Source organism: Sporosarcina sp. SAFN-015 (assembly GCF_051966875.1).
GTDB lineage: Bacteria > Bacillota > Bacilli > Bacillales_A > Planococcaceae > Sporosarcina.
The window spans coordinates 371,147-428,817 of sequence record NZ_JBQCKP010000003.1 but is presented as its reverse complement, the minus strand read 5'-3'; the positions used below and the strand labels follow the sequence as shown (position 1 = coordinate 428,817).

At 43.5% G+C, this 57,671-nt stretch carries 53 protein-coding genes and 1 other annotated feature (2 of these 54 running past the window's edge); of the genes, 52 read left to right on the top strand and 1 reads right to left on the bottom strand.

Annotation, left to right across the window (positions count from 1 at the left end; genetic code table 11):
• The 43 genes from ACTHPA_RS07920 to ACTHPA_RS07710 form a co-directional block, all read left to right on the top strand.
• A protein-coding gene (locus ACTHPA_RS07920; RefSeq protein ID WP_440499607.1) for an enoyl-CoA hydratase/isomerase family protein crosses the window boundary here: on the top strand, positions 1-629 show its 3' portion. The gene continues 130 nt to the left of window position 1, outside the view; 629 of the gene's 759 nt are visible here — the last part of the coding sequence; the start codon falls outside the window, past its left edge; the stop codon is at positions 627-629.
• Positions 630-766: 137 nt separating this feature from the next.
• Complete coding sequence (locus tag ACTHPA_RS07915; RefSeq protein ID WP_440499606.1) at positions 767-2,128, top strand: acetyl-CoA carboxylase biotin carboxylase subunit; 1,362 nt, start codon at positions 767-769, stop codon at positions 2,126-2,128.
• Positions 2,125-2,340, top strand: coding sequence for a biotin/lipoyl-binding carrier protein (locus tag ACTHPA_RS07910; RefSeq protein WP_440499605.1), 216 nt, complete (start codon positions 2,125-2,127; stop codon positions 2,338-2,340). Before ACTHPA_RS07915 ends, ACTHPA_RS07910 begins: the two co-directional genes overlap by 4 nt.
• A gap of 65 nt (positions 2,341-2,405) precedes the next feature.
• Entirely contained in the window at positions 2,406-3,947 is a 1,542-nt protein-coding gene (locus ACTHPA_RS07905) for an acyl-CoA carboxylase subunit beta (protein WP_440499665.1), read from the top strand.
• Between the two features lie 66 nt (positions 3,948-4,013).
• Positions 4,014-4,904, top strand: a complete 891-nt coding sequence (locus ACTHPA_RS07900) for a 2-dehydropantoate 2-reductase (RefSeq protein WP_440499604.1) — start codon at positions 4,014-4,016, stop codon at positions 4,902-4,904.
• Positions 4,905-4,909: 5 nt separating this feature from the next.
• Entirely contained in the window at positions 4,910-5,302 is a 393-nt protein-coding gene (locus ACTHPA_RS07895) for a DUF3397 domain-containing protein (protein ID WP_440499603.1), read from the top strand.
• 93 nt (positions 5,303-5,395) lie between these two features.
• The gene (gene bshC, locus ACTHPA_RS07890; protein ID WP_440499602.1) at positions 5,396-7,003 is read left to right on the top strand and encodes a bacillithiol biosynthesis cysteine-adding enzyme BshC; all 1,608 of its coding nucleotides are present in this window, start codon (positions 5,396-5,398) and stop codon (positions 7,001-7,003) included.
• A gap of 258 nt (positions 7,004-7,261) precedes the next feature.
• Positions 7,262-7,693, top strand: a complete 432-nt coding sequence (gene mraZ, locus ACTHPA_RS07885; RefSeq protein WP_060209308.1) for a division/cell wall cluster transcriptional repressor MraZ — start codon at positions 7,262-7,264, stop codon at positions 7,691-7,693.
• Positions 7,694-7,732: 39 nt separating this feature from the next.
• Positions 7,733-8,665: a 16S rRNA (cytosine(1402)-N(4))-methyltransferase RsmH gene (gene rsmH, locus ACTHPA_RS07880; RefSeq protein WP_440499601.1), complete on the top strand. Its 933-nt coding sequence runs from the start codon at positions 7,733-7,735 to the stop codon at positions 8,663-8,665.
• Between the two features lie 16 nt (positions 8,666-8,681).
• The gene (gene ftsL, locus ACTHPA_RS07875) at positions 8,682-9,062 is read left to right on the top strand and encodes a cell division protein FtsL (RefSeq protein ID WP_440499600.1); all 381 of its coding nucleotides are present in this window, start codon (positions 8,682-8,684) and stop codon (positions 9,060-9,062) included.
• A 35-nt stretch (positions 9,063-9,097) separates the two neighbouring features.
• Positions 9,098-11,293, top strand: coding sequence for a penicillin-binding transpeptidase domain-containing protein (locus ACTHPA_RS07870; RefSeq protein WP_440499599.1), 2,196 nt, complete (start codon positions 9,098-9,100; stop codon positions 11,291-11,293).
• A gap of 74 nt (positions 11,294-11,367) precedes the next feature.
• Complete coding sequence (locus tag ACTHPA_RS07865; protein ID WP_440499598.1) at positions 11,368-13,266, top strand: penicillin-binding transpeptidase domain-containing protein; 1,899 nt, start codon at positions 11,368-11,370, stop codon at positions 13,264-13,266.
• A 106-nt stretch (positions 13,267-13,372) separates the two neighbouring features.
• On the top strand, positions 13,373-14,347 hold the full coding sequence (mraY, locus tag ACTHPA_RS07860; protein ID WP_440499597.1) for a phospho-N-acetylmuramoyl-pentapeptide-transferase: 975 nt from the start codon (positions 13,373-13,375) through the stop codon (positions 14,345-14,347).
• A complete protein-coding gene (murD, locus tag ACTHPA_RS07855; RefSeq protein WP_440499596.1) occupies positions 14,348-15,697 on the top strand; it encodes a UDP-N-acetylmuramoyl-L-alanine--D-glutamate ligase in 1,350 nt (449 codons plus the stop codon).
• A 36-nt stretch (positions 15,698-15,733) separates the two neighbouring features.
• Complete coding sequence (gene ftsW, locus ACTHPA_RS07850) at positions 15,734-16,825, top strand: putative lipid II flippase FtsW (RefSeq protein WP_440499595.1); 1,092 nt, start codon at positions 15,734-15,736, stop codon at positions 16,823-16,825.
• Positions 16,826-16,839: 14 nt separating this feature from the next.
• Positions 16,840-17,634, top strand: a complete 795-nt coding sequence (locus tag ACTHPA_RS07845; RefSeq protein ID WP_440499594.1) for a cell division protein FtsQ/DivIB — start codon at positions 16,840-16,842, stop codon at positions 17,632-17,634.
• A complete protein-coding gene (locus ACTHPA_RS07840) occupies positions 17,609-18,334 on the top strand; it encodes a DUF881 domain-containing protein (RefSeq protein ID WP_440499664.1) in 726 nt (241 codons plus the stop codon). Before ACTHPA_RS07845 ends, ACTHPA_RS07840 begins: the two co-directional genes overlap by 26 nt.
• Before the next feature lie 26 nt (positions 18,335-18,360).
• Complete coding sequence (locus ACTHPA_RS07835) at positions 18,361-19,080, top strand: DUF881 domain-containing protein (RefSeq protein WP_440499593.1); 720 nt, start codon at positions 18,361-18,363, stop codon at positions 19,078-19,080.
• Positions 19,081-19,082: 2 nt separating this feature from the next.
• A complete protein-coding gene (locus tag ACTHPA_RS07830; protein WP_440499592.1) occupies positions 19,083-19,454 on the top strand; it encodes a small basic family protein in 372 nt (123 codons plus the stop codon).
• Positions 19,455-19,548: 94 nt separating this feature from the next.
• Complete coding sequence (gene ftsA, locus ACTHPA_RS07825; protein WP_440499591.1) at positions 19,549-20,832, top strand: cell division protein FtsA; 1,284 nt, start codon at positions 19,549-19,551, stop codon at positions 20,830-20,832.
• A 40-nt stretch (positions 20,833-20,872) separates the two neighbouring features.
• A complete protein-coding gene (gene ftsZ / locus ACTHPA_RS07820; protein ID WP_440499590.1) occupies positions 20,873-22,045 on the top strand; it encodes a cell division protein FtsZ in 1,173 nt (390 codons plus the stop codon).
• A 394-nt stretch (positions 22,046-22,439) separates the two neighbouring features.
• Positions 22,440-23,300: a sigma-E processing peptidase SpoIIGA gene (locus tag ACTHPA_RS07815; protein ID WP_440499589.1), complete on the top strand. Its 861-nt coding sequence runs from the start codon at positions 22,440-22,442 to the stop codon at positions 23,298-23,300.
• Positions 23,284-23,997, top strand: coding sequence for an RNA polymerase sporulation sigma factor SigE (sigE, locus tag ACTHPA_RS07810; RefSeq protein WP_440499588.1), 714 nt, complete (start codon positions 23,284-23,286; stop codon positions 23,995-23,997). The genes ACTHPA_RS07815 and sigE overlap by 17 nt, the downstream gene beginning before the upstream one ends.
• 96 nt (positions 23,998-24,093) lie before the next feature.
• Complete coding sequence (gene sigG, locus ACTHPA_RS07805) at positions 24,094-24,873, top strand: RNA polymerase sporulation sigma factor SigG (protein ID WP_440499663.1); 780 nt, start codon at positions 24,094-24,096, stop codon at positions 24,871-24,873.
• A 305-nt stretch (positions 24,874-25,178) separates the two neighbouring features.
• A complete protein-coding gene (locus ACTHPA_RS07800) occupies positions 25,179-25,421 on the top strand; it encodes a PRC-barrel domain-containing protein (protein ID WP_440499587.1) in 243 nt (80 codons plus the stop codon).
• Between the two features lie 71 nt (positions 25,422-25,492).
• Complete coding sequence (locus ACTHPA_RS07795) at positions 25,493-26,188, top strand: YggS family pyridoxal phosphate-dependent enzyme (RefSeq protein WP_440499586.1); 696 nt, start codon at positions 25,493-25,495, stop codon at positions 26,186-26,188.
• Complete coding sequence (locus ACTHPA_RS07790; RefSeq protein ID WP_440499585.1) at positions 26,185-26,640, top strand: cell division protein SepF; 456 nt, start codon at positions 26,185-26,187, stop codon at positions 26,638-26,640. Before ACTHPA_RS07795 ends, ACTHPA_RS07790 begins: the two co-directional genes overlap by 4 nt.
• 19 nt (positions 26,641-26,659) lie before the next feature.
• Positions 26,660-26,956: a YggT family protein gene (locus ACTHPA_RS07785; RefSeq protein ID WP_440499584.1), complete on the top strand. Its 297-nt coding sequence runs from the start codon at positions 26,660-26,662 to the stop codon at positions 26,954-26,956.
• Between the two features lie 56 nt (positions 26,957-27,012).
• Positions 27,013-27,789 carry an RNA-binding protein gene (locus ACTHPA_RS07780; RefSeq protein WP_440499583.1) on the top strand — a complete coding sequence of 259 codons (777 nt, stop codon included), beginning with the start codon at positions 27,013-27,015 and terminating at the stop codon, positions 27,787-27,789.
• A gap of 94 nt (positions 27,790-27,883) precedes the next feature.
• On the top strand, positions 27,884-28,390 hold the full coding sequence (locus tag ACTHPA_RS07775; RefSeq protein ID WP_440499582.1) for a DivIVA domain-containing protein: 507 nt from the start codon (positions 27,884-27,886) through the stop codon (positions 28,388-28,390).
• Between the two features lie 57 nt (positions 28,391-28,447).
• Positions 28,448-28,661: a binding site (T-box leader), on the top strand.
• Positions 28,662-28,885: 224 nt separating this feature from the next.
• Positions 28,886-31,648, top strand: coding sequence for an isoleucine--tRNA ligase (ileS, locus tag ACTHPA_RS07770; RefSeq protein WP_440499581.1), 2,763 nt, complete (start codon positions 28,886-28,888; stop codon positions 31,646-31,648).
• Positions 31,649-31,787: 139 nt separating this feature from the next.
• On the top strand, positions 31,788-32,264 hold the full coding sequence (gene lspA, locus ACTHPA_RS07765; protein ID WP_440499580.1) for a signal peptidase II: 477 nt from the start codon (positions 31,788-31,790) through the stop codon (positions 32,262-32,264).
• A complete protein-coding gene (locus tag ACTHPA_RS07760; RefSeq protein ID WP_440499579.1) occupies positions 32,264-33,169 on the top strand; it encodes an RluA family pseudouridine synthase in 906 nt (301 codons plus the stop codon). Before lspA ends, ACTHPA_RS07760 begins: the two co-directional genes overlap by 1 nt.
• A 204-nt stretch (positions 33,170-33,373) precedes the next feature.
• Positions 33,374-33,916, top strand: coding sequence for a bifunctional pyr operon transcriptional regulator/uracil phosphoribosyltransferase PyrR (pyrR, locus tag ACTHPA_RS07755; RefSeq protein WP_440499578.1), 543 nt, complete (start codon positions 33,374-33,376; stop codon positions 33,914-33,916).
• A 22-nt stretch (positions 33,917-33,938) separates the two neighbouring features.
• Positions 33,939-35,231 (top strand): uracil-xanthine permease family protein, encoded by a 1,293-nt coding sequence (locus ACTHPA_RS07750; protein WP_440499577.1) that lies wholly within the window; start codon positions 33,939-33,941, stop codon positions 35,229-35,231.
• A gap of 152 nt (positions 35,232-35,383) precedes the next feature.
• A complete protein-coding gene (locus tag ACTHPA_RS07745; RefSeq protein ID WP_440499576.1) occupies positions 35,384-36,298 on the top strand; it encodes an aspartate carbamoyltransferase catalytic subunit in 915 nt (304 codons plus the stop codon).
• Positions 36,265-37,563, top strand: coding sequence for a dihydroorotase (locus ACTHPA_RS07740; RefSeq protein WP_440499575.1), 1,299 nt, complete (start codon positions 36,265-36,267; stop codon positions 37,561-37,563). Before ACTHPA_RS07745 ends, ACTHPA_RS07740 begins: the two co-directional genes overlap by 34 nt.
• A gap of 52 nt (positions 37,564-37,615) precedes the next feature.
• The gene (carB, locus tag ACTHPA_RS07735) at positions 37,616-40,813 is read left to right on the top strand and encodes a carbamoyl-phosphate synthase large subunit (protein WP_440499574.1); all 3,198 of its coding nucleotides are present in this window, start codon (positions 37,616-37,618) and stop codon (positions 40,811-40,813) included.
• On the top strand, positions 40,810-41,586 hold the full coding sequence (locus tag ACTHPA_RS07730; protein WP_440499573.1) for a dihydroorotate dehydrogenase electron transfer subunit: 777 nt from the start codon (positions 40,810-40,812) through the stop codon (positions 41,584-41,586). The genes carB and ACTHPA_RS07730 overlap by 4 nt, the downstream gene beginning before the upstream one ends.
• Positions 41,583-42,497 carry a dihydroorotate dehydrogenase gene (locus ACTHPA_RS07725; RefSeq protein WP_440499572.1) on the top strand — a complete coding sequence of 305 codons (915 nt, stop codon included), beginning with the start codon at positions 41,583-41,585 and terminating at the stop codon, positions 42,495-42,497. Before ACTHPA_RS07730 ends, ACTHPA_RS07725 begins: the two co-directional genes overlap by 4 nt.
• Positions 42,494-43,213, top strand: a complete 720-nt coding sequence (gene pyrF, locus ACTHPA_RS07720; RefSeq protein ID WP_440499571.1) for an orotidine-5'-phosphate decarboxylase — start codon at positions 42,494-42,496, stop codon at positions 43,211-43,213. Before ACTHPA_RS07725 ends, pyrF begins: the two co-directional genes overlap by 4 nt.
• Positions 43,206-43,832: an orotate phosphoribosyltransferase gene (gene pyrE / locus ACTHPA_RS07715; protein ID WP_440499570.1), complete on the top strand. Its 627-nt coding sequence runs from the start codon at positions 43,206-43,208 to the stop codon at positions 43,830-43,832. The genes pyrF and pyrE overlap by 8 nt, the downstream gene beginning before the upstream one ends.
• Positions 43,833-43,962: 130 nt before the next feature.
• Entirely contained in the window at positions 43,963-46,215 is a 2,253-nt protein-coding gene (locus ACTHPA_RS07710) for an S-layer homology domain-containing protein (protein ID WP_440499569.1), read from the top strand.
• Between the two features lie 38 nt (positions 46,216-46,253).
• On the opposite strand, the gene ACTHPA_RS07705 is transcribed toward ACTHPA_RS07710, so the two are convergent.
• Positions 46,254-47,945, bottom strand: a complete 1,692-nt coding sequence (locus tag ACTHPA_RS07705) for an Rqc2 family fibronectin-binding protein (protein WP_440499568.1) — start codon at positions 47,943-47,945, stop codon at positions 46,254-46,256.
• Between the two features lie 131 nt (positions 47,946-48,076).
• On the opposite strand from ACTHPA_RS07705, the gene gmk reads away from it, so the two are divergent.
• From gmk to pknB, 9 genes are all read left to right on the top strand, one after another.
• Entirely contained in the window at positions 48,077-48,694 is a 618-nt protein-coding gene (gene gmk, locus ACTHPA_RS07700) for a guanylate kinase (protein WP_440499567.1), read from the top strand.
• A gap of 4 nt (positions 48,695-48,698) precedes the next feature.
• Positions 48,699-48,923, top strand: a complete 225-nt coding sequence (gene rpoZ, locus ACTHPA_RS07695; protein ID WP_381443280.1) for a DNA-directed RNA polymerase subunit omega — start codon at positions 48,699-48,701, stop codon at positions 48,921-48,923.
• A gap of 160 nt (positions 48,924-49,083) precedes the next feature.
• Positions 49,084-50,289 (top strand): bifunctional phosphopantothenoylcysteine decarboxylase/phosphopantothenate--cysteine ligase CoaBC, encoded by a 1,206-nt coding sequence (gene coaBC / locus ACTHPA_RS07690; RefSeq protein ID WP_440499662.1) that lies wholly within the window; start codon positions 49,084-49,086, stop codon positions 50,287-50,289.
• Positions 50,286-52,697, top strand: a complete 2,412-nt coding sequence (gene priA / locus ACTHPA_RS07685) for a primosomal protein N' (protein ID WP_440499566.1) — start codon at positions 50,286-50,288, stop codon at positions 52,695-52,697. The genes coaBC and priA overlap by 4 nt, the downstream gene beginning before the upstream one ends.
• Before the next feature lie 33 nt (positions 52,698-52,730).
• Positions 52,731-53,228, top strand: coding sequence for a peptide deformylase (gene def, locus ACTHPA_RS07680; RefSeq protein ID WP_440499565.1), 498 nt, complete (start codon positions 52,731-52,733; stop codon positions 53,226-53,228).
• The gene (gene fmt / locus ACTHPA_RS07675) at positions 53,225-54,166 is read left to right on the top strand and encodes a methionyl-tRNA formyltransferase (protein ID WP_440499564.1); all 942 of its coding nucleotides are present in this window, start codon (positions 53,225-53,227) and stop codon (positions 54,164-54,166) included. The genes def and fmt overlap by 4 nt, the downstream gene beginning before the upstream one ends.
• Positions 54,163-55,518, top strand: coding sequence for a 16S rRNA (cytosine(967)-C(5))-methyltransferase RsmB (gene rsmB / locus ACTHPA_RS07670; protein ID WP_440499563.1), 1,356 nt, complete (start codon positions 54,163-54,165; stop codon positions 55,516-55,518). The genes fmt and rsmB overlap by 4 nt, the downstream gene beginning before the upstream one ends.
• Before the next feature lie 69 nt (positions 55,519-55,587).
• Positions 55,588-56,355 (top strand): Stp1/IreP family PP2C-type Ser/Thr phosphatase, encoded by a 768-nt coding sequence (locus ACTHPA_RS07665; protein WP_440499562.1) that lies wholly within the window; start codon positions 55,588-55,590, stop codon positions 56,353-56,355.
• A protein-coding gene (gene pknB, locus ACTHPA_RS07660) for a Stk1 family PASTA domain-containing Ser/Thr kinase (RefSeq protein WP_440499561.1) crosses the window boundary here: on the top strand, positions 56,345-57,671 show its 5' portion. 638 nt of this gene lie beyond the right edge of the window; 1,327 of the gene's 1,965 nt are visible here — the first part of the coding sequence; its start codon is at positions 56,345-56,347; the stop codon falls past the right edge of the window. The genes ACTHPA_RS07665 and pknB overlap by 11 nt, the downstream gene beginning before the upstream one ends.

The following is a 57,671-nucleotide window of genomic DNA, read 5'->3' as shown; positions in this document are numbered from 1 at the left end:
CTAGCATAGCGTATGCAGTCGTAACAGGTGAAGGCGACCGTGCATTTTGTTCGGGCGGTGACCTATCTGAATTCCATGGATTCCGTACCGCGGACGAAGCTTACCCGATGTTGAGCAAGATGGCAGGGCTATTGTACAGATTGGCGTCATTGCCTGTACCTGTCATAGCACTCGTCAACGGAGCTGCAGTCGGTGGCGGATGCGAAATTGCCACAGCATGCGATTATAGGCTTGTCTCATCGAAAGCGAAAGCGGGATTCATCCAAGGTACATTAGCGATCACGAGCGGATGGGGAGGAGCTTCTCAACTATTCGTTAAAATGAACAATCACGGTACAGCATTAAAATTATTATCAGAAGCAAAAGTACATACAGCGGAACAATTGCAAACAATCGGTTGGGCAACAGGAATTTACGAAGGAAATGCACAAGATGCTTTAGAAGAATTCATTTGCGATATGAAGAAAATACATCCATCCGTTCATAAAGCGTATAAAAAGATAGCGATAGTGGATTGGGAGCAAAAAGGGCTTAAAGAAAGAATGCTCGAAGAATCAGCGCAATGCGCAAAACTATGGGAAAGCGATGCCCACCATGAAGCCGTTGCAAATTTCTTAACTAGAAAATAAATGAAATCCGTTATGTAAGAATATATGCAAGATCAGATTTTCAAAGGAATTCAGACAAATAGTTGAAAACGGTTTCATTCATCGTATAAACTAGTAATGGGGAGAAGTTTAAACAATGCAGCTTGGGGGGTTACTATATGAATAAAATACTTATTGCGAATCGTGGGGAAATCGCATTAAGGATCATGAAGACGTGCAAACGGCTTGGCATAAAGACTGTCGCTGTCCATTCTGAAGCCGATGTGCATATGCCGTTTGTCAAGTACGCGGATGAGGCAATTAGTATCGGACCTGGTCCTGTAGTGCAATCCTATTTGAAAGCGGAAGACATTATCGACGTAGCTTTGAAAGTTGGGGCGGACGCTGTTCATCCTGGCTACGGACTGTTATCCGAAAATGCATCCTTTGCACGTAAAGTGCGGGACGCAGGTTTGACATTTATTGGACCGGATGCGGAAACGATCGAATTGATGGGCGATAAAATTGCCTCGAGAATAAAAATGAAAAATGCGGGTGTACCGGTTGTGCCTGGCACAGATGAAGGAGTCTCCTCTATTGAGGAAGCGATTCAGGCTGCAGAAACGATTGGATATCCGATCATGTTAAAAGCGAGTGCGGGTGGTGGCGGCATCGGAATGGTGCGATGTGAAAATGAGCAAGCGCTCAGTCAACATTTTCAATCTGTTAAAAGCCGAGCGAAAGCGTATTTTGGTGATGATATCGTTTTTCTTGAAAAGTTCGTCGAAAACGCACGCCATATTGAAGTGCAAATTTTCGGGGATGATAAAGGGAATATCGTCCATCTATTCGAACGTAATTGTTCCGTACAGAGAAGGAATCAGAAAGTGATCGAAGAATCTCCATCGCCTTCCTTGAAGGGAGAAGTGGCTGAGCGGCTATATAAGGCTGCTGTTGCCGCGGGGGAAGCGGTCGGGTACCGGAATGCTGGTACTGTCGAATTTATTTTATCGGAAAATGATGAGTTTTATTTCCTCGAAATGAATACCCGTCTTCAAGTGGAGCATCCCGTTACGGAAGAAGTAACCGGATATGATTTAGTCGAGTGGCAGATTGAAGTGGCCAAAGGTAATGAATTGCCGGTAAAGGATCAGCAACAGATCAAAAGCCATGGGCATGCGATTGAATTCCGTATTTATGCGGAGGATCCAGTTACGTTCATGCCTTCCCCAGGGACAATCCGTAAAATGGCTTGGAATAATCATGCAAATGTGCGCATTGACTCGGGCTATGAAGAAGGCGGAAATATAACACCGTTTTATGATCCAATGATAGCGAAGGTGATCATACATGCGGAAGGACGACAAGAAGCGATTAGCGAAGCGGTTAATTTTTTTGACACTTTCACGATTGAAGGAGTGAAATCAAATATTCCACTCTTTAAACATTTCATAGGTTCAGTAGAATTTAAGGAAGGCAATTATAATACGAATGTACTGACAGAATGGTTGAAAACCGAAAAGGAGGAAGCGGAAAAATGACACAGATAAAAGCGGCAATGGCAGGTACGGTATTTACAGTGAATGTATTTGAAGGGGAAGAAGTGCAAGCGGGCCAAGTGGTCATCGTTCTGGAGTCGATGAAGATGGAGATTCCTGTCGAGACGGAGGTTTCTGGAAAAGTGACATCCATTAATGTCCAAGTTGGAGATTTTGTAAATGAAGAGGATGTATTGGCGGTAATTGAGGGATAAAAACTGTTTTGGTAAAGCAATGAACTGATGGGAATGTGATCGGAGGGGGTATAACGATGACGAATATGACAAAACAGACTAGTTATAACGAAAAGCTGGGAAAAAGAATTGAGAAGGTGCTCTCAGGAGGACATCCAAAATATCATGAAAAATTAAAAGAGCAGGGTAAACTGTTTGTACGCGATCGCCTCAAGCTGCTATTCGATGATGGCAAGTATATGGAGGATGGACGGTTCGCAAATTGTGAAGCTGAAGATTTACCGGCGGATGGCGTTGTTACTGCTATTGGGAAAGTGAATGGGCAAACTGTTTGCGTTATGGCAAATGACTCGACGGTAAAAGCGGGTTCTTGGGGATCGAGAACTGTTGAGAAAATTATCCGCATCCAAGAAATTGCTGAGAAGAACAGAGTGCCGATGTTATACCTTGTCGATTCCGCAGGAGCGCGTATAACAGATCAGCTTGAAATGTTCCCAAACCGCCGTGGTGCGGGAAGGATATTCCACAATCAAGTAAGATTATCGGGTTTCATACCGCAAATCTGTCTGTTATTCGGACCTTCAGCTGCCGGAGGGGCTTATATTCCAGCGTTTTGCGATATAGTCATCATGGTGGAAGGCAATGCTTCCATGTATTTAGGGTCTCCACGGATGGCGGAAAAAGTGATTGGCGAAAAAGTGTCACTGGAAGAGATGGGCGGCGCTAGAATGCATTGCACTGTAAGCGGATGCGGCGATGTGCTCGTAGAAAGCGAAGAACAAGCGATTAGCGAAGCGCGGCGCTATCTCAATTATTTTCCAGCTAACTACACTGAAAAACCTTCCATGAAAGAGGCAATTGCAGCTAAGGCGGGCAGGTCTTTGGAAGAGATTATTCCTGAAAACCAAAATGCACCGTTTGATATGTATGAAGCAATTGGTGCTTTGATTGACGAAGGTAGTTTCTTTGATATTAAGAAATTATTCGCACCGGAACTTATTACAGGACTCGCTCGGATTGAAGGGCAGTCAGTAGGAATTATCGCAAATCAGCCAAAAGTGAAAGGAGGCGTCCTTTTCGTCGATTCGGCGGATAAAGCGGCCAAATTCATTAACTTATGCGATGCATTTTCTATCCCGCTATTGTTCTTGGCGGATGTCCCTGGCTTCATGATCGGTACAAAAGTGGAGCGTGACGGTATTATCCGGCATGGTGCGAAATTGATTATGGCGATGAGTTCGGCAACTGTTCCTAAAATTTCTGTCGTCGTCCGGAAAGCTTATGGTGCTGGACTTTATGCAATGGCAGGACCTGCTTTCGAGCCCGATGTATGCATTGCGCTGCCGACTGCGCAGATTGCAGTGATGGGTCCAGAGGCTGCGGTCAATGCAGTCTATTCAAATAAAATCGAAGCGATCGAGGATCCGAAAGAGAAAATAGCTTTCGTTCAGGCGAAACACAAAGAATATAAAGAGGAAATCGATATTTATAAAATGGCTTCTGAGCTGATTATCGACGAGATTGTCTCGCCTTCGGATTTGAGAAGCGTACTTGCCGATCGTTTCCGCTTTTACTCAACAAAAGAACTTCCATTACCACCTAAAAAACATTCTGTCTTTCCTGTATAATTGAATATAAGGAAAAATAAAGGGCGCCTTTCTAGAGGTCGCCCTTTTAAAAAAGGGGAGAAATGGATGGAGGTTGTTATCGCAGGTGCGGGTTCTATTGGTTTGCTCATAGGCTCCTATTTAATAGAGACGGGGGCAAAAGTTGTGTTTTATGTAAGACGCGAAAAACAGGCGGCTACTATTAGAGAGCATGGAATAAGGCGGATCAATAGCGACGGTTCAGAAGTGGATTTGAACGCGGAAGCAGAAACCGATATTGAAAAATTGCCAGGAAATGCCCCGTGGATCGTCGCGACGAAGTACGGTGGAGTCGCATCGATTGTTGATGACATTCTTGAAAGAAATATAAAGAGTCCAGTCATGTTCGTTCAAAATGGATATGAACATTTCCATTTTGTAAGCGAAACTTCAATGCCCAATGTGTTTTTTGCGACTGTTGAACATGGCGCGGGACGTTTGGATGATCGCACTGTATCACATAACGGAGTAGGTACTATAAAGATTGCTCCTTACAGAGGAGATGGGACAAGTTTTGATTTTATGAAGGATGCAAATTCATCTTTGTTTCCAGTGGCGTTTACAAATGACGCACAACAAATTGTTTTGCGCAAAGTATTGATAAATTGCATGATCAATCCATTAACAGCTATTTTGCAAGTGAGGAACGGGGAATTAGTGGAGAATAGGTACGCTAAAACACTCTTTGATCAATTGTTTGAGGAAATCAATGCTGCTTTTCCTGAAATGCAAGGAGATTTATCGAAAGCGGTCGTTGAAGAAGTTTGTATTAGAACCGCAAAAAATAAATCATCCATGTTGATCGATCGGATGAATGGGAATCCGATGGAGATTGAAACGGTTGTTTCGTCAGTTATTCAAATGGGCGAGAGGCGTGGGGCGCGTTTGGGTTTATTGCAAACTCTCGAAAAAATGCTGCTTGCGATAGATAGGAGTTGATCGGCATGATAAATGGCTTCTTGTCTATACTTACAGGAATCATCGTTTTATTTCCATTTCTCATAACGATTCTATTCCTGATCGGAATGAGGAAAATGGGCACAGCGCCTGCCGCAGTTATCGGGAAAGCGGCAGACTTTACAACCCCTTTTTTGTTTTTATCGGTGTATATTACATCTATGACGATTTTTGGTAAAGGAACTGGTTTTTATATTTCAGCTATCGCCATTTTGATCGCCATTCTCTTTACGGTTGTTGAAAGGCTGAAGGAAAAGGAGTTCCAAATAACTCGTGTCATGCAGAAAACCTGGAGATTGTACTTTCTCGTATTGTCCTTTACTTATATCGTACTTCTCATTATCGGTCTTAGCTTTAAAATATCGGAATATGTAAAATGACGTAATTCAGTTCAGATGGTAAGCGTATATTTTTCATTCCGATGATTGAGAATGATATACTCTGTTCATACAAGTAAAAAAGGGGCATCAATGATGGAAATCAAGTCAATGACATTGAATAATGGAAATAAAGTAATGCAAGCTTACAATCATGATGAACAATTCATACATAATTTTTTTGATTATAGAAATGAAAGCAGGTCCTATCCAGAAAGGTTGAAGGAATTATCCAATCGGCCGTTTCTTAGGAAAGAGCTTTCTTCAGTAATTCGTTCCTTCATGGAGCCATTTGGTATTTCAAAAAAGGCATCTATGCATCTTGAAGAACTTACTGGAAATGGAGTTGTCGTTATTGGCGGGCAGCAAGCAGGCATCATGACTGGACCGCTCTATTCCGTTCACAAAGCGATTACAGTTATTCTACTTGCAGAGGAGAAAAGGAAAGAGCTTGGGGTTCCTGTCATCCCTGTGTTTTGGGTCGCGGGGGAAGATCATGACTTGAATGAAATCAATCATGTCTATACAGAATCCTCCCAAGGAACGACAAAACATAAGTACCCGGAGAAATTCATTCTGAAATTAATGGCGTCCGATGCAACATATAATCGCAAGGAAATGACTTCATTCGTAGAAGGTGTGTTTCGCCAATTCGGTGAAACGGCGCATACTCGTGAATTGCTTGTGGAAGTGTTGACTGCAGTCGAGGCAGAAGAAACTTTCACTAGTTTTTTCGTTCGATTAATGAATGGTCTTTTCCAAGAGCAAGGACTCCTCTTCATCGATTCAGCGTACAAGCCGTTGCGTGAAATCGAAAAAAGCCATTTTGAAAAAATGATAACGGGATCTGATGAGATTGCCCGATTGGTCGTCGAAAAGGAAGAACAATATTCCGGTTTAGGATTTGGAAAGCCAATCGAAGCAGAAAAGGATGGGGCGCATCTGTTTTATGTACATGAAACTGGCCGAGTCCTTCTGTCCAGGGAGGATGGGCATTTTGTGAACGACAGTACAGGCATCCGCTTCACTCGCGAAGAAATGCTGAATATCGCTGTCGAAAAGCCTTGGCTATTAAGCAATAATGTTGCCACACGTCCTATCATGCAGGACCTTGTGTTTCCGGTGCTTGCATTCGTCGGAGGACCTGGTGAAATTGCATACTGGGCTTTATTGAAAGACGCTTTTCATCTTTTCGGAATTCAGATGCCGATCATCGTTCCCCGTGTATCGATGACATTGGTTTCCAAACGGGCAAAGCAGGCAATGGAGTCAGTTTCTTTGACGCTGGAAGATGTGTTCTCTGGAAAAGTTCTAGAAGTCAGAGAGCAATTTATTGATTCGTTACAAAACGAACAATTTGAAAAGCTGCTTACGGAAACGGAAATGCTATTAAAAGGGAAATACGAAAAGCTCAGAGAAGGCTCAAGCACGGCAATGTTGCAGTTGCTAGAGAAAAATCTGAAGTTCCATGAAAAGCAGTTGGATTATATAAGGAAGAAGGCGGAGGAGGAGTTGTTGATTCAACACGAAACGGCCCTTCGCAAATATAGCATCCTTGAAAACGAGCTATTGCCGGAAGGATCTTTGCAAGAGCGTATTTTTACTCCATACATTTTCATGAATCAATATGGACCTGAATTAGTACAAGACTTGCTTCGCCAGCCGATTACAATGGACGGAACTCACCAAATCGTATATTTGTAAATAATGAAGAACGCCGATGCGGGCATTTGTTGTCTGCATTTGGCGTTTTTTTGTTTGTTTAAGACAGGGAATGCGAAACTTTTTTTGAGCAATTATGAGCTATTTAGAGAGTTAATGCATTTATGTAATCTAAGCGTGAATTTTATCGATATCTCAATGAAACAAGTACTATATACACATTTTACAAGGAAAATAGAATTTGAGTGGAGGAATGTGGAGGGATGTGGTACATTAAAAACATATAGTGGGGTGAAGAGTATGTTCATGGGCGAATATCAGCACACTGTAGATGCAAAAGGCCGTTTGATAGTCCCTTCGAAATTCAGGGAATATCTAATGGATGGTTTTGTGCTGACTCGTGGATTGGATAACTGCCTCTTCGGTTACCCTATGGAGGAATGGAAGCGACTAGAGGAAAAATTGAAGGCGTTGCCGGTTACGAAAAAGGATGCCCGCGCATTCGCCCGATTCTTTTTCTCAGGTGCCACAGAAGTTGAAATTGACAAGCAGGGCCGTGTCAATATTCCATCCTCATTACTCGATTACGCGAAAGTTGAAAAAGATTGTGTCGTTATCGGTGTTTCAAGCCGCATAGAAATTTGGTCAAAATCGTCTTGGGATTCTTATTACGACGAGTCGGAGCAATCATTCAATGAAATCGCGGAAAACATTATTGATTTTGATTTTTAACTTGATGATTTATTAAAAAATGGAAAGTAGGCGGTTTCAATGTTCGATCACACAACAGTATTACTTCACGAAGCCGTCGATGGGCTCAACATTAAACCTGATGGCATTTATGTCGATTGCACGCTTGGTGGTGCAGGGCATAGCTTAGAAATTGTGAAGAAGCTAACAGCTGGCGGCAGATTGATTTGCTTCGATCAAGATACGACAGCTATTGACGCTGCGGAAGTGAAGTTGAAGGATTATTTGGAGCAAGTTACATTTATCCATTCAAATTTCAGGAATTTGAAATATGAATTGGAGAAGATTAATGTTCATTCGGTGGACGGCATTCTATATGATTTAGGTGTTTCCTCGCCCCAGCTCGACACTCCGGAACGAGGATTCAGTTACAATCATGATGCTTTGCTTGATATGCGCATGAACACTGAGGCGGATTTGACTGCATTTGACGTAGTGAATGAATGGTCTTATGAAGATTTGGTTCGCATCTTTTTCAGATATGGGGAAGAGAAGTTCTCCAAAAGTATTGCCCGAAAGATCGAAGAGGCACGGAAAAACGCACCCATCAAGACAACGGGCGAGCTTGTCGAATTGATCAAAGAAGGGATTCCTGCCGCAGCACGCAGAACTGGTGGACATCCAGCGAAAAGGGTTTTCCAAGCAATCAGAATAGCTGTGAACGACGAACTTGGAGCAGCGGAAGATTCCTTGACCGAAGCATTGACGGTTATGAATCCGGGTGGACGCATTAGTGTCATCACTTTCCATTCACTTGAAGACAGATTGTGCAAGACGATTTTTAAAGAAGCGTCATCCATGCCGGAACTGCCGCCTAATTTGCCAATTGTTCCTGAAGGTATGGAGCCCGATTTTAAATTAATCACAAGGAAACCGATCCTTCCAAGCGAGGAAGAAATCGAAGTGAATAAAAGATCCAGATCTGCAAAATTGCGGGTCATAGAGAAAAAATAAAGGGGGAACTTGTTAAATGGCATTGGAACAGAGAAGCTTTCAAATGAATACAATACATGAAGTACATGCACCTCAACAACCTAAGACACATGAGACCCAACAGCCTGCGAGGCGTTCACGAAAACTATTCTCGACAGGGGAAAAATTCCTGTTCGTGCTGTTCGCGGCAGTTCTCGTTATCCTCTCTACAATGGTTTTGCATACACAAGCTCAAATTAATGATACAAACAAGGAAGTACAAGAAATCAACAAAGAAATTGCAGAAACTACAAAACAAAATACAGAGTTGTCCATACAAGTGAGCGAAAAATCTACATATGAAGTAATTTGGAATAAAGCGAAGGAGCTCGGCTTGAATCTTAACGAGAAAAACGTAAAGGTCGTGCCTGGACGATGAAAAAGAAGTTTCGATTTCAATGGGGAGCCTTTCTGATGTTCGTAGTTTTCGGAGGGCTCTTTTTTCTTTTGTTTGGGCGGTTGTTAAGCATTCAAATCACGGGACAGGCCGAAGGAAGACAGATGGCTGCCATGGCTGAAGCGAAATATGCAAGGGAGTCCATCCTTAAAGCCGAAAGAGGCAAAATCGTCGATCGAAATGGTGAATTAATTGCTTCCGATACTTTGAGCTATCGATTGATCGCAATATTGAATGAAAAAGCGACTGAAAAAGGCGCAAAAAAGAAAAGGCATGTAACTGACTTTGATAAGGCTGCGGATTTGCTAAGCAGGTTCATCCCGATGGAGAAAGAAAAAATGATCCAGATTAGGGATTCGGCTGTAAAGAAAAATTCGGAAGTCTACCAAATCGAGTTTGGAAAAGCAGGACGCGACATTAGTCATGAAACGATGCTAGCCATTAAAGAAGCTGCGGAAAAAGAAGGCGTTACGGGTCTGCAATTCATTGAAGATAAAAAACGTTTTTATCCAAATGGTGATTTCGCATCTTATTTGATTGGGTTTGCGATGCGAGAAGAAGATAAGGACAAGAATGTGTCTACAGTTGGTAAAATGGGTCTCGAAAAGACATATAACGAAGCGTTAACCGGAACGGACGGTAAGGTGGATTATAAAACTGATATATGGGGATATCTCTTGCCAAAATCAGAGGAGAAAATTGTTGCGGCAAAAGATGGAATGACGATTCAATTGACGATTGATAAAACGATCCAGAACTTTGTCGAAGATGCAATGAATCAAGTCAATCAGAAATATTCTCCTAAAAAAATGCTTGTCGTCGTCACCAATCCGAAGACCGGGGAAATCTATGCGATGAGCCAACGTCCTTCTTTCCATCCTGCCACTCGTGAAGGATTGACGGAAAACTGGCTGAATGAAGCAGTTCAGAATACGATTGAGCCTGGTTCTACGATGAAAATGTTTACATTGGCCGCTGCAATCGAGGAGAAGAAATGGGATCCATACGCCGAGTATCAGTCAGGACAATATACAATCTATGATAAAACAATTAGGGACGTTAATCGTACCGGCTGGGGTAGAATCACTTTCTTAGAAGGGTTCCAAAGATCATCGAACGTATCGATGGCCTATTTGTTAGAAAGAATGGGCGACCGGACATTCATCGAATATTTACATGGTTTCGGCTTTGGTGAAAAGGTCGGAATCGACTTACCAAATGAAGTACCGGGCATAATTTTGGATATTAATCCAAGTGAAAGATTAACAACTTCATATGGACAAGGATCTACTGTCACCCCTATCCAAATGATCCAAGCCGCGAATGCAATTGCGAATGACGGCAAGATGATGAAGCCGTATGTCATCGATAAAATTGTTGATCCGAACACTGGTGAAGTCGTAGAGGATCATAAGGCGGAAGAGAGGAAATCCCCGATCTCAGCGGAAACTGCGAAGCAGGTCCGAGAGGTTTTAGCTTCTACAGTCACTTCTGACGTTGGTACAGGGCGGAAATTTGCGCTTTCTGGATATTCCGTCGGTGGAAAGACGGGAACTGCTGAAATTTCGGAAGGCGGGGGCTATCTGTACGGGGACGGCAATTATCTTTATTCATTCCTCGGAATGGCTCCAATCGATGATCCGCAATTATTGACATATGTAATTGTCCAACAGCCAAAACTTGAACCAGGACAATATGGATCGGATCCCGTCGCCGAGTTGTTTACTTCCATAATGGAAAGCAGCTTGAAGTATATGAATATACTTCCAGAGGATAGTCAAACATCATCGACAAAATCACTCTCAAACCATATTGGAGAAGATGCAGCATCCTCGATGGCAACACTTGAACAACAAGGATTTTCTCCGGTGTTGATCGGTGAGGGGGGCAAGGTGAAAAGCCAATACCCAGAAGAGGGTACAAAGTTGAGTGATGGCTCACTAGTCTTGTTGGAAACTGAGGGAGATACAACCCTTCCAAATTTTTCCGGGTGGTCGAAAAAAATGGCTCTATCATTTAAAATGTTATCTGGACTTGATATTCGATTGAACGGCGATGGATTTGTGACCGAACAAAGTCTTTCTGCGGGAGCTGTCATTAGTAAAAATGATCCCGTTGTACTTCAGCTAAAATCACCCGAAGATCAGCATACACCAATTGAACAAAATGAAGCGGAAGAAGATGAGGAAGTAGAAGAGATAATTGGTGGATGATGTATAGCTGTCCCCGCCCATTCATAGGTTGATAGAAAAACGAAAGGTGTGGGGCTCTGCGTAAATATGCTGATTTGCAATCAAAGAAGCGATTGCGGGCAGTTTTCATCATTTTTCTCATATCCATTTCCATGGTTATAGCAAAGCTCTTCCACGTTCAAATCATTAAACATGAATGGTTGAAAGCGCGTGCGGAAGAGAACTGGGATCGGGAAATCCCTTTTGGCGCAATCAGGGGGGAAATCCAAGATCGAAACGGTCAGCTGATCGTTGGAAACCAACTTGCTCCGACGCTATATTTTATGCCTTCTCAAAACAAAGAACCGGAAAAGGCGGCAGCACTGCTAGCGGATATATTGCAAGTCGACAAGGAAGTATTGTTGAAAAAGATGACAAAGAAATCTTATATGAACAAGTTGGCTCCTGAAGGCAAAAATATCACTCAGGAACAGGCGACAGAAATTTCCAAGTTGCAAATCGATGGCTTGTATACGGGAGTGGATTTTGTTAGGAACTACCCGTATGGTGAAATGCTTTCGAGGCTGATCGGTTTTACGGGTTTCGATGGAACAGGCCTTGCGGGCATTGAATATGCGTACGATGAAATTTTGCAAGGCACAGGTGATAAAATTCGCCTTTACACTGATGCGAAGGCGATACCGTTGCCACATGTCGATGATGGTTTCCAAACAGGTAAGAATGGTGCTACATTAGGACTGACAATTGATGTCGATATGCAAAAAGTTATGGAACGGGAACTTATTCAGGCGATGGAAAAATATGATGCGACACAGGCAATCGGAATTATTATGAATCCGAAAACAGGTGAAATTCTTTCGTTAGTTTCAATGCCTACTTTCCATCCTGCGGAATACCAAGATACAGATCAGGCGATTTATAACCGGAATTTGCCGGTATGGATGACATTCGAACCGGGATCGACTTTTAAAATCGTTACACTCGCTGCTGGCCTTGAGGAAAAGGTGATCGATCTTCATAATGATTTTTTTAATGACCCTGGCTACACGATGGTTGCCAACGCTAGACTGCGTTGCTGGAAGCGGGAAGGGCATGGTCACCAGTCATACTTAGAAGTTGTAGAAAACTCCTGCAACCCAGGATTCATCGAAATCGGCCAGCGTTTAGGCGGTGTAAAGCTTGATCAATATATACGGGATTTTGGCTTTGGCGAAACGACAGGCTCTGGTATAGCCGGCGAAGCAAAAGGGATTCTTTTCTCAAAAGATGCATTCGGCCCAGTTGAACAAGCAACGACTGCCTTTGGCCAAGGGATTTCCGTAACACCGATTCAACAAGTGCAGGCTGTGGCGGCTGCTATAAATGGCGGATATTTGTATCGTCCGTATATTGTAAAGGAAATTAAGAATGATAAGGGAGAGACGTTGCAAACGTTTGAACCTGAAATGAAACGCCGCGTCATTAGCGAGGAAACTTCTGCCCAAGTAAGAGAAGCATTGGAATCTGTTGTCGCGAATGGCTCCGGCCGAGGCGCGTTCAACGATGGTCTCCGTGTCGGCGGCAAAACAGGGACTGCACAGAAAGTCGTGAATGGCACTTACAGCGACGGCGATTACATCGTTTCATTCATGGGGTTTGCTCCAGCAGACGATCCCGAATTACTTGTCTATGTAGCAGTTGATAGCCCGAAAAATTCAATTCAATTCGGCGGAGTCATTGCAGCACCGATTGTCGGCAGGATTATCGAAGAAATCGCGCCAATTGCCGGTATTGAAAAGAGAGAAGGGCAAATTGAGAAAGAATATAGATGGGGCGACCCTATTACACATCGAGTTCCTGATTTGACGGGCATGACGAAAGGAATGGTTGCCCGCCAATTACACACGTATCGTATAGAATGGCATGGTGAAGGCGACGTCATTAAATACCAAATGCCAGTCCCAGACTCATTAATGTCGGTGGACGATATCATCCACGTTTATACCGAAGAGTAGAAAAGCGGAAGGCGTTAGAAATGAAAAAACTTTCTAGCGCCTGAAGCTGGACAATAAAAATTAAGACAAACAACTACAGTTTCAAAACAGGTAAGGAGAACATACTATGACACTCGTCAATACAATTACGGTTATTGCCGTAGCATTTGTTATAACAGCAATTATCGGGACCGCTATCATTCCGTTGCTTAGAAGACTGAAATTCGGTCAGAGCATTAGGGAAGAAGGTCCTGAAGCCCATAAAAAGAAAGCGGGCACGCCTACAATGGGCGGCCTTATTTTCCTGGGCTCCATTATCATTACGATGATTGTCCTATCATACATATATGAAGACGTACTGACTACACAATCCATCGTATTGATGATTGTGCTTGCCGGCTTCGGTGTGATCGGATTTTTTGACGATTTCATCATAGTCGTCATGAAACGGAATTTAGGATTGACTTCCATCCAAAAACTTATTGGTCAAATCATTATTGCGGTTATCGCGTTTTTCTTATTAAAGATGGGTCCATTTGAAACGACGGTTGTAATTCCTTTCACGAATTTCACAGTAGATCTCGGCATTTTCTATGTCGCTTTCCTCATTTTTTGGCTTGTCGGTTTCTCGAATGCAGTCAACTTGTCGGATGGTCTCGATGGGCTTGTTGCAGGTACATCAACAATTGCTTTTGCCGCATTCGGTGTGCTTGGACTTGTTTATGAGCAATACGACATTGCAACTTTCGCATTTGTTGTAGCCGGGGCGATGCTTGGCTTTTTATTATTTAATATGAAGCCTGCTAAAGTATTTATGGGAGATACGGGTTCTTTAGCGCTAGGCGGTACGATTGCAATGCTTTCGATCCTTGTGAAACAGGAACTTCTCCTCGTTGTAATAGGGATTGTATATGTAATCGAAACATTATCTGTCATGATTCAAGTGACAAGCTTTAAGTTAACCGGAAAACGGGTATTTAGAATGAGCCCGATTCATCATCATTTTGAATTGTCGGGCTGGTCTGAGTGGAAAATCGTCATCGTTTTTTGGGGTGTGGCCCTTTTGGCCGCAATGATCCCTATTCTGTGGGAGGTGATGTAAATGCGAGAGCGATATGAATTCGAGGGCAAGAGATTTCTTGTGCTTGGTCTTGCTAAAAGTGGCTATGCCGCAGCGGATCTACTACATTCGCTAGGGGCTGATGTGGTCGTCAATGATTCATCTCCAGAGACGGGCAGCAAAGAAGTAACAGCATTGCGGGAAAAAGGGATTACAGTAATTTGTGGCGGACATCCGGAAAATATTTTGGATAAAGGCTTCGATACAATTGTTAAAAACCCGGGAATCCCGTATCATAATCCGGTTCTCAAACAAGCTGTGCAAAAAGGGATTCCGATTTGGACTGAAGTCGAGCTTTCTTACTTAATTAGCGAAGCTCCAATCATCGCCATCACTGGTTCCAACGGTAAGACAACAACGACTACACTTCTTTATCACATATTAAATATTGGTGGTAAACAGCCGTTAATCGCAGGAAATATAGGAACTGTTGCATGCACAGTCGCACAAAATGCAAAACCAGATGAAGTGATCGTCATGGAAGTATCCTCTTTTCAATTGGCAGGTACGGAAAGCTTCCGTCCAAAGATCGCCGTATGGACAAATTTATATGACGCGCATCTTGATTACCACGGAACGTCTGAAGAATATGCATTAGCTAAAGCGAAAGTGACAGATAATCAGACCGAGGAAGATTTCTTTATTTATAATGCCGATCAACATGAAATGCTGCCATATATCGAACGATCTGCTGCCATGAAGATCCCTTTTTCATTACAAGGGAAAAAAGCGGAAGGAATTTCCGCAGACGATGAGATGATCTATTGGCAAGGGGAACCGTTTGTGAAAAGATCGATCATCAAATTGCTCGGTCAGCATAATTTGGAAAATATTTTGGCTGCTACAGCTTCTGCAATTCTTATGGATTGCGACAAAGAAACGATAGAAAATGTTTTAAGTTCATTTACAGGGGTACGTCATCGGATGCAGTTTGTCAAAGAATTGAAAGGTAGGACGTTCTACAATGATTCGAAGGCAACAAATACATTGGCAACGAAAAGCGCTCTTTCCTCCTTTCAATCACCTGTCGTACTAATAGCTGGCGGATTGGATAGAGGGCACTCATTCGAGGAATTGCGACCTTATATGGGAAGAGTGAAAGCTGTCCTAGCACTCGGAGAAACTGCTGAAAGGCTCGTCGATTTCGCTGCTACATGTGGTGTCCCGCTTGCGGTAAAAGTGAGGTCAATGGAGGAGGCGGTACAGGAAGCCTATGGGGTCTCAGTTGAAGGGGATCAAATCTTGCTGTCGCCGGCTTGTGCCAGCTGGGACCAATATCCGAATTTTGAAGAACGTGGCGATGCATTTATAGAGGCTGTAATAAAACTTTAAGTCTACCATTCACTCCTTTACCAATAAGACGGAAGGATGCGTTCACTGGATCAAAAATTAAAAGCTGCCTTTATTATTTCGGCAGTGTCGTTATCGTTAATCGGATTAGTTTTTGTACATTCGGCAGGCTCTTACTGGGGGCAGGTCCATTATGCGGATTCATCTCCATTTATCGTGAAGCAAGGAATTTACATGGCTGTTTCAATATTTGTTGCCTTTATGCTAATGAAAGGGCGGTGGACTTCCAGTGAGTCATTTTGGACTGCCTTTTATTACATAACAATCTTATTGTTAGTTGCCGTTATGATTCCAGGCATAGGCGCTGTAAGGAACGGTTCCCAAAGTTGGATAGCTCTTGGTCCTTTTAGCATTCAGCCTGCTGAGTTCGTAAAAGTGGCGCTCATTGGTAAACTCGCTTGTAATATGAAGCAATCTTCTGGAAGGAATCCATTTAGGCTAAGCCATTTTGTTTTAATTTTATTGCCTGCAGCCTTAATCATGCTCCAACCAGACTTAGGTTCAGCAGTAATTATGATTGTTTCAGCTTTCGTCATTTTGTTTTTGGCGGGGTATCCGCTATCGTTCTTCGGTATACTGGGCCTCACAGGAATTGGGGCATTTGTTGCACTTATCGCAGCAGCTCCTTATCGTTTGGAACGCATAAAATCGTATATCGATCCGTGGAATGATCCGCTTGGAGCAGGCTTTCAAGGGATTCAGTCTTTATTCGCGATAGCGCCTGGAGGGTTGTTCGGTCACGGCTATGGCAATAGTAGGCAAAAGTATTTGTATTTGCCGGAACCGCAAAATGACTTTATATTTTCGATCATAGCCGAAGAGACAGGTTTCATTGGGGCGACATTCATTTTAGTCCTCTTTTCTGTTCTTCTTCTGTCTGCATTCGGAATTGCCATTCGGACGCATGATTATAAATCATTCTTAATGACGGCAGGGATGGCTTCAATGATCATCTTTCAAACATTCCTGAATGTCGGTGTTGTCTCTGGTTTATTGCCGGTTACAGGTGTGACATTGCCGTTCATTAGCTATGGAGGTTCATCGTTGCTAACAACTTGGATGGCGGCGGGGACTATTTTGCATTTTGCTTTTTATAGAGAACGAAGTTGAGGGGAGGGCAGCATATGGATAAAGTAATAGACATCGAAGAACGAATTCCATCCATGAGGGAAAAACGGAGAAGGAAGACGAATAAAAAATTTTTATTCATCATCGCCATATTCTGTATCGCCCTCCTTGTACTTTTGTATTTCCAATCTCCTCTAAGCAAAGTTGGTGAAGTGAAAATCCATGGGGCTGCACTTCATGATGACCAATTTTACTATGAAAAAAGTGGGGTTTTAAAAGGAACATCATTTTGGGGATTTACAACAAAAGAAGTGGAAGAAGAACTTTTGAAGCTCGATGGCGTCAGTAGTGTTGCTGTTACGAGGAAATGGATAAGAGATATCGATATTACAATTAGTGAATGGAAAACGGTCGCGTATATGGAGAGCGGGGGAGAGTATGGATTATTGCTCGAAAACGGAGAAGTTTTTCCGGAAGACGGAAACTATCCGAACGTACCGATTTTAAATCATGTGGACAACCCTGACCTTCGGAAAAGACTGACGAAACAATTGTTAAAAATGGATAAAAATGTTCTCCAATTGATTTCCGAAATCATCTATACTGGGACAGAGGAGAATCCTGATACGATTGTTGCTTATATGGATGATGGTTATGAAGTCCATGCAATCCTCCAAACCTTTGCAGAAAAAATGGAATATTACCCGGATATCATATCCCAGCTAGGTGATATGGAAAAAGGAATTGTCAATATGGAAGTTGGTATATTCTTCACGCCTTTTAGCGAAGTTTATGGAAAAGATAGCGTGGAGGAAGGGGAAGGTGATGAAGTTGGCGAAGAAAATGAGTGAGGACTACAAAAATAGAGGAAGATATATCTTATACTCTTTTGTCTTTCTCATCCTCGGTTTCATCTTCGCATTCTCCTATCGAACATTAGGGAAGGACAATGGAGAATCAGCTCAATCTCCTGCGCTTCAACAGGAAGAACAATATCGGGAAGAATTGATTGTTCAGAAAGAGAGAAATAAAGAGCTCGCTGATGAAATTCAGGCAAAACAAGATGAAATTAGAGACTTTGAAAAATCTTTTTCGGAGAATGAAGACAATCACACCGTGCTAGTTGAAGAGGCAAAAGATCTTCGATTGCTTTTAGGGGTTATTCCGGCTAAAGGACCTGGAGTACGTGTCACATTGAAGGATGGCGATTATGATCCTGTAGAACAAAACCCTAATGATTATATCGTTCATGAAAGCCATGTGCTGCGTGTTGTAAATGAATTGAAGATTTCCGGTGCACAAGGAATTGCGATAAATGGGCAGCGAATTTCTTCAAATTCAAATATTAAATGTACTGGCCCCGTCATTACAATCGACGGTAGAACACTTCCCGCTCCGTTTGTCATCGAGGCGGTAGGCGATACAGATGTCTTGTCAGCATCATTGAATTTAGGCGGCGGAGTGATTGATGGATTAGTGCATGACAATATAGTTGTCACTTTAGAGCAGTTGAAAGAGATAAAGCTTCCCGCATTAAGGGAGGAGGCATGAGTGGCCATTAAGAGGGAGGGTGTTCGTTGAAGAAAGCTGTCAATTGGAAGTTTACAATTGTCCTCCTGCTAATCGGATTTATGATTGCTGTCCAATATAATACGTTGGAACATCCTAAGGAACGTGATACGAGGGATATTTGGGCAATTCGCCAAGAGCTGGCAGAAGAGAAAAAGCTCCATTCAGAGCTTTTAACTGAAATTCGCGATATAGATAGAACGATCGCATCGTACAGAACGTTAAGCGAATCAAGCACAGGACAAGCCTTAAAGGAAACAGTGGACAAGCTGCATAGAAAAGCAGGTACGACAGATATTACAGGTCCTGGCTTTACGATCGAAGTCCGCCCTTCGGTGGAAAGCATGGCGTATGGAATACCAATCACGAGTATTTCATCTGATTTACTAACCCGTTTCGTCAATGAAGTAAATCGTTTTAAAGGCATTCATATGGAGATTGACGGAAAACGGTATACGATGATGAGCTCGATTCGTGTCATCAACGGAGCGACTTCCGTTAATGGACTGAACGTCTCAACTCCCCCATTTACAATAAAAATTGTTTCACCTACAATGTCGGATAGTGAGAAGCTTTATAATTATTTGTTAGCATCGTCCATACATGACGATTTTTATATTGATAATCTAGTACTTGAAATAAACCAGCCGGAAAAGGAAGTGACGATTCGGGCATATCCCGACAAATTTAAAAATCTTTATTTACAAGAACTTCCGAAAGGGGAATGACAATGTGGTTGCCACTGCTAGGTTTAATACTTGGGGTTTCGCTGGGATTGTTATCAGACATACAAATCCCACAAATTTACAGCAACTATTTGTCCATCGCCGTGTTAGCTGCATTGGATACACTTTTCGGGGGAATTCGGGCGCACCTGCAACAAATATATGATGATAAAGTGTTTATTTCCGGCTTCTTCTTCAATATTGTTCTTGCGGCTGGATTAGCATTTTTAGGAGTGCACCTTGGAGTGGATTTATATTTGGCAGCCGTCTTCGCATTTGGAGTAAGGTTATTCCAAAATATTGCTGTGATTAGAAGGATTTTGCTGACGAAATGGTCAGATCGAAGTAAAGTTTCTGAAACGAAAGTTCAGGAATGAAGGGAATTGATTATCGGATGGAGAAAATATTTAGACAATACGACTCTAATACAATAGAATGTAAGATAAGGACTGTAATGGGAGGTGCCGAAATTTGAGTCAATCTACAATATATGTATCACTAGATATAGGATCTTCGTCAGTCAAAGTACTGATCGGCGAAGTGGATGGCGGATCCCTCCACGTAATCGGAGTTGGTAACGTTCAATCTGCAGGCATAAGAAAAGGGACGATTATCGACATTGATGCGACTGTCCAATCGATCCGTAAAGCGGTGGAACAGGCTGAACGGATGACAGGCATGCAAATACGAGACGTCATTTTAGGCATCCCGGCCAACGGCGTGCTTTTACAAGACGTCAAAGGCGTTGTAGCCGTCAATTCGGAGAACAGGGAAATTACCGATGATGACCTGGACCGGGTTATGAAATCTGCACAAGTTATGTCGGTACCACCTGAACGGGAAATCGTAAACATTATACCGAAACAATTTATCGTGGACGATTATGATGAAATAAAAGACCCACGTGGAATGATCGGCGTCCGATTAGAAATGGACGGTACACTTATAACGACTTCCAAAACGTTAGTGCACAATATTTTACGATGTGTCGAACGAGCGGGTCTCGTAATACGTGAAATTTATTTGCAACCGCTCGCAGCGGGAACATTTGCACTGACGGATGATGAAATGAATCATGGAACTGCATTTATCGATATCGGTGGAGGTTCAACGACGATTGCCATTTTTGGCGATAACCGCTTCATTTCAACTGCTGTCATTCCGGTGGGCGGAGACCATATTACAAAAGACTTGTCGATCATTCTGAAGACACCTACAGAGCAGGCACGAAAAATTAAACATCAATATGGACATGCTTTTTATGATGATGCATCGGATGATGAGCTTTTTGAAGTTCCTGTCATTGGTGCTGATTCGAAAGATCAATATAGTCAACGATACATATCGGAAATTATAGGTGTCCGATTGGAAGAATTATTCGACTTGGTTCTTGAAGAGCTGTACCGCATGGGTATCCATGATTTGCCGGGTGGCGTCGTTTTAACTGGCGGCACGACGAAACTCGATGGGATTTTGCAACTTGCAAGACATGTATTGAGAACAAGAGTCCGAATCCACACACCAGAATATATCGGTGTGCGTGAACCGATGTATTCGACTGCTGTGGGTCTTATCCGTTATGCTAGTATGGAAGATAGCTATTTTGGGATTGCAGCTGAATCTCAAACAGTAGCTACGAATAGTGAGATGGACTATCCAGCTCCTAGTAAAAAGAAGGTAGCTGTCCAGTCAAAAGAGAAAAAGACAAGCTTCATGAGCAAAACAAAGAAATTTTTCGATGGATTTTTTGAGTGACTGTTTAAATATGGTCATATAGGGATTAGGAGGAGAGAGCATGCTAGATTTTGAAACGAATGTCGATGCACTCGCAGTCATTAAAGTGATTGGAGTCGGTGGCGGAGGAAATAACGCGGTTAACCGCATGATTGAACATGGTGTGCAAGGCGTGGAATTCATCGCCGTAAATACGGATGCGCAAGCACTTAAATTATCTGAAGCTGAAGTGAAATTACAAATCGGAGCTAAATTGACTCGCGGACTTGGTGCAGGGGCAAATCCTGATGTCGGAAAAAAAGCGGCTGAAGAAAGTCGTGAACAAATAGAAGAAGCTCTCCGCGGTGCGGATATGGTTTTCGTAACTGCAGGAATGGGTGGGGGAACAGGTACTGGTGCCGCGCCTGTCATTGCACAAGTGGCAAAAGATCTTGGAGCGTTGACAGTAGGTGTTGTCACACGTCCATTCACTTTCGAAGGAAGAAAGCGTCAGACACAAGCAATCGGTGGAATTGCAGCTATGAAGGAATCGGTCGATACGCTCATCGTCATTCCAAATGATAAGTTGTTGGAGATTGTCGACAAAAACACGTCGATGCTTGAGGCGTTCCGTGAAGCCGACAATGTATTGCGCCAAGGGGTTCAAGGTATTTCAGACTTGATCGCTGTCCCTGGACTTATTAACCTTGACTTTGCCGACGTGAAAACGATCATGTCCAATAAGGGATCTGCATTGATGGGTATCGGTATGTCTACAGGTGAAAACCGGGCTGCCGAAGCTGCGAAGAAAGCTATCTCGAGCCCGCTACTTGAAACATCAATTGACGGAGCAAAAGGTGTTCTGATGAATATTACGGGCGGTTCCAATTTAAGCTTGTTTGAAGTTCAAGAAGCAGCAGATATCGTAGCTTCCGCTTCCGATGAAGACGTCAATATGATCTTCGGTTCTGTCATTAATGATGACTTGAAAGATGAAATCCTCGTTACAGTCATTGCGACAGGGTTCAGTGAAGAACAATTGAATCAACCGAAGCCTTCGAGGAATCCAGGGTTTGGTGCTACGCGTCAACGTGAATCACAATCGCAATCAGCGCCGCAACCGTCTTATACTCGTCGAGAAGAGCCTCAGCAACAATTCCAACAGCCTGAGCCGACTCGACAACAACAGCAAAGCCATCAGCAAGATGATGCATTGGATATTCCGACATTCTTGCGCAATCGCCAAAGAAGATAATAAAAAAATTGAAGGAAACTCTCCAGCAGTCCAATTGGACAAGCTGGAGAGTTTTTTTATGACCGTTGTTCCGCAACAAATAAACGGGGCGCGCAACGCAACAAATTCGGGCCGCAACACAATCAAACTCCAACAACGCAATCAACGTGGCGCGCAACGCAAAGAAATCGGGCGCTACACAATCAAACTCCCGCAACGAAATAAACGGGGCGCGCAACACAACAAAATCTGGCCGCAACACAATCAATTAAGAATGCAACACGACGATCTCAGCTCCTAGCACAACTTCTTGGGTCTCCGCTATTCATGTCGAATATTTACTTTATTTTCTCCTTCGTTCCGACAAACATTGCATTCACGGAGTGTTATCCTTACGTACAAGGAGGGCGGGCAGATGTATGGGGAACTCATTGTTGCTATTAACATGGTATTCAACTATGCAATTTTGTCCTTTGCCAACCGGATGGTCAAGGCACAAGCTACTAGGCGCCGTTTATTCCTGGCTGCATTCGTCGGCGCGTTGCCGGTTACATTTTTCCCTGATTCCCGTCTCGCCATCTTCATCGCTTTCGGTGTAATGATTGTCTGTGCATTCGGGTTAACAATTGCCTCACTAGGAAGCCCAGCTTTCATCGTATTGATCGGTGCGCTTTTTGCCGGAGGAGCACTGACGGTCATCACAGAAAAGTTCTTGTTTTCGGATGCCAAATTCACAGTCTTTATCAGCGCACTACTTGCTTATATTATCCTCTATTTACTAAAGACTAAGTGGCTCGATGTAAGAACAGCTCGCCAATTGTCTTCCTATTCCGTAGCAACGGTTTTATCCATTTGGAATGAAACAGTTTCCATCCCAAGTTTTATCGATACAGGAAACCGCTGTACGGAGCCGCTAACTGGCGAACCAGTACATTTTGTTTCATTTAAGTTTGTGGAGCGCTTGATTCCTGAAGAGTTGAGAGGGCCGTTAGTTTCATGGAATGCAGAAAACATGCCACAACTTTCAACATTCCCAAAGCGCTACCAAAAAAGTTTAAGACTCATCCGGCTGCAAACAGTCCAAGGGGCTTCGTGGGCTGTTGGTTTTAAATTCGACCAATGGGTCATCGGGGAAGGAAGTGAGCTGCCAGCGGGCTATATCGTGTTTACAAAACAAGATAACCGTTATCCGGAAGGTGCAGGTGCTATTTTGCATGTCTCGGCATTGGAATCCATTATGAATGAAAGGGGAGCAAATCATGTTGCAGGGACTTAAGAAATGGTTATCGATCGTTAAAAGCTTCTTCACTAGAAAAAAAAGTGGGACTTATTATATCGGTGGACATGAATCACTGCCAAAACCGTTGTCCAGGGAGGAAGAAGCGATTGCGATCAGGGCTTTCATGGAAGGAGACATGGATGCCAGAGATACGCTCATTGAAAAAAATTTAAGGCTAGTCGTTTATATTGCCCGTCGTTTTGATAATACGAATACGCATATTGAAGATTTGATCAGCATTGGAACTATCGGACTTATAAAGGCGATCGAAACATTTAAAAGCGATCGCAATATTAAATTAGCGACATATGCTTCAAGATGCATTGAAAATGAAATCCTTATGCATTTAAGGAAAACGAACCGGACTCGCTCGGAAATTTCGTTCGACGAACCGTTAAATTCTGATGCGGATGGGAATGAGCTGTTGCTATCTGATATATTAGGCACGGATGAACATATTATTATTGATGATGTTGAAAAAAAATTAGAAAGGCAACATATGATTGAAGCGATCAGCACGTTGGATGAACGGGAGAAATATATAATGGAATGCCGCTTCGGACTCACAGGCCGTCTTGAAATGACACAGAAGGAAGTCGCAGAATTACTCGGTATTTCACAATCTTATATTTCACGTCTTGAAAAGAAAATAATCTCCGAACTGCGTGACAGATTAAACCATCCTATCGCTTGATGGTTGAAATTGGAGAATTGGATTTCGCATATTCCGCAAGTGTGAGGACAAACTATTTTGTACAGTCATCTACAGAATGCGGAGGAAAAGCGAATGATGCGTACAAGAGTTGAAATCTGTGGTATCGATACGTCCAATTTGCCATTACTGACGAATGAAGTGATGAAAGAAACGTTTATCCGGCTTCAAAATGGTGACGAATCGGCAAGGGAAGAGCTCGTAATTGGAAATTTGCGGTTAGTATTAAGTCTTGTCCAAAGGTTTGCTTATAGGGGGGAGCAGGCAGACGACCTTTTTCAAGTTGGCTGTATTGGTTTATTGAAGTCCATCGACAATTTTGATTTGAAACATAATGTCCGATTTTCAACATATGCCGTTCCAATGATCATTGGTGAAATCAAAAGACATTTGAGAGACCATCATGCCATTAGGGTATCCAGATCACTTCGGGATATAGCTTACAAAGCAATCAGAGCAAAGGAACAATTTGTTAACGAGCATCAAAAAGAACCTAAAATCTCTGATCTTGCGGAAGCGACGGGCATTCCAGAAGATGATATTTTATTCGCGTTAGATGCAATCCAAGATCCAATGTCCCTTCATGAACCGATGAACGGCGACGGCGGCGATCCTGTTTATATAATGGATCAATTACAGGATAAAAAGGTGTCTGAAGAGCGTTGGTTGACGTATGTGTCGGTAAAGGAAACGGTTTCGGGCATGACGGAAAGACAGCAGCTGATTCTTTCTAAACGTTTCTATTTAGGCCAAACCCAAACTGAAATTGCAAAAGAACTAGGCATTTCACAAGCCCAAATTTCAAGATTGGAGAAAAATGCCATTCAAATAATTCGAGATGGCATGGAGAATAAATAGTTGACTTAAAAACGCAATGCTCCGGCATTGCGTTTTTTTAGGTTGTTGAGCATAAGCTGTATAAACACAAAATTTATTACTGATATCCATTGTGTAAGGATTATCAATAACATTAAAGCTGTTGCTTGGATTGCAGGCGCGAAACTCCTGAGAAAGCCGTTACGTAGAACGGCTTTTGCAAAAAGCGTAGAAATACTCTTCGTGGTTCGATTGACTGAGGCAACGCCCCCGGAAAGCGAGTGCCGGAACGGAAAGCAACAGCCCCTGTTAAGACCAAGATCAAAATTAACATTGGAGGGATAAGAATGCGTTTCTCGGATTTGCAGAAGAAAGAAGTGATCGAAGTGAAAAAGGGCTCTTTTTTAGGATTTGTGCAGGACGCGACAATTGATATGAAAAACGGTAAAATTGACGTTCTTCAAATTGGCGGAGCTGAAAGGTCGCTATTTTTAGAATCAAAGATGAAGGATTTGAAGCAAATCAAGTATGATGATGTCCTCACCATCGGAAAAGACATCGTTTTAGTGGGCAAAAGGGTTGATAAATAAAGACTAATCATTGATATGTGTCCTTCCAATTGATACAATAAAGCAAAGTAAGCAGAAAAGTAGTGATTTCAATGGACACACTTCAACAACGTATGCAAAAAATAGAAAAAGCAATACAAGCAGCATGTGATCGTTCAAATCGGAAACGTCAAGACGTAACAATCGTTGCAGTGACAAAGCAAGTATCTACCAATAGAGCCAAAGAAGTTATCGAATTAGGAATTACAAATCTCGGAGAAAACCGGCCGGAGGGACTGCTTGCAAAGCAGGAAGACATCCAATCAGAAAAACTAAACTGGCATTTCATCGGAAATGTGCAAAGTAGAAAAGTGAAAGATATTATTAACAAAGTCGATTTTCTTCATTCACTGGACCGTCTTAGTCTCGCCAAAGAAATTCAAAAGCGTGCGTCATCTACGGTCAATTGCTTCGTACAAGTGAATGTGTCAGGGGAAGAATCTAAATCAGGGATAAATCCCGAGGAATTAGAGGATTTCATCCTTCAATTGGCCAATTATAATAAAATCCGAGTTGTAGGTTTAATGACGATGGCTCCATTCACTGAGGACGAAGAATGGATTCGAACTGTATTCCGTTCATTGCGCAGCCTTCGTGATCAAATCGCTGCAAAAGAAGTAGAACACGCGCCGTGCACACTATTATCAATGGGAATGTCGAATGACTATAGTATCGCAATCGAAGAAGGCGCAACTCACGTTAGAATCGGAACCGCATTAGTCGGAACGGAGAGCGAGGGAGACGAATGAGCATAAAAAGACGATTTGAAAAATGGTTCTATCTTGATGAGGAAGAGGAATTCCAACAAGAGCAACAGCCTGTCCGAGAGCAACAGCCCGTACAAGAGCAGCAGCCGAGAAGAGTGGTTTCACGGAAACCGCAAGTGGCGGAAACGCAACAGCAACAGCAGGGAACTGTTGTCAGCTTGCAAAGCATCCAGAAATCTTCAAAAGTTGTTCTTTTTGAACCTCGTGTCTATGCGGAAGCGCAGGACATTTCGGAGCATTTAAAGAATAAAAGAGCCGTTGTAGTCAATTTGCAAAGGATTGAGCGTGATCAAGGAATCCGCATCGTCGATTTCCTAAGTGGCACCGTCTATGCACTTGGCGGAGATATTCAACGGATTGGCACAGATATTTTCCTTTGCGTGCCAGAAAATGTGGAAGTGGCAGGAACCATTTCGGATTTTTTTGAAAGATAGAATTAGATGAGGTGTACAGATGGGATTAATAGATATAATTAACTTGATTTTTTCGCTCATTATTAGAGCAATAGATATATACTTAATACTCCTCATTATTTACATTTTAATGTCATGGGTACCTTCTACAAGGGAAACGAAGTTCGGCATCCTTTTAGGGAAAATTACGGAGCCTTATTTAGGGTTTTTCCGTAAATTCATCCCACCCCTTGGAATGATCGATATTTCACCGATTGTAGCTATCTTTGTATTGAATTACTTGATTTCTAGAGGTGTATATGAAGTTTATCGATTGATCGTTACCTCACTCATGTGAGGTTTTTTCTATAAGGGACCCGTGTATGAAAAGGGTTCTGTAAGGAGTCGTTAACTATGGATTCGATCATACAACATTTTAGAAAAGATGAGCAGCCATTCATCGAAACGGTAATTGGCTGGACGCGTGAAGTTGAGGATACATATTCTCCGAAGCTCACCGGTTTTCTTGACCCGAGACAGATTTTTATTTTAGAATCCATCGTAAAGAGTTCCGGTCTCCAATTCGGAGTCCATGGCGCGTTCCTTGAGCCCGAACGCCAACGAGCATTGATTTATCCGGACTATTTTGAACCGGTAGATGAGGATTTCCAAGTATCTGTTTTTGCAGTTAGATATCCTGCGAAATTTATGACACTGGAGCACAGAGATATTTTAGGTTCTCTCATGGCGCTTGGAATCGACCGTTCGAAATTTGGAGATATCCGCTTGGATGGAGATGTCGCCCAATTCTCCGCCGCAGAGGAAATGAAAGATTATCTGATCGCCAATCTGACATCGATCGGCAAATCAAAAGTACGAGTTGTAGAACTCGGTTCCACTGATAAACTGATTGTATCGGCAGAAACGTGGAAGGAAGAGAACCACACGATTAGATCACTGCGTCTTGACACGATTGTCGCTTCATTAGTGAACTGTCCGCGACAAAAAGCTGTTGCGCTCATTCAGAATGATAAAGTGAAAGTGAATCATGTCGTCCGAGACCAGCAAGCATTCGAAGTGAACGAATCAGACATTCTTTCAGTCAGGGGATCCGGCCGCTTCAAAATCTTATCGATAGAAGGAAGGACCCGGAAAGACAAAATACGGTTGTTGATTGGTAGGTTAGAATGATTTTTCAGACAACCGACTTAAAAACTGCTGTCTTATCTGTTGATGGTATGTATAATAGGGGATAGAAGATTTACTCGAAAGGGAGGAACAGAAGATGGCATTGTCACCACTCGATATACATAATAAAGAATTCAGCCGCGGCTTCCGGGGTTATGATGAAGATGAAGTGAATGAGTTTCTTGAGCAGATCATGAAGGATTATGAAAACGTGCTGGAAGAGAACAAAGCATTGAAGAACAGTTTGAAGGAGACGAAAGACAAAGTTTCCCATTTCAATTCTATTGAAGAGACTTTGCAGAAATCGATTTTGATCGCCCAAGAAGCAGCTGAAGATGTAAGACGGAATTCGATCCAGGAATCGAAACTGATCGTGAAAGAAGCGGAGAAGAATGCTGATCGTATTGTGAATGAAGCATTGTCGCGTGCCCGTAAGATAGCGATGGACATCGAAGACTTGAAAAAACAATCGAAAGTGTTCAGAAACCGATTCCGCATGCTCATTGAAGCCCAACTCGATATGATTAAAACGGACGATTGGGAAAAACTTCTTGAATATGAGCCGGATGCGGAACTACTGGAATCAGCAGCGGATGTAGAATGATTCGAAAGCTTGACATTTTGTCATATACAAACATATAATAATGACCATATAAGCAGGAAACAGGCGTTGAAAGAGAGAGTACTTTTCGAAATTCATGCAAAGCGAGCCGGGGGCGGTGGAAGCCCGGTCTGAATCGAAAACGAAAATCACTCTAGAGCCGGATTGACGAAAATCAATCCCGGATGCACCCCGTTATGGTGTTCTGAGAGGCAGTGTGATTTTTCATGCTGCAACTAGGGTGGTAACGCGAGAACAAATCCTCGTCCCTTTTATAGGGATGGGGATTTTTTATTTTCTGACCCCTAACTAATATACTGATTGATTATTACGGACTTTGTTGATTGAAGTGGAAGGCGGCGACTCCAGCGGGAAAGCGAGACAGGGGAGACCCCGCAGGGAGCGAAGCGTCTGAGGAGGCTCACCGCTCGCCCGCGAAACGCGTCCGCCTGGAGCGAAAATCAACAGTTCAAAGCCATTTACCAAGGAGGAAATAGTATGGATTACAAAGACACATTGCTCATGCCGAAAACGGAATTCCCGATGCGTGGCAACTTGCCGAACAAAGAACCCGATATGCAAGCGAAATGGGAAGAAATGAACATCTATGAAAAAGTACAAAAACGCACAGAAGGACGCCCTTTCTTCGTCCTACACGACGGACCTCCATATGCGAACGGCGACCTTCATATGGGCCATGCACTTAATAAAGTGCTGAAAGATATGATCGTCCGCCATAAATCGATGACAGGCTTCCATGCACCTTACGTACCAGGTTGGGATACGCATGGTCTACCGATCGAGCAAGCTCTCGTCAACAAAGGCGTCAATCGCAAAGAGCTTACCGTCGCCGAATTCCGGAAAATGTGTGAGGAATATGCTTATAGCCAAATCGATAGCCAACGTTCACAATTTAAACGGATTGGCGTACGCGGAAATTGGGAAAATCCGTATATCACGTTGAAACCTGAATTTGAATCGAGACAAATTCAAGTGTTTGGAGAAATGGCAAAGAAAGGCTATATTTACAAAGGTCTGAAACCAGTTTACTGGTCACCTTCAAGTGAATCAGCGCTAGCTGAAGCGGAAATCGAATACAAAGATAAAAAATCACCATCCATCTACGTTGCGTTTCCGGTCAAAGATGGTCTCGGTGTAATTGACGAGGATGTACGAATTGTTATCTGGACGACGACGCCTTGGACGATTCCTGCGAACCTCGGGATTTCGGTCCATCCTGAATTCACTTACGTTATTGTCAATGTGGACGGTAACAAGTTCCTCTTGGCCAAAGATCTCGTTGAGTTTGTTGCAAAAGAAATCGGATGGGAAACGTATGAAGTTATTAAAGAACTAAAAGGTTCGGATCTGGATAGAGTAATTGCAAAGCACCCTCTTTATGACCGCGATTCTCTCGTTATGCTAGGAGAGCATGTAACAGCAGAAGCTGGTACAGGATGCGTTCATACTGCACCTGGCCATGGTGAAGACGATTTCTACGTTTCGAAACAATATGGAATCGACGCTTTGTCTCCAATCAATGACCGTGGTGTTATGACAGACGAGGCTCCAGGCTTTGAAGGACTCTTTTATGAAGATGCAAATAAAGAAGTGACGAAAAAATTGGATGAAGAAGGCGCTCTTTTGAAGCTTTCATTCATCACCCACTCGTATCCGCATGACTGGCGTACGAAGAAGCCTGTCATTTTCCGCGCCACAGCTCAATGGTTCGCTTCCATTGAATCATTCCGTGGTGAATTGCTTGAAGCGATTCGCAATACGAAATTCACTCCATCATGGGGTGAGACACGGTTGTATAACATGGTTCGCGACCGCGGTGACTGGTGTATTTCACGTCAACGTGTGTGGGGTGTTCCAATTCCGGTATTTTATGCTGAAAACGGCGAAGCGATCCTTACAGATGAAACAATCGCACATGTTGCAGAATTGTTCCGTAAACACGGTTCAAATGTTTGGTTTGAACGGGAAGCGAGAGAATTGCTTCCAGAAGGCTTCGAGCATGAAGGCAGCCCGAACGGCCAATTTACAAAAGAAACGGATATTATGGACGTTTGGTTCGATTCCGGCTCAACACATCAAGGTGTGTTAGTGGAAAGAGACGATCTAGTCTACCCGGCAGATTTGTACTTGGAAGGCTCCGACCAATATCGTGGTTGGTTCAACTCGTCCTTGACGACAAGTGTCGCCATCAATGGCATTGCACCCTATAAAGGTCTATTAAGCCACGGCTTCACGTTGGATGGTGAAGGGCGTAAAATGAGTAAGTCGCTGGGCAACGTTATCGTGCCTTCGAAAGTGATGAATCAGCTAGGTGCTGATATTCTCCGTCTTTGGGTATCATCCGTCGATTATACAGCAGATGTGCGTGTTTCTGATTCAAACTTCAAGCAAGTGTCGGAAGTGTATCGTAAAATCCGTAATACTCTGCGCTTCTTGCACGGTAACGTAGCAGATTTCAATCCTGCTGCCGACCGGGTTGCGTTCGAAGATATGCGCCCGATCGACCAATACGTTTATGTGAAGTTGCAAGATTTAATCAAAGATGTGCTTGAGGCCTATGAGAAGTATGAGTTTGCTGGTGTTTATCACGCAGTGAACAACTTCTGTACAGGTGAATTGAGCTCCTTCTATTTAGATATTGCAAAAGATGTCGTTTATATTGAAGGCGTCGATCACCCACACCGCCGTGCGATGCAGACTGTTATGTACGATTCGCTACTTGCGCTCTTAAAACTATTGACACCAGTCATCCCTCATACGACCGATGAATTATGGGCTTATCTTGAGCATGTCGAAGAGGAGAGCGTCCAATTGACAGATATGCCGCAAGCGGAAGATCTTGGAGAGGCTGCTAATGCACTTCGCGAGCGTTTCAGCCGTTTGATGCTCGTCCGTGATGATGTATTGAAGGCGCTTGAAGAAGCTCGGAATGCTAAAGTGATCGGTAAATCGCTTGAGGCAAAAGTGACTGTCGCATTGCCAGAAAAGATGGCTGGCATTTTGGCGGCAGACGATATCGATTATGCTCAATTCTTCATCGTTTCCCAGTTCGAGGAAAGTGAAGTAGAAAAAGTGGGCTCAGATGCGTTGCAGCTCGATCATGCAACTGTCCTTGTTGAAAAAGCAGATGGTGAAAAATGTGATCGCTGCTGGACAATTTCTGAAACCGTTGGCGACGATGCTGATCATCCTGCACTCTGTGCACGCTGTGCGGATGTTGTTAAAAAATATTATTCATAAGCATTTTGGTAAAGGCTGTTTGCAACTGTGGCTGAGTCCCGGTTGCAACAGTCTTTTCTTGTTAGATGCACGCTGATTTCATGATTGATATCATTTTGTGGTAAAATGGAGCAGAAACTGTCGGACGGGGGTTTTTGGATTGGTACTTTACTATGGATTGGCTATCGTTTTAATTTTGTTTGATCAACTGACAAAATGGCTTGTTGTACAAAACATGAATCTTGGGGAACGAATCCCAATCGCAGAACCTTATTTGGCACTCCTCTCGCATCGTAATAAAGGGGCGGCATGGGGCATGCTAGAAGGGCAAATGTGGCTGTTTTATATCGTTACGTTACTAGTTGTAGGCGGCATCATTTACTTTTTCCATAAGGAAGCGAAAGGCAGCAAGCTTTTAAGTATCAGCCTCATGTTTTTATTAGGCGGAGCACTCGGAAACTTCATCGATCGTGTCTTTCGGAAAGAAGTGGTGGATTTTGTGGATGTACTCATTCCGATCATCAATTATGAATTCCCTATCTTCAACGTAGCAGATGCTGCATTGACTGTGGGAGTCGTCCTCATGATCCTTCATGTTTTTGTGGATGAAAAAAAGAATAAGAAAAAGGTGGCATAATGGAACCATTTGAAATAATTATTACAGAAGAGTATGGAAGCGGCAGAATCGATAAAGTTCTGTCGGATGCGAATGCCGATTGGTCCCGTACACAAATCCAGCAATGGTTGAAAGACGGGGCAGTTCTCGTAAACGAAGGAACTGTAAAATCGAATTATAAAGTGAAAGTTGGGGACGTCATCCAAGTGGTGGTGCCTGAACTTGAGGAGCTTGACATTGTAGCGGAAGATTTAAACTTGGATATCGTTTATGAGGATTCAGACGTGCTCGTTGTGAATAAACCACGTGGAATGGTAGTCCATCCTGCGCCAGGGCATGCGTCAGGCACTCTTGTAAATGGCTTGATGCATCAAGTGAAGGATCTTTCAGGTATAAATGGCGTCATGCGTCCCGGAATTGTTCATCGAATTGACAAAGACACTTCAGGTTTGCTCATGGTTGCGAAAAATGATCAGGCTCACGTATCACTCGTCGACCAACTCGTTGAGAAATCGGTAACGCGCGTTTATACAGCGCTCGTTCACGGCCATATCCCTCATGATCAAGGCACAATTGACGCACCTATCGGCAGAGATTCGAAAGATCGGCAAAGTATGACCGTTACAGATAAAGGGAAGCACGCTATTACGCACTTCAAAGTCTTAGATCGTTTTGGTGATTTCACATTAGTCGAATGCCGTCTTGAAACAGGCAGGACACACCAAATAAGGGTGCATATGAAGTATATCGGCTACCCGCTAGCGGGAGATCCGAAATATGGACCGAAGAAGACAATTGACTTCAACGGTCAAGCACTGCATGCCGGCACAATCGGCTTCAAGCACCCGCGCACTGGAGAATATTTGGAGTTCACAGAACCGTTGCCGGAAGAGTTTGAATCATTATTAAAAAAATTACGATCATAAAATCGTTGACAAAGCGAAAATGGGCAACTATACTTAACTAAGAAATTGAATAGCGACACCTTTAAAGTCAGTCCAGAGAGGCTGGGAAGGTTGCACGGAAGTACAGTGGGATAGCTGCGCGCTATTCTCCAGTACGTTTTTTCTGCACGTATACCCCCTGCCATCTTGGCAGGGGGTTTTTATTTTTACTAAGGAGGAATTATCATGACAGAAAAGGCAATCATTCTTGACGAACAGGCAATTTCCCGTGCGGTGACAAGAATCGCATATGAAATTATCGAAAAGAACAAAGGAATCGATGAATGCATCCTGGTCGGCATTAAAACAAGAGGGGCCGTACTTGCGAAAAGACTTGCAGATCGAATTAAGCAAATTGAAGGAAAACCGATACTGACTGGTGAGTTGGATATTACGTTATACAGAGATGACCTTCAATTGAAACATGAGAATAAGGAACCTTACGTCCACCAAGTTGATATCGAACACGATGTAACGGAAAAGAAAGTGATCCTCGTTGATGATGTGCTTTACACTGGAAGAACTGTGAGAGCAGCGATGGATGCGGTCATCGATCTGGGAAGACCTGCTGCAATCCAGCTTGCTGTACTCGTCGACCGTGGGCACCGCGAATTGCCGATTCGGCCTGATTTTATCGGAAAAAACATTCCGACATCAAGTGAAGAGCGCGTAGTCGTCAATCTTATAGAAGAAGATGGATCGGATGGCGTAGCAATCCATTCAAAATAAAACTGGAGACAGGTGAGAATTGATGAATGATAACAAAGTGTTAGACGTACTCGATAAGCCGGCTCCGGGAAGATGGCTAGCCCTCAGTTTGCAGCATATGTTTGCAATGTTTGGTTCGACGATCCTTGTACCACAATTGGTCGGTTTGAGCCCGGCAATCGCTTTACTCACAAGCGGACTTGCGACGATCATTTTCATCCTTGTCACGCGATTCAAAGTTCCCGCTTACTTAGGTTCATCATTCGCTTTCATTGCGCCGATTCAAGTGGCGACAAGCACAGGCGGCATAGGGAGCGCAATGATTGGCAGTATGTTTGTCGCGCTCGTGTACGCGCTCGTATCGTTGTTGATTTGGACGACGGGCTCAGGTTGGATTATGAAATTCCTTCCGCCAGTCGTAGTCGGACCAGTAATTATGGTTATCGGATTAGCGTTGGCACCGACGGCTGTGAGCATGGCAAGTACGATTCAAGTGAATGGCGAATCTCAATATAATCTACTTCATTTCTCTGCTGCAATTGTCACATTAGCAGCAGCGATCATCTGCCTCATGTTCTTTAGGGGGGTTATCAGTTTGATGCCTGTCCTGATCGGAATCGTCGTCGGGTACATATATTCTGCGGCAATCGGAATATTGGATTTTACAAAAGTTCACGAAGCTGACTGGTTTGAAATACCGAAATTCCTCATTCCTGGAATAGATTATGAGTTTGTTGTAACACCTGCATTGCTAGCAATCATGGTTCCAATATCGATCGTTACGATTTCAGAGCATATCGGTCACCAACTCGTTCTTGGCCGCGTAGTCGATAAAGATTTCATTAGAGACCCTGGCTTGAACAGATCATTGTTAGGAGATGGGCTTGGAACACTTCTTAGTGGATTCATCGGAGGTCCACCGAAAACGACGTATGGTGAAAACATTGGAGTCATGGCGATTACACGAGTCTATAGTGTTTACGTCATTATTGGTGCAGCGGTATTCGCGATATTGTTTTCCTTCATCGGGAAACTGATGGCGATTATCGCGACGATTCCCCAAGCAGTGCTTGGCGGAATATCAATATTGCTGTTTGGAATCATCGCTTCATCCGGATTAAGAATGCTTGTCGATCACAAAGTAGATTTTGGACAGCAACGGAATCTCGTCATCGCTTCAGTCATTCTCGTCATCGGAATCGGCGGCGCTTCCATCCATATAAGCGAAACGTTCCAAGTTGAAGGAATGGCGCTCGCTGCAATCGTCGGTGTACTACTGAACCTCATCTTGCCGGGTAGATCGAATGATAGCTTGGCAGATAGTCCAATTGAATAGGAAGACCTTTTAACATTGTACTGAGAGACAAGGAAAGGTTCAGTTGACGAACAGTCATTCAAGAATGAATGACGGTAGTTCAGTCATGCCCAACTGGCCTTTCCATGAAGTGGAAAGGCTATTTTTTATCCAATCGAAAGGGGAATTTCAACATGAAAAACCTATTATCAATGAAGGACCTAACAATTGATGAAATTTCAGCAATTTTAGATCGCGCTGCAATGCTAAAAAGGTATGGAATCCGTGCATTACCTCAAAAATATATGGTTAGCAATCTTTTCTTTGAGCCGAGCACACGAACAAAAATGAGTTTTGAAGTGGCGGAAAAGAAGTTGGGTCTTGAAACGATCCCGTTTGAAGCCGGTTCTTCCAGTGCGGTCAAAGGGGAGACATTATACGACACGCTTCGGACACTTGAGGAAATCGGTTTGGATGCAGTTGTCATTAGACACCCTGAAGAGCGGTATTATGAGGACCTCGTCGGAAAAATGAGGATGGCAATTATCAACGGAGGAGACGGTTCAGGTCAACATCCAACACAATCCTTGTTAGATTTGTTCACGATAAAAGAAACACTCGGCGGTTTTAAAGGACTGAATGTGCTCATTGCCGGTGACATTTCTCATAGTAGAGTTGCAAAGTCAAATGCAGACGCCCTTACAAAGCTTGGTGCAAATGTAAAATTCCTATGTCCTCCAGAGTGGGCAGGTGATTTTCCATACGTGAGTAACTGGGACGAAGTAATCTACACAAGCGATGTCGTCATGCTTCTCAGAGTCCAGCATGAAAGACATGATGGCAAAATGAGATTTACAAAAGAAGAATACCACGAAAAATATGGATTGACAGTTGAACGGGAGAGGGAAATGAAGCCTGGATCGATCATCATGCATCCGGCCCCGGTAAACCGGGATGTTGAAATAGCCGGAAGTCTCGTCGAATGCAATCGATCCATGATTTACAAGCAAGTTGAAAATGGTGTATATATACGTGCGGCCATATTAGAAACGATTTTACAAAAGGAGGAATTGGCATGGGAAAGATCATCAAGAGTGCATATGTTTTAAACGAGGAAAGTGAAAAGGTTTTAGTAGATGTCCAAATTGATGGAGACCGGATAACTGAAATTGGTACTGATTTGAATGTAGGAGATTCCGAAGTGATTGACGGAAGCGGCTTGTTGTTGGCACCTGGATTCATCGATGTGCATGTCCATTTGCGCGAACCTGGCGGCGAGCATAAAGAAACGATCGAAACGGGTACACTTGCCGCTGCAAAAGGCGGTTACACGACAATTTGTGCAATGCCGAATACGAGACCGGTGCCTGATACGAAGGAAAACTTGTCGCATGTTAATAAATTGATTGCCGAAAACGCTCATATCCGTGTTCTTCCATACGCATCTATCACAATTAGGGAAGCAGGGAAAGAACGGACGAATTTGAAAGAACTGAAGGAGAATGGAGCTTTCGCATTTACAGATGACGGTGTCGGAATCCAACAGGCTGGAATGATGTACGAAGCGATGCAAGATGCTGCAGAAATCGGAATGCCGATCGTCGCCCATTGTGAAGATAATACGTTGATCTACGGCGGAGCGATGCATGAAGGAAAACGGAATAAGGAGCTTGGACTTCCGGGCATTCCGTCCATCGCCGAATCGGTTCATATCGCTCGTGATATCCTACTTGCTGAAGCTGCCGGCGCACATTATCATGTTTGCCACGTAAGCACAAAAGAGTCGGTCAGAGTCATTCGTGACGCAAAGAAAGCTGGAGTTCATGTAACGGCAGAAGTGAGTCCGCATCATCTTTTGCTTTCTGAAAATGACATTCCTAGTGATGATGCAGATTGGAAGATGAATCCGCCTTTACGCGGGATGGAGGATCTACACGCATTGCGTGAAGGCTTGCTCGATGGCACATTAGATTTTATCGCAACAGATCATGCACCTCATACGGCGGAAGAAAAGAATGCAGGGTTCCAAAAAGCACCTTTTGGAATAACAGGTTTGGAAACGGCCTTCCCACTTCTTTATACCCACTTCGTGAAAGAAGGAAATTGGACATTGAAGCAATTGATCGATTGGATGGCTCAAAAACCTGCTGATGTGTTCGGGTTGCCTTATGGAAAGATTGAAGTTGGGGCACAGGCTGATCTTGTCCTCATTGACTTGAATAAAGAACAGACAATCGACCGGAACACATTTGTGTCGAAAGGAAAAAACACACCATTCGATGGTTGGACGTGTGTCGGCTGGCCAGTAAAAACAATCTTCGGTGGAAACGTCGTCTGGCAGGACAATTATGCAGTAGTAGATCGTACGATTTAAATGGAAAGCTTCGCCGTTTAATTAAAAGCTAGCAACCGAAAGGGGAAATACGATGCCTAAACGCCAAGATATTGAAACAATCCTAGTGATCGGATCCGGACCGATTGTCATCGGGCAAGCTGCAGAATTTGATTATGCTGGAACACAAGCATGCCTAGCATTGAAGGAAGAAGGATACCGCGTCATTCTTATCAACTCGAATCCCGCAACAATCATGACCGATACGGAAATTGCAGACAAAGTATACATCGAGCCGCTGACGCTTGATTTCGTCAGCCGAATTATTCGTAAGGAACGACCGGATGCCCTTCTTCCGACTTTGGGCGGGCAAACTGGATTGAATATGGCGATTGAACTTCAACAATCAGGTATCTTGGATGAATTAGGAATCGAAATTCTTGGGACGAAACTCGATGCGATCCATAAAGCGGAAGACCGCGATCTGTTTCGCTCCTTAATGAACGAATTAGGGGAGCCGGTCCCTGATAGTGCTATTATCCACAATTTAGAGGAAGCGCAAGCATTTGTAGAACAAATCGGCTACCCTGTCATCGTCCGTCCTGCCTTTACGCTTGGCGGCACTGGAGGCGGCATTTGCTATAACGAGCAAGATCTTAAGGAAATTGTAACAAGCGGTTTAAAGTACAGTCCTGCTACGCAATGTCTTCTCGAAAAATCGATTGCTGGTTTGAAAGAAATCGAGTATGAAGTAATGCGCGATTCGGCTGACAATGTTATCGTCGTCTGCGGCATGGAAAATGTCGATGCAGTTGGCATCCATACGGGTGATTCCATCGTCACAGCCCCTTGTCAAACGTTGACGGAACATGAAAATCAAATGCTTCAAGATGTTTCATTGAAAATTATCCGAGCTTTGCAAATCGAAGGCGGATGCAATGTCCAGCTTGCATTAGACTCTCACAGCTGCAACTACTACATTATCGAAGTGAATCCACGGGTAAGCCGCTCATCTGCATTAGCATCAAAAGCGACGGGCTGCCCGATAGCAAAATTGGCGGCAAAAATTGCAGTCGGTCTTACACTTGATGAAATGATAAATCCTGTAACGGGTACAGCGTATGCATCATTCGAACCGACAATCGATTATATCGTCACGAAAATTCCCCGATGGCCTTTCGATAAATTCGAATCCGCAAAACGGAATCTCGGAACACAAATGAAAGCGACCGGGGAAGTAATGGCGATTGGCAAAACATTTGAGGAATCGATCTTAAAAGCGGTACGCTCCCTTGAAACCGGTCGATTTGATTTGACATTAAAGAATGCTGAGGATCTGACGGACGAATGGATTGAAAAACGAATCCGAAATGCAGGAGACGAAAGGTTATTTTTCATCGGAGAAGCGTTGCGAAGAGGTACTTCGATTGAGACATTGAAAGAATGGAGTCACATCGATTTGTTTTTCCTGCGCAAATTCGAAAAAATAGTCCAGTTCGAGAAGAAGATAGAAGCGAATCCTTTCAATGCAGAGACGCTGCGCGCAGCAAAACAAATGGGCTTTTCAGATGTGACGATTGCCCGTCTTTGGAACGCCCATGAAACGTCCATCTATAATTGCAGGAAGGCATATGGGATCATTCCAGTTTACAGGAAAGTGAACATAGAAACAGCTGAGAATGAATCCGAAACTCCTTACTTTTACGGGACTTATGGAGATGTAAATGAAAATTGTAAAACCGAAAAGAAAAGTGTCGTCGTTCTCGGGTCAGGTCCGATTCGGATCGGGCAGGGAGTAGAATTCGACTATGCAACGGTCCATTCAATATGGGCGATTCAGCAAGCTGGTTATGAAGCGATCGTCATCAACAATAACCCTGAAACAGTGTCTACAGATTACTCAGTTTCAGATAAGTTATATTTTGAGCCGCTCACTATCGAGGACGTCATGCATATCATCGATTTGGAGGAGCCTGAAGGCGTCATTGTCCAATTCGGTGGACAAACAGCGATTAATTTGGCGGAAGGGCTTGAAAATCGCGGAGTGAAAATAGTAGGCACATCTCTTGAAAATATCGATCGAGCGGAAAACAGGGATCAATTCGAACGTGCTCTCCGTGAATTGGGCATCCCGCAACCACTCGGAAAAACCGCAGTTTCCACCACTGAAGCAGCAGCCATTGCGAAGGAGATCGGTTATCCAGTTCTCGTGAGACCATCATATGTATTAGGTGGACGCGCGATGGAAATCGTCTATGAAGAGATGGAGCTTCTTCAATACATGGATCATGCAGTCGAAGCGAGCCCGGAACATCCTGTACTAATCGATCGCTACTTGACTGGGACGGAAATTGAAGTGGATGCAATTTGTGACGGCAATACCGTATTGATTCCAGGAATTATGGAGCATATCGAAAGGGCGGGAGTCCATTCCGGTGATTCGATTGCGGTTTACCCTCCTCAGAATCTATCGACGACTATGATGGAAACGATTGTGGATTACACGGAACGATTAGCGCTCGGCTTAAGCATACAAGGACTGCTCAATATTCAATTTGTCATTTCAGATGGTCAAGTGAATGTTATTGAAGTGAATCCGCGTTCTAGTAGAACAGTGCCGTTCCTAAGTAAGATATCGAATATTCCGATGGCTAATATCGCAACAAAGGCAATCCTTGGCCAGTCCATAGTGGATCAAGGATATAAAGGCGGTCTTGCGACTCTGTCTACTGGCGTCTATGTAAAAGTTCCGGTGTTCTCATTTGCGAAGCTGAGAAGGGTAGATACTACACTCGGACCAGAAATGAAATCGACAGGCGAGGTCATGGGCAAAGATATAACAATCGAAAAAGCGTTATATAAAGGGCTCGTTGCTGCAGGAATTCAATGTAAAGAGTACGGAGCCGTTCTCATGACTGTTGCCGATAAAGACAAAAAAGAGATAGTAGACCTTGCAAAACGATTTGCAAAAATCGGCTACAAGATCCTTGCAACCGAAGGAACGGCGAAAGCATTGAAGACATCCGGTATAGAAGTAGAAACTGTCAGTAAAATCGACTCAGCCGGAACGACATTAATCGATGTCATTCAAAAAGGCGAAGTGCAACTTGTCATTAACACATTGACGAAAGGGAAACGTCCAGAACGTGACGGATTCCGAATCAGACGTGAAGCAGTGGAGAATGGTATCCCGTGCTTAACGTCAATCGATACAGCTAATGCAATGCTACGCGTTGTCGAATCAATGATATTCCAAACAGAAAATATGCCAAAACAGCAGGTGATCGTATGATAACTCAAGACAGGATGAAAGTGACAGGACAACGGGAAATTGCTAACAATATATTTGAAATGAAGCTCTCAGGCAAGCTGGTAGGTGAAATTGCTTGCCCTGGTCAGTTTGTCCATATTCGAGTGTCAGACTCGTTCGAACCATTATTAAGAAGACCGATTTCCATCGCTTCAATTGACAATGAAGCAAACGAAATGACAATCATTTATCGAGCGGAAGGGCGCGGTACTACATTGCTGTCATTGAAAAAAGAAGGCGATGAAGTAGACGTGCTCGGACCATTAGGCAACGGTTTCCCAGTAGAAGAAACATCGCCTGGTGAAACTGCGCTACTCATTGGCGGGGGGATAGGGGTTCCGCCACTATATGAATTATCGAAACAACTGACCGCCAAAGGAGTTACGTGCATTCATATACTAGGCTTCCAAACAGCAGACGTGTCGTTTTATGAAGAGGAGTTCATGCGATTGGGAGAAACGTTTATCGCAACTGTAGATGGATCGAAAGGGACGCCGGGGTTTGTGACAAATGTGATGGAAACGATCGGAAATAATTTTGCGACTTACTACTGCTGCGGTCCGATGCCGATGCTGAATGCTGTGCAAACAGCTTACACTGATAAAAAAGGCTTCCTTTCATTCGAACAGCGGATGGGTTGTGGAATAGGAGCTTGCTTCGCATGTGTTTGCAAGACGACGGAGAAAGCAGATCAAGAATACGTAAAAGTTTGTTCGGATGGACCAGTATTTCCAGCAGGGGTGGTGTCGATATGAATAGATTGGCAGTGGAATTGCCTGGATTGCAATTGAAAAACCCAATTATGCCCGCATCCGGCTGTTTCGGTTTCGGCAAAGAATATGGGAATTTGTATGACTTGTCACTGTTAGGAGCCATTATGATCAAAGCAACTACTTTGGAGACTCGCTTCGGTAATCCGACTCCACGCGTTGCAGAAACAGCGTCAGGCATGTTGAATGCAATCGGTTTGCAAAATCCTGGATTACAAAGCGTCATGGAAAACGAACTTCCGTGGCTGGAACAATACGATGTTCCGATCATTGCAAATGTAGCTGGAACAGAAACAGCAGATTATGTTGAAGTGGCAAAAACAATTTCGACTGCTCCGAATGTAAAAGCACTGGAACTAAACATATCGTGCCCTAATGTGAAATGCGGTGGCATTACGTTCGGCACAGATCCGCAACAAGCGCATGATTTGACTGCCGCTGTAAAAGAAGTTTCAGAAGTTCCGGTTTATGTAAAGCTGTCACCTAATGTTACGGATATAAAAGAAATTGCCAAAGCGGTCGAAGCCGGCGGAGCAGATGGAATTACGATGATCAATACGCTTGTCGGCATGAGGCTTGATCAACGGACAGGTCGTCCGATCATTGCCAATATAACAGGTGGTTTGTCAGGTCCGGCTGTTAAACCTGTTGCGATCAAAATGGTGTATGAAGTGAGCCAAGTCGTACATATCCCAATCATCGGCATGGGTGGAGTTGCCGAAACGGTGGATGTCATCGATTTTCTTTCTGCAGGCGCAAGCGCGGTAGCTGTCGGGACAGCGAATTTTGTAGACCCGTTCATTTGTCCGAAAATAATCGAGGAACTTCCGACAAAATTAGATGAGCTCGGCATCGAACATATTTCTGAACTAGTAGGAAGGAGCCACCGGTTATGAAAACATCTCCGATCATAGCGTTAGACTTTGATTCATCACAAAGGGTTTTCGATTTTCTACAACCATTTGAAGCGGGCATTAATGTGAAAGTCGGCATGCAGCTTTATTACAAGGAAGGACCTGCAATCATTTCTAAACTGAAAGAATGTGGCTTCGATATTTTCTTGGACTTGAAACTCCATGACATTCCGAATACGGTGAAATCGGCAATGGAAGTATTGGCAAGCTTAGGTGTGGATTTGGTCAATGTCCATGCAGCTGGCGGAAGGTCAATGATGGAAGCTGCGCTTGAAGGGCTAGATAAAGGAACGCCTGTTGGAATGAAGCGTCCTTCAATTATCGGTGTAACTCAATTGACGTCTACTGACGAACGGCAAGTTAGGGAAGAACAGCTTATCCATGCCTCCCTGCAAGAGTCGGTCCTACATTATACAAAACTCACAAGTAGTGCTGGATTGGATGGCGTTGTTTGTTCAGTACATGAGGCTGCAATCATTTCTGAAGTATGCGGAGCGGATTTCCTGAAAGTAACCCCTGGCATCCGTCTTCCTGAAAACGGGACGCACGATCAAAAAAGAATTGCGACTCCAGAGGAAGCAAGGCAAGAAGGGTCGACTCATATCGTAGTCGGCAGGGCCATTACAGGCGCATCGGATCCACGCGCAGCATATGAACAAATTAATGGAAGATGGAGAGGGGTAGAGCGAATTGGGTAAAAAGGAAATCGCGGAAATTCTATTGAACGTCGGGGCTGTGGAACTAAGCCCTGAAGATCCATTTACATGGGCATCGGGCATAAAGTCGCCGATCTATTGTGATAACCGGTTGACGATGTCTGATCCTGTTGGGCGCAAACAAATTGCGGAAGGGCTCGCGGAATTAATTAAAACACATTATCCTGAAACGACGTTGATTGCGGGAACGGCAACTGCCGGCATTCCACATGCGGCATGGGTAGCAGATATCCTTGGTTTGCCGATGGTTTATATTCGTTCAAAAGCGAAGGGGCATGGTCGTAGCCGTCAAATCGAAGGGAAAGTAAAGCCTGAGGATAAAGCGATCATTATTGAAGACTTGATTTCCACAGGAGGCAGCAGTTTGAATGCTGTCGAAGCGTTGCAATCTGAAGGAATTGAAGTTGCTGGCGTCGTCTCCATTTTTACATATGAACTTGAAAGTGCAGATAAAGCATTTGCTGAAGCAGATTTAACTTATAAGAGTTTGACGGATTTCGGAGCACTTACTGAGATGGCTAAGGCAAGCGGGGCCATTACAGCAGAGTCTATGGACGGCTTACTGGAGTGGCATACGAAATTGAAAGCTGGCCTTTTATAAAATCATATGAATACAATAAAACGTTATGCGAAGTGTAAACGACGCATAACGTTTTGTCATTGTTCTGCAATATAACTACGATATGGTAAACTGTGTATGAACAATAATTAAAATGGAGGAAGATAACGATATGAATAGGGCATTTGCATATGCTGCTCCAATCGTGATGGCAATATCTGTTGCATTTTCTCCAGCCGCTTTTGCTGCAAACGACAATCATCAAACGATTGAAAAGAAGATAGAACCGATATTTACAGACATCAATAACGATTGTTGGGCGAAAAATGAAATCCTGCGGCTCGTTGACAAGGGTTGGATGGAAGGTTATCGTGATTTGCAATTCAGACCAGCAACTCCAATTACAGCTGGAGATGCTGCCCAAACATTTTACAAAGCAATGGACCTGCCAATAACTAACATTGATTCAGTTTATGACGATATCGATGTTAAAGACCATCAACTGAAAAATGCTGTTCATGCAACAGTCGCAGCAGGCATTTTACACGCCCGTTCTCGTTCAACATTTGGGGTAGACGATCCTTTGACCGTGGAACAATTGGCAGCTGCGCTTACAAAAGCATTTGATGTTGAAGTGACGAAAGAAGATATTATGAAAATGAATCCAGCCCGCATGGATTTCTTACGTCCTGCGAGATTGAGCAAGCTGCCTACACCCGCGCAAGAGTTCGTACAAGATAAATTGCCGGTCGATCGTGCAACTTTTGCGGTTATCTTGTCCAAATCTTTAGAGGAAAAGGGTTTCATTGCTAACCAAAAGGATTATGTATTATCCGAATCGATCGCTTCAGAGTCGTTTAAACCAGTCCAATCTTCAGTCGATTTAATGAAAGTATCTTTTGATGAACATCCGATTTACCTCAGATCGACCGACACCATCCATTTTGAAAATCATGAAAGGATCGACTATGGATTTTCGCGAGACAATATTTACACCTATTCGGTAGGGGAACAAGGAGCATCAATAGAGTTGACGGTACGTTCGTTTGACAACGGGGATTATTTCCTATTCTCAAAACTCGAAAATCCTTCGGCAAAACCGGTTCAAGTAGATGTGCTGCAAAAGGAAAACTTTGTTGCCTCCTATGAGCTTTATCGTTTTGATAAAAATGAAATTAAAAGAAACAACGAAGACTTCTTCAATGCCGACATGACCTCCTATCCGACAGGGGTTCTACGCTTTATCAATGAAGATGGAACTATACAAGAAAGGATGGTTGGCCAATCGTATCGGTCACAACAATTGTCGATGGAGTACGCACATGGCGGCCATAGCCAAATGCGTGAGCTGTTGAAGGAAGAGGAAGCCCTTTCGTTTACAAAGGTCGGCTCTACTTTCATGTCTGTCCATGCACTGCAATCGACTGGAAAGGACATAGTCGATCAATGGTATTTGAATTCCCAAAACCTCTTATTTGAAAATGATCAACACCGTGAGGATTGGATGTTGGAAAGCGCCCAATATTACAAGAAGCGGAACAGCTGGTACACAGCAATTGGTCCGTTCAATAAAATGGTGACGACGACCGAGCCATTGCCTGAAAACGGACAAGGCTACGGCCGTAATCTTTTATTATTGAAAGAAGACCGGGCGATGACGCTGTACCATCAACAGCAAGACCGTTACTTTGAAAACTTGATATTCAACTCATTCGTGAATCTGAAAAACTTCCGTGGCGAAAAGCCTTATTGGGAGACCGAAGTGACTAGCACCTATTTGAAGGATTTATACGGAATTACGGCTCCGTTCATCGATACGAGATTCAACGAACAAATCGCCTTATTCTATTACCGAAGTGGTGATGAATTTGGTATTGAAGAATCGAAAGAACCGCTGAGGAATTATGCAGATTTATTGGTCTCCCGTAAAGAAGAAGGGCATATTATCCCGATTGCAAAAGATGCGTTTTATGTCTCTGATTACTTCCCGCTTATTCAGGATGTGCAGACTCATTCTTCTATGAACCATGTGCTCGGCGGAATGAATATATTGCTTATGGCTTATAACGAATTCGGCGATGAGAAGTATTTAAAAACGGCAACGTCCATTCAAAAGGCAATTGCTTTTCAAAAAGATGAGTGGATCCGAGACAATCGAGACATTTGGTACCGCATCGCGCCAGACATGAGCTTCAAAGGAGACGATTATAAGCATCTCACTTTAGAGGATCTAATCAACTCCTATCAACTTTGGTCCACCATCGATACAACCTATCTACCAGTGCTCGAAGAAATGATCGAATCAAAAGCGGCATATTTATCCGATGAACAACTAGGGTACACAACAAAAATTAAAAAAGGCCTAGAAGAAATCGGTCTTCTTCAATACTTGCCTGAAGGGGAAGAGCGGACCGATGCATTGTAAAAAAGATTGCCATCCATTGTGTGATGGCAATCCTTTTATTACTTCCTCAATTTCCTAACAACATCCTCATCAGGCGTCACAAACAACGTTTTCTGCTCGAAATAAATAACAAAACCAGGCTTTGCACCGTTCGGCTTCTTCACATGGCGTATTTCCGTAAAATCTACCGGAACAGACGACGAACCTCGCGCCTTGCTGAAATAAGCCGATAGAATCGCCGCTTCCTCTATTGTCTGCTCATCCGGATTCGTATCATGAATAACGACATGCGATCCTGGAATATCCTTCGTATGCAGCCATACATGATCCCTTGCCGCAATCTTGAACGTCAAATAATCATTCTGTTTATTATTTTTCCCGACAGAAATCGGAATGCCTGAAGATGACATATACGACTCAGGTGATGGCTTTTTCGGCTTCTGTTTTTTCTTGCCTCGTCTTGCCCGCATTAACCCTAACTCCGCCAGTTCCTCACGAATTTCATCGATATCTTCCGGAGACGCTTGCATAACTTGCTGTTTAATCATCTCAAAATAATCAATGTCTTCTTTCGCCTTCTCCAACTGTTCAGCAATCATGATCAATGCATTTTTAGCTTTCGTATAGCGGGAATAATAACGTTGTGCATTTTCAATCGGAGTCTTCCTCGGATCAAGTGGAATCGTCACAGTCGTCCCTTCCTCATAATAATTGTCTACGACCGCTTCCTTATCCCCTTTGTTGAGTGCATAAATATTTGCGGTCAGCAGCTCACCATACAACTGGAATGTATCAAGTTTTTCAGCCGCTTTTTGCTCTTTGATCAACTTATCCATTTTCAGTTTCAATTTGGCAATCTCATTATCAAGCCAACGCTCCAAGTCCGCAGCTTGGGATTTCACCCGCTCCCGTTCTGCCCTTGCGAAATACACTTTATCGAGCAGTTCTCCGAGAGTTTCGAACGTCGCGACCACTTTGTCCGCATAGGTTAGCGTTGTCGCTGAAAATATAGTTTTCGTCCCGACCTCCGCAATTGTTGGTGTTTGTGTTCCGCCTTTAAATGAAGAAAGGAAAGTTTTATAGACGTCATATGAGTCCTCTTCTGAAGTTCCTTCCAACCGATGCAGAAGTTCCTCTCCGTGAATCGGGGAAAATCCTGAAAGTTTGCCGACGACCTGTTTGGCATTCTCCCATTCTGGCAATAATGCTAGGAATTCCTTTTCATCCAACTCAAAAGGATCCAATTTCTCTTGAGGTGGTGCAGGAATATACGGCTGTCCGGGTAAAACCGTCCGATAACTGTTAACAGAAGGGGGCAGATGCTTCATGCTATCGATGATCATATTGCGCTCCGGGTCAATCAGCAGCAAATTACTATGCCTTCCCATAATTTCTACAATCAGTCGGCGGTGCATATCATCGCCGATTTCATTTTTTGCCCGAATATCGAATGAGATGATCCTGTCATTCCCCGATTGTTGGATTGACTCGATCATGCCGCCTTCAAGATGCTTTCGCAATACCATGCAAAACATTGGGGGCTCGGCTGGATTTGCAATCGTTTCATCAGTCAATTGAACACGGGAATATGACGGGTGAGCAGAAATAAGAAGCTTATAATTGCTTCTACCCGCCCTTACAATCAAAACTACTTCCTGCGCATTCGGCTGATGGATTTTTGAAATTCTGCCGTCTTTTATTTGTTGCAGCTCTTGCGTGATCGCTGCGGTGAATAAACCGTCAAATGCCATAATAATTCCTCTTTCAAACGTTTTGTTCCATTTTAGCACTCTCTGGGTGCGATATGTTATAATATGAGAACATTGTTTGCTATGATGAATGGAACAATAGAACCTTGAGAATACATAAGAAGAGGGATTGCATGTATAAACAACGTGGACTATTGATTGTCCTGTCCGGACCATCCGGGGTCGGTAAAGGAACAGTCAGAAAAGAGCTTTTTCAACAACCTGACACGAACTACGAATATTCGATATCGATGACGACGAGAAGCCCTCGCGAGGGGGAACAAGACGGTGTCGATTATTTCTTCAAGTCGCGAAATGAATTTGAGCAATTAATAAAAGAAGGAAAATTATTGGAGTACGCCGAATATGTAGGAAATTATTACGGCACCCCTCTAGATTATGTGAATGAAACACTTGATGCTGGAAGGGACGTATTTCTGGAAATTGAAGTTGTCGGCGCTGCACAAGTTCGCAAGTTAGTTCCTGATGGTTTATTCATTTTCCTTGCTCCACCGAGTTTGTCGGACCTTGAAGATCGTTTGGTCGGCAGAGGAACGGAGAAGGCCGATGTTATTGCAAGTAGAGTGTTGAAAGCGCGTGATGAGCTGGAAATGATGAACTTGTATGACTATGTAGTTGAAAATGATGAAGTTTCAAAAGCTTGCGATCGTATCAATGCCATCGTGACGGCAGAACATTGCCGCCGAGAACGTGTGGAAAAAAGATATTTACTTATGTTGGAAGGGGAATAAAATTATGTTATATCCATCTGTTGACTCTTTAAAAGGCAAAATCGATTCAAAATACACATTAGTAACACTTGCCGCTATGCGCGCGCGTGAAATGCAGGAAAGCAAGAATTTGCTGCTTCACTCCTACAAGTCACATAAGAATGTTGGGAAAGCTTTGGAAGAAGTTGCAGCTGGCGCATTGTCGAAACAAGTGCAAGATGCTTCGATCGTATATGAAGACGAAGTATGATGAGCATTCGTTAAGTAGAAGTATTTGAATAGGTTTGCATACTCCCTTAGAAACAGATTTTCTTTGGGAGTTTGTCTTTTTTGAAAACATTTTCCTGCAAGTCCATATCAACTGGCATTGGACAAACTTGACATATAGCGTATTTACGGAAAGGGTGGGACTGTTGTTGAATAAAAAAATACTTGTCTGTGTAACTGGCGGAATAGCTGTCTATAAAGCAGTTGCACTAGTAAGCAAACTAGCGCAATCTGGAGCGGAAGTGAAAGTAATGATGACTGCCTCGGCAATGGAATTCGTGACGCCGCTTTCTTTTCAGGTACTGTCACGGAATGATGTGTATTTCAATACATTTGACGAAAAAGATTCGAGTGTCATCGCCCACATCGATCTCGCCGACTGGGCTGACCTTGTCGTTGTAGCGCCAGCAACTGCAAATGTCATTGGAAAGCTTGCGAATGGTATTGCGGATAATATGGTCACGACAACTCTGCTTGCGACGACGGCGGAAGTGTGGATTGCTCCAGCTATGAATGTACATATGTACGAGAATAAATCGGTCATTCGGAACATCCAGCAGCTTCATGAGGATGGCTACCGCTTCATAGAACCTTCAGAAGGCTTTTTGGCTTGCGGCTATGTCGGTAAAGGGAGACTGGAAGAGCCTGAAAAGATAGTTCAACTTATTGAGCAAAGATTTTCCAAACCTGAAAATCTTCCATTGTCAGGGAAAAAGGTCGTTGTTACTGCAGGTCCTACCCGAGAAAGAATAGATCCTGTACGTTATATTTCCAACTTTTCAAGCGGTAAGATGGGTTACGCAATTGCGGAAGCTGCAGTCGCATTAGGAGCGGAAACAATTTTGATTTCCGGTCCGGTTGAAATGCAGAAGCCGAATGGCGTCCAGCTAATCAACGTGGAAAGTGCAGCTCAGATGCTTGATGCTGTAATCAGTACATTCGCTGATGCAGATCTAGTTATTAAATCAGCAGCTGTTGCGGATTACAGACCGAAAGAGCAGCACACACAAAAGATGAAGAAAAAGGATGGAGATTCATCAATTGAGCTAGAGCGCACGACTGATATATTAAAAACTCTTGGTGAAATGAAAAAAGAGCAGATCCTAGTCGGGTTTGCGGCGGAGACAAATGATGCAATCGACTATGGCATGCAGAAGCTTTCCAATAAAAATTTGGACTATATCATTGTCAATGACGTAACTGATCCAGGCGGCGGCTTCGGCAACGATACGAATGTTGTTACATTATTATCAAGAAAGGGGAAAACATATCCTTTCGAAGCAATGCATAAAAAGGAATTAGCCAAAGTGCTGCTCCGGACGATTCTAGAATTGGAGAGTGACAAATGATAGCTGAAGTCATTGTCGATGTGTCGGCTTATCCAATCGACCGTCCCTTTGATTACGCTGTGCCTGGCCGCCTGGAAACAGTGATTGAATGCGGCTCTCGTGTTAAAGTCCCTTTCGGACCGAGAAAAGTGATTGGCTATGTCACTCGTTTAAAAGCTGAAAGTGATATCGAAGGAAAAAAGCTGAAAAAGATTGATGAACTAATCGATTTGGACCCAATTCTTTCTTCAGAGCTGTTAAGTTTGGCAAAAAAAATGGCTAAAGAGACGCTATCCTATGAAATTGATGCACTGCAAGTGATGTTGCCTGCAGCGATGCGAGCGAAATACGAGAAATTCATCAGTATTGAAAAACCTGATGAAATAGCCGATGCACAATTTTTAATGTTTTTGAATGGACGTACTCGTATTCCATTGAAGCAGATCACTGATTCCGCAATTTTGAAGTTAGTGAAGGATTATTCTGAAAAAGGGATAGTTACAGTTGATACGGCAATTAGCCAACAGACGAAAGTGAAAAAAGTACGAATGATTCAAATCGGAGATATTGCCAAGTTAATGGAAATCCTCGGAAAGATCCATCCGAATGCTAAGAAACAAGCGGAATTGATCAGGTGGATGATCGATCATGCAGGGGAGTCGATGGAGGCAGCAAAACTGCTGAATGATTCAGACGTTCAAAATCCGGTCCTCAAAGCGATTATTGAAAAGGGCGGAGCGGTAGAAGCATACGTTGAAACGTATCGTGAACCCGATGCCCCGAAGCTTTTAGATACACCAATCCCACTTCAGCTGACGATGGAACAGCAAACAGCTCTCGACAAAGTGAAAACAGCAGCGGATTCCGGTAAAACCGAAACATTCTTGTTGCATGGCATCACGGGAAGCGGAAAAACAGAAGTCTATCTTCGAGCGATCAATCATGTTCTGGATCAAGGGAAAGAAGCGATCGTCCTCGTTCCAGAAATTTCATTAACCCCTCAAATGACCGCCCGTTTCCAGGAACGGTTCGGCAGCCTAGTCGCAGTCATGCATAGTGGTTTGTCTGCAGGAGAAAAATATGACGAATGGCGAAAGATTCATCGACGTGAGGTGAAGGTCGTCGTCGGTGCAAGGTCCGCTATCTTTGCACCATTTGAAAATATAGGGATCATTATCCTCGATGAAGAGCATGAATCGACATATAAACAGGAGGATACCCCCCGTTACCATGCTAGAGATGTTGCGATTTGGCGTTCAGAGTATTATGGCTGCCCTGTCATTCTAGGAAGCGCTACCCCTTCGCTTGAATCATATGCCAGGGCCACGAAGGGCGTCTATACACTATTAGAGCTATCAAAGAGGGCGAAAAGCCAATCTTTGCCGGCTGTCACGGTAGTTGACATGAGGGATGAGTTGAAGGAAGGGAATCGGTCGATGTTTTCCGTTCAATTGGCAGAAGCAATCCGCCTTCGATTGGAGAAGAAAGAGCAGACAGTCCTTTTTCTCAATAAAAGAGGCTTCTCATCATTTGTATTGTGTAGAGATTGCGGAACAGTCGTCCAATGTCCAAATTGCGATATTTCATTAACGTATCATCGGGCAAATGAAAGCTTGAAATGTCATTATTGCGGTCATGAAGAGCCGGTGCCTCTCGTTTGTCCGGAATGTGAAAGCGAACATATCCGATTTTTCGGGACAGGTACGCAAAAAGCTGAAGAAGAAATAACAAAATTATTCCCTGAAGCACGAGTGCTCCGGATGGATGTAGATACAACACGCCAAAAAGGTGCCCACGAACGCATTTTGAGACAATTCAGCGAAGGGAAGGCAGATATTCTCCTTGGCACACAGATGATTGCAAAAGGGCTTGATTTCCCAAATATTACGTTAGTTGGGGTGTTAGCTGCAGATACGACTTTGCATTTGGCGGATTTTCGTGCTGCGGAAAAGACGTTTCAGCTAATGACCCAAGTAAGTGGACGAGCTGGCAGGCATGATTTGGCAGGTGAAGTTTTCATTCAGACATACTCGCCCGACCATTATGCAATTGAACTTTCAAAAACCCAGCATTACGAAACATTTTACAACTTGGAGATGTCTGCACGTAAACAATACGGTTATCCTCCATTCTTCTATATAACACTCGTACAGTTTTCGCATGAGGATTTATTGAAAGTCGCCGATTTTGCGGAAAAAGGGACAAGATATTTGAAAAGTTCACTGTCACCAGAGACTGTCATTATAGGTCCGGCGGCGGCAGCGATCAGTCGTGTGAACAATAGATATCGTTACCAATGTTTGATAAAATACAAAAAAGAACCGAAGCTGATTGAAACGCTTCAGCAATTAATCAGAATGTATCGGACGAACTGGATGAAGGAAGGTCTGCTCATGACAGTGGATATGGATCCGACTTCAATTTTTTAACCGATATGAACTAGTTGGAAAAGAGGAATTGAATTGGCAATACTTGAAATCGTAAAAAGCCCTTCAACATTATTGACACAGCGTTGCAAGGAAGTAGAAAAATTTGACGAGAAATTGGCTAAGCTGCTCGATGACATGTACGACACAATGATTGCTTCGGATGGAGTAGGGCTTGCTGCTCCTCAAGTCGGAGAGCTACTCCGAGTCGCCATTGTGGATATGGGGGAAGGGGACGAAGTGATCGAAATGGTCAATCCCGTCGTCACTGCAATCGGAGGATCGGTTGTGGAAATTGAAGGTTGTTTAAGCTTCCCTGGTCTTTACGGAGAGGTGGAACGACCATTTTACGTGAAGGTAGAAGCGCAGGAACGGGACGGATCTTTGTACGAACTGGAAGCCGAAGACTATGAAGCACGTGCCATCCTACATGAAATCGATCATTTGGATGGGATTCTATTCGATTCGAAAATAACAAGAATCGTAGACCCCGAAGAATTTGAACAGGTTGATGAGGAGGATGAAGAGCAATGACAAAAATCGTATTCATGGGAACTCCTGACTTTTCTGTCCCTGTTTTGAGAATGCTACATGAGGAAGGATACGACATCATTGCCGTCGTCACTCAGCCTGATCGTCCTGTTGGCAGGAAGCGGGTACTAACACATCCGCCAGTCAAGGAAGAGGCACTCCGGCTCGGTTTGTCAGTATTACAGCCTGAAAGACTGAGATCGTCCGAGGAACTTGCGTCACTTATCGAGATGAAGCCTGATTTGATCGTCACTGCGGCATACGGGCAAATTTTACCGAAAGACTTGCTTGAAGTTCCTCATCTCGGATGCATTAATGTCCATGCTTCATTGTTGCCGAAATACCGAGGTGGCGCACCGATCCACCAAGCGGTCATCGATGGTGAAGCGGAAACAGGTGTCACGATCATGTACATGGTGGAAAAGCTCGACGCGGGAGATATCATTTCACAAATAAAGATACCGATTCTTGAAGAAGATAATACTGGCATCCTTTTTGAAAAATTATCTGTTGCCGGCACAGAGTTATTGAAAGAGACATTGCCTTCTATCATAGAAGGCACGAATGAACGAATTCCTCAGGATGAGAAATATGTTTCATTCGCAGGCAATATAACACGTGAACAAGAGAAGATCGACTGGTCTAAAGGCGGCAATGATATTTTCAATCAAATTCGTGGATTATTCCCTTGGCCGGGAGCCTATTCAGTTTTCCAAGGGGAAAACGTGAAAATCTGGAAAGCAGAAAAGACAGATGTCACTTCTACAGCATCGCCTGGAACAATAGTAAAATTACTAAAAGATAAATTAATCATTAAAACAGGCGATGATACTTCCGTCGCCATTACTGAATTACAACCTGCTGGAAAAAAGAGACTATCTGCTGAAGAGTTCTTGAATGGCGTAGGAGCCAAATGGAATGAAGGGGACCAATTCGAATGACAAACGCCAAAAAAAGAATTTGGAATGGCAATGTCCGTGATGCTGCATTATCAATACTAATGGAAATCAATCAGAATCAAGCCTACAGCAATCTGCTGCTAAACCGAACGATTAAAAAATACGACATTGATTCAAAGGACAGAGGTTTACTGACTGAATTGACGTATGGGACTTTGCAACACCGTTTAACATTGGATTATTATTTGGAGCCATTCGTAAAAGGAAAATTGGATCCGTGGGTAAGAGAATTGCTACGATTATCCATTTATCAAATTGTTTACTTAACGAAAATCCCCCCACATGCTGTCGTCCATGAAGCTGTAGAAATAGCGAAAAGAAGAGGTCATAAAGGGATTGCCTCTACTGTGAACGGCATTTTGCGTTCTGTGCTGCGAAAGGGTGTCCGTCCAATCGATGATATTGAGGACGATATTGAAAGAATGTCCATTGAAACGAGTCATCCTGCATGGTTGATCGAACGTTGGGTAAAGCAATTCGGCAAGGAAGAAGCATTGGCAATGGCTCACGAAAATAATCATCCCGCGCGCATGACAGCAAGGGTCAATTCATTGAAATCGACAGTCGATGAAGTGATGACAGCTTTGGCGAAGGAAGGGATTGAAGCATCAAAAGGCGAGGTCATTCCCGGGAGCATCCAAACGTCTAGCGGAAGCTTAGCGAATACGAATGCATTTGTTGAAGGTTCTTTGACGATCCAAGATGAAAGCTCCATGCTGCCTGTCCTTGCCCTCGATGTGAAGCCCGATATGAAAGTTTTGGACATGTGTGCCGCTCCAGGCGGAAAGACGACTTTTATAGCCGAGAAGATGAACGATCAAGGCGAAATTTATGCACATGATTTACACGAGCATAAACTTTCACTCATTGAATCGAATGCAAAACGCCTCGGCATTCAATCTATAACGACGAAGAGCGGAGATAGCAGAGACTTGGAGTCTGTTTATGGGCCTGCATCATTTGACCGTATTCTTGTCGATGCACCTTGCAGCGGTCTTGGCGTCATCCGGCGCAAGCCTGAAATCAAATACAATAAAACGGAACAGGATTTAGCGAGTTTAACTGAGATTCAGGAGCAACTGCTAGATACAGCTTATCGTCTAATTAAAGATGACGGCATTATTGTTTATAGTACATGTACAATCGAGTACGATGAAAATGAAGGGATGGTTCGCAGATTCCTGAAAAAACATTCGGATGTTGAAATGGCTCCGCTCGATGCGCTTGCCAACAATGATTCTTTGACAGTCAAAGATCATATGCTGCAAGTATTGCCGCAACACTTTGGGAGCGATGGTTTTTTTGTAGCTGCATTCCGTAAAAAGAAAGACTAAAGTTCTGTATACGACATATAGCAAAAGATAAGGGGAAATTGATAATCGTTTATTGAAAAGGGGGGACGAGTGTTGCGATTCGAAGTAGTGACAGATATCGGAAAGAAACGGACAGTAAATGAGGATAGTGCGGCGGTCTTTTCAATTCAAGACGGACCGACGCTCGCAGTTGTCGCGGATGGCATGGGTGGACATCGTGGCGGAGACTATGCAAGCTCGACAGCGGTCAAGATACTGGGTGAAGAGTTCTTGAAAGTAGAGGATTCGGCAAGTATGGACGAGGAAGACTGGAAAGATTGGCTTCTCGAAACAATTTTGCATGTCAATCGTACATTATATGAAATTGCGGAAAATGATACAGAATATAAGGGAATGGGAACTACGTTGGATGCGGTCCTAATTTACGGGAATAATGGACTTGTAACGCATGTTGGAGATAGTCGTGTTTATATGATAAAGCGAAATGAAATTATTCAAATTACGAAGGACCATTCTTTCGTCAATATATTGCTTGATTCCGGCGAAATTACTGAAGAGGAAGCGGCGACACATCCTCAAAGAAATTGGATCATGAGAGCAATCGGTTCCGAAAAGTCGATCATGCCTGATTTTTACCAAATCCAAATGGACGCGCAGTCATATTTATTGATATGTACGGACGGCCTCAGTAATAAAGTTGACAATGAACGGATTCGTGACATTGTCACTTCAGATGGGAATTTGCATGACAAGGCGGTTAAATTGGTTGAATTGGCCAATGAATTGGGCGGAGAAGATAATATTTCCGTCATTTTGGCGAGTCTACCGTCTGCGGAGGTGGCCGACAATGATTGGTAAACGAATTGGCGGCCGATACGAAGTGCTCAGAGGTATTGGAGAAGGAGGCATGTCGAAGGTCTATTTGGCACATGACATCATCTTAGATCGAGACGTCGCCATTAAAGTGCTGAACTACGATTTCGCAAATGAGCAGGACTTGAAAAAGAGATTCCAGCGAGAAGCTTTATCTGCCACAAGCTTGACTCATCCACATATCGTCAATATATTTGACGTCGGTGAGGACGAAGAGCTTCATTATTTGGTAATGGAATATATTGAAGGGCATACGTTGAAGAAGTATATCCAAACGAATGGTCCATTGCCAGTCCAGCAAGCGATTAAAATTATGAGGCAGCTCGTTTCGGCGATTGCTAATGCCCATCATAATGGAATCGTTCATCGAGATATTAAACCGCAAAATATTTTAATGGATGCAGAAGGCAATGTGAAAATTACCGATTTTGGAATTGCGATGGCTTTAAGTGCTACAGCGCATACGAAAACGAATTCTGTCATCGGAACGGTCCATTATTTATCCCCAGAACAAGCAAGGGGCGGTATGGCGACGAAAAAGTCAGATATATATTCATTAGGCATCGTCTTGTATGAATTGTTGACAGGTGAATTACCATTTTCTGCAGAGACTGCGGTTGCAATTGCTTTGAAACATTTACAGGAGGAGACCCCTTCTGTAAGACTGGCGTATCCAAATATTCCGCAAAGTGTCGAAAATGTCATTTTAAAAGCGACAGCGAAAGATGCTACATACAGATACCAATCGGCTGATGAGATGTATGAGGATTTGCTCACTGTTTTATCACCCGAAAGGCAGCATGAAGATAAATTTACGATTCCGCATGATGATGACCGTACTCGAATCATTCCGGCGATTACCGATACTTCAAATTTTGACGATTCAGATGCGACAAAAATTATCGAGCCAGTTGTTCCCCATCCGGTTCCACAACAGAAGAAAAAAAGGAAAAAATGGCCGCTATTCGTTGGTTTAACGGCATTTCTAGTAGCAATTGCAGCGCTTTTAATTATATTTTGGCCGACTTTATTCGGTCCTAAAACAGCCTTGATTCCGGAAGTTGTCGGTTTAGAGGAAGCAGAAGCGACTTCGTTGTTAGAAGAGAATGGATTTGTTGTTGAAGAAAAAGTGGAGGATTATTCGGAAGAATACCCGGCTGGACAAGTTTATAGCGTAAATCCGGAGGAAGGGAAAAAACATGAGATTGGATCGTCGGTAACGATTTACGTCAGCCTTGGAAAGGAAACGGCGGAGCTAGCCAACTACGTCAGCAGAGATTATGAGGACGTTGTGACATTCC

Bases quoted from the DNA above. Each gene is read 5' to 3' on its own strand.
- ACTHPA_RS07915 (WP_440499606.1), top strand. From the start codon at position 767: ATGAATAAAATACTTATTGCGAATCGTGGGGAAATCGCATTAAGGATC.
- ACTHPA_RS07910 (WP_440499605.1), top strand. From the start codon at position 2,125: ATGACACAGATAAAAGCGGCAATGGCAGGTACGGTATTTACAGTGAAT.
- ACTHPA_RS07905 (WP_440499665.1), top strand. From the start codon at position 2,406: ATGACAAAACAGACTAGTTATAACGAAAAGCTGGGAAAAAGAATTGAG.
- ACTHPA_RS07900 (WP_440499604.1), top strand. From the start codon at position 4,014: ATGGAGGTTGTTATCGCAGGTGCGGGTTCTATTGGTTTGCTCATAGGC.
- ACTHPA_RS07895 (WP_440499603.1), top strand. From the start codon at position 4,910: ATGATAAATGGCTTCTTGTCTATACTTACAGGAATCATCGTTTTATTT.
- bshC (WP_440499602.1), top strand. From the start codon at position 5,396: ATGGAAATCAAGTCAATGACATTGAATAATGGAAATAAAGTAATGCAA.
- mraZ (WP_060209308.1), top strand. From the start codon at position 7,262: ATGTTCATGGGCGAATATCAGCACACTGTAGATGCAAAAGGCCGTTTG.
- rsmH (WP_440499601.1), top strand. From the start codon at position 7,733: ATGTTCGATCACACAACAGTATTACTTCACGAAGCCGTCGATGGGCTC.
- ftsL (WP_440499600.1), top strand. From the start codon at position 8,682: ATGGCATTGGAACAGAGAAGCTTTCAAATGAATACAATACATGAAGTA.
- ACTHPA_RS07870 (WP_440499599.1), top strand. From the start codon at position 9,098: ATGTTCGTAGTTTTCGGAGGGCTCTTTTTTCTTTTGTTTGGGCGGTTG.
- mraY (WP_440499597.1), top strand. From the start codon at position 13,373: ATGACACTCGTCAATACAATTACGGTTATTGCCGTAGCATTTGTTATA.
- murD (WP_440499596.1), top strand. From the start codon at position 14,348: ATGCGAGAGCGATATGAATTCGAGGGCAAGAGATTTCTTGTGCTTGGT.
- ftsW (WP_440499595.1), top strand. From the start codon at position 15,734: ATGCGTTCACTGGATCAAAAATTAAAAGCTGCCTTTATTATTTCGGCA.
- ACTHPA_RS07845 (WP_440499594.1), top strand. From the start codon at position 16,840: ATGGATAAAGTAATAGACATCGAAGAACGAATTCCATCCATGAGGGAA.
- ACTHPA_RS07840 (WP_440499664.1), top strand. From the start codon at position 17,609: ATGAAGTTGGCGAAGAAAATGAGTGAGGACTACAAAAATAGAGGAAGA.
- ACTHPA_RS07830 (WP_440499592.1), top strand. From the start codon at position 19,083: ATGTGGTTGCCACTGCTAGGTTTAATACTTGGGGTTTCGCTGGGATTG.
- ftsZ (WP_440499590.1), top strand. From the start codon at position 20,873: ATGCTAGATTTTGAAACGAATGTCGATGCACTCGCAGTCATTAAAGTG.
- ACTHPA_RS07815 (WP_440499589.1), top strand. From the start codon at position 22,440: ATGTATGGGGAACTCATTGTTGCTATTAACATGGTATTCAACTATGCA.
- sigE (WP_440499588.1), top strand. From the start codon at position 23,284: ATGTTGCAGGGACTTAAGAAATGGTTATCGATCGTTAAAAGCTTCTTC.
- sigG (WP_440499663.1), top strand. From the start codon at position 24,094: ATGCGTACAAGAGTTGAAATCTGTGGTATCGATACGTCCAATTTGCCA.
- ACTHPA_RS07800 (WP_440499587.1), top strand. From the start codon at position 25,179: ATGCGTTTCTCGGATTTGCAGAAGAAAGAAGTGATCGAAGTGAAAAAG.
- ACTHPA_RS07795 (WP_440499586.1), top strand. From the start codon at position 25,493: ATGGACACACTTCAACAACGTATGCAAAAAATAGAAAAAGCAATACAA.
- ACTHPA_RS07790 (WP_440499585.1), top strand. From the start codon at position 26,185: ATGAGCATAAAAAGACGATTTGAAAAATGGTTCTATCTTGATGAGGAA.
- ACTHPA_RS07785 (WP_440499584.1), top strand. From the start codon at position 26,660: ATGGGATTAATAGATATAATTAACTTGATTTTTTCGCTCATTATTAGA.
- ACTHPA_RS07780 (WP_440499583.1), top strand. From the start codon at position 27,013: ATGGATTCGATCATACAACATTTTAGAAAAGATGAGCAGCCATTCATC.
- ACTHPA_RS07775 (WP_440499582.1), top strand. From the start codon at position 27,884: ATGGCATTGTCACCACTCGATATACATAATAAAGAATTCAGCCGCGGC.
- ileS (WP_440499581.1), top strand. From the start codon at position 28,886: ATGGATTACAAAGACACATTGCTCATGCCGAAAACGGAATTCCCGATG.
- ACTHPA_RS07760 (WP_440499579.1), top strand. From the start codon at position 32,264: ATGGAACCATTTGAAATAATTATTACAGAAGAGTATGGAAGCGGCAGA.
- pyrR (WP_440499578.1), top strand. From the start codon at position 33,374: ATGACAGAAAAGGCAATCATTCTTGACGAACAGGCAATTTCCCGTGCG.
- ACTHPA_RS07750 (WP_440499577.1), top strand. From the start codon at position 33,939: ATGAATGATAACAAAGTGTTAGACGTACTCGATAAGCCGGCTCCGGGA.
- ACTHPA_RS07745 (WP_440499576.1), top strand. From the start codon at position 35,384: ATGAAAAACCTATTATCAATGAAGGACCTAACAATTGATGAAATTTCA.
- ACTHPA_RS07740 (WP_440499575.1), top strand. From the start codon at position 36,265: ATGGGAAAGATCATCAAGAGTGCATATGTTTTAAACGAGGAAAGTGAA.
- carB (WP_440499574.1), top strand. From the start codon at position 37,616: ATGCCTAAACGCCAAGATATTGAAACAATCCTAGTGATCGGATCCGGA.
- ACTHPA_RS07730 (WP_440499573.1), top strand. From the start codon at position 40,810: ATGATAACTCAAGACAGGATGAAAGTGACAGGACAACGGGAAATTGCT.
- ACTHPA_RS07725 (WP_440499572.1), top strand. From the start codon at position 41,583: ATGAATAGATTGGCAGTGGAATTGCCTGGATTGCAATTGAAAAACCCA.
- pyrF (WP_440499571.1), top strand. From the start codon at position 42,494: ATGAAAACATCTCCGATCATAGCGTTAGACTTTGATTCATCACAAAGG.
- ACTHPA_RS07710 (WP_440499569.1), top strand. From the start codon at position 43,963: ATGAATAGGGCATTTGCATATGCTGCTCCAATCGTGATGGCAATATCT.
- ACTHPA_RS07705 (WP_440499568.1), bottom strand. From the start codon at position 47,945: ATGGCATTTGACGGTTTATTCACCGCAGCGATCACGCAAGAGCTGCAA.
- gmk (WP_440499567.1), top strand. From the start codon at position 48,077: ATGTATAAACAACGTGGACTATTGATTGTCCTGTCCGGACCATCCGGG.
- rpoZ (WP_381443280.1), top strand. From the start codon at position 48,699: ATGTTATATCCATCTGTTGACTCTTTAAAAGGCAAAATCGATTCAAAA.
- priA (WP_440499566.1), top strand. From the start codon at position 50,286: ATGATAGCTGAAGTCATTGTCGATGTGTCGGCTTATCCAATCGACCGT.
- fmt (WP_440499564.1), top strand. From the start codon at position 53,225: ATGACAAAAATCGTATTCATGGGAACTCCTGACTTTTCTGTCCCTGTT.
- rsmB (WP_440499563.1), top strand. From the start codon at position 54,163: ATGACAAACGCCAAAAAAAGAATTTGGAATGGCAATGTCCGTGATGCT.